General features: G+C 65.5%; 57 protein-coding genes, 1 tRNA gene and 1 pseudogene (2 of these 59 only partly in view). 15 read left to right on the top strand and 44 right to left on the bottom strand.

Translation table 11 applies throughout. The features are described 5' to 3' along the window. From U858_RS0101340 to U858_RS0101315, 6 genes are all read right to left on the bottom strand, one after another. A protein-coding gene (locus tag U858_RS0101340; protein ID WP_025135391.1) for an ABC transporter ATP-binding protein crosses the window boundary here: on the bottom strand, positions 1 to 629 show its 5' portion. It extends 184 nt beyond the left edge of the window; 629 of the gene's 813 nt are visible here — the first part of the coding sequence; its start codon is at positions 627 to 629; the stop codon falls past the left edge of the window. Next, positions 623 to 1,642 carry an ABC transporter permease gene (locus tag U858_RS0101335; RefSeq protein WP_025135390.1) on the bottom strand — a complete coding sequence of 340 codons (1,020 nt, stop codon included), beginning with the start codon at positions 1,640 to 1,642 and terminating at the stop codon, positions 623 to 625. Before U858_RS0101335 ends, U858_RS0101340 begins: the two co-directional genes overlap by 7 nt. After that, a complete protein-coding gene (locus tag U858_RS0101330; protein ID WP_025135389.1) occupies positions 1,629 to 2,660 on the bottom strand; it encodes an ABC transporter substrate-binding protein in 1,032 nt (343 codons plus the stop codon). The genes U858_RS0101335 and U858_RS0101330 overlap by 14 nt, the downstream gene beginning before the upstream one ends. 165 nt (positions 2,661 to 2,825) lie before the next feature. Then, positions 2,826 to 3,146 (bottom strand): hypothetical protein, encoded by a 321-nt coding sequence (locus U858_RS0101325; RefSeq protein WP_025135388.1) that lies wholly within the window; start codon positions 3,144 to 3,146, stop codon positions 2,826 to 2,828. 147 nt (positions 3,147 to 3,293) lie between these two features. Continuing rightward, complete coding sequence (locus tag U858_RS0101320; RefSeq protein WP_025135387.1) at positions 3,294 to 4,172, bottom strand: N-formylglutamate amidohydrolase; 879 nt, start codon at positions 4,170 to 4,172, stop codon at positions 3,294 to 3,296. 24 nt (positions 4,173 to 4,196) lie between these two features. Then, positions 4,197 to 5,183, bottom strand: coding sequence for a tripartite tricarboxylate transporter substrate binding protein (locus tag U858_RS0101315; protein ID WP_025135386.1), 987 nt, complete (start codon positions 5,181 to 5,183; stop codon positions 4,197 to 4,199). Positions 5,184 to 5,334: 151 nt separating this feature from the next. Between U858_RS0101315 and U858_RS0101310 the strand changes: the two genes are divergently transcribed. Next, positions 5,335 to 6,258 (top strand): LysR substrate-binding domain-containing protein, encoded by a 924-nt coding sequence (locus tag U858_RS0101310; RefSeq protein ID WP_025135385.1) that lies wholly within the window; start codon positions 5,335 to 5,337, stop codon positions 6,256 to 6,258. Positions 6,259 to 6,331: 73 nt separating this feature from the next. On the opposite strand, the gene U858_RS36475 is transcribed toward U858_RS0101310, so the two are convergent. From U858_RS36475 to U858_RS0101285, 5 genes are all read right to left on the bottom strand, one after another. After that, positions 6,332 to 6,547 carry a hypothetical protein gene (locus U858_RS36475; RefSeq protein WP_025135384.1) on the bottom strand — a complete coding sequence of 72 codons (216 nt, stop codon included), beginning with the start codon at positions 6,545 to 6,547 and terminating at the stop codon, positions 6,332 to 6,334. A 102-nt stretch (positions 6,548 to 6,649) separates the two neighbouring features. Beyond that, positions 6,650 to 7,756: an AGE family epimerase/isomerase gene (locus U858_RS0101300; protein WP_025135383.1), complete on the bottom strand. Its 1,107-nt coding sequence runs from the start codon at positions 7,754 to 7,756 to the stop codon at positions 6,650 to 6,652. 151 nt (positions 7,757 to 7,907) lie between these two features. Beyond that, a complete protein-coding gene (locus tag U858_RS0101295) occupies positions 7,908 to 8,120 on the bottom strand; it encodes a hypothetical protein (protein ID WP_006218759.1) in 213 nt (70 codons plus the stop codon). A 345-nt stretch (positions 8,121 to 8,465) separates the two neighbouring features. Then, a complete protein-coding gene (locus tag U858_RS0101290) occupies positions 8,466 to 8,690 on the bottom strand; it encodes a hypothetical protein (protein ID WP_025135382.1) in 225 nt (74 codons plus the stop codon). 68 nt (positions 8,691 to 8,758) lie between these two features. Then, positions 8,759 to 9,619 carry a DMT family transporter gene (locus tag U858_RS0101285; RefSeq protein ID WP_232786470.1) on the bottom strand — a complete coding sequence of 287 codons (861 nt, stop codon included), beginning with the start codon at positions 9,617 to 9,619 and terminating at the stop codon, positions 8,759 to 8,761. Between the two features lie 208 nt (positions 9,620 to 9,827). Between U858_RS0101285 and U858_RS0101280 the strand changes: the two genes are divergently transcribed. Together U858_RS0101280 and U858_RS0101275 are read left to right on the top strand one after the other, a co-directional pair. Next, complete coding sequence (locus U858_RS0101280; RefSeq protein WP_025135380.1) at positions 9,828 to 10,298, top strand: Lrp/AsnC family transcriptional regulator; 471 nt, start codon at positions 9,828 to 9,830, stop codon at positions 10,296 to 10,298. A 102-nt stretch (positions 10,299 to 10,400) separates the two neighbouring features. After that, positions 10,401 to 10,634, top strand: coding sequence for a hypothetical protein (locus U858_RS0101275; protein WP_025135379.1), 234 nt, complete (start codon positions 10,401 to 10,403; stop codon positions 10,632 to 10,634). A gap of 89 nt (positions 10,635 to 10,723) precedes the next feature. Here the strand turns inward: U858_RS0101275 and U858_RS0101270 are convergent, their stop codons facing one another. The 3 genes from U858_RS0101270 to U858_RS0101260 form a co-directional block, all read right to left on the bottom strand. After that, positions 10,724 to 11,317: a YSC84-related protein gene (locus U858_RS0101270; RefSeq protein ID WP_025135378.1), complete on the bottom strand. Its 594-nt coding sequence runs from the start codon at positions 11,315 to 11,317 to the stop codon at positions 10,724 to 10,726. Positions 11,318 to 11,565: 248 nt separating this feature from the next. Then, on the bottom strand, positions 11,566 to 11,820 hold the full coding sequence (locus U858_RS0101265; protein ID WP_025135377.1) for a hypothetical protein: 255 nt from the start codon (positions 11,818 to 11,820) through the stop codon (positions 11,566 to 11,568). Between the two features lie 157 nt (positions 11,821 to 11,977). Beyond that, complete coding sequence (locus U858_RS0101260; protein ID WP_025135376.1) at positions 11,978 to 12,841, bottom strand: MurR/RpiR family transcriptional regulator; 864 nt, start codon at positions 12,839 to 12,841, stop codon at positions 11,978 to 11,980. 150 nt (positions 12,842 to 12,991) lie between these two features. Here U858_RS0101260 and U858_RS0101255 point away from each other — a divergent pair, with 150 nt between their 5' ends. Together U858_RS0101255 and U858_RS0101250 are read left to right on the top strand one after the other, a co-directional pair. Next, positions 12,992 to 13,990, top strand: a complete 999-nt coding sequence (locus tag U858_RS0101255; RefSeq protein ID WP_025135375.1) for a tripartite tricarboxylate transporter substrate binding protein — start codon at positions 12,992 to 12,994, stop codon at positions 13,988 to 13,990. A gap of 11 nt (positions 13,991 to 14,001) precedes the next feature. Beyond that, positions 14,002 to 14,955, top strand: coding sequence for a succinylglutamate desuccinylase/aspartoacylase family protein (locus tag U858_RS0101250; protein WP_025135374.1), 954 nt, complete (start codon positions 14,002 to 14,004; stop codon positions 14,953 to 14,955). A gap of 83 nt (positions 14,956 to 15,038) precedes the next feature. On the opposite strand, the gene U858_RS0101245 is transcribed toward U858_RS0101250, so the two are convergent. The 3 genes from U858_RS0101245 to U858_RS0101235 form a co-directional block, all read right to left on the bottom strand. Continuing rightward, positions 15,039 to 15,473, bottom strand: coding sequence for a GNAT family acetyltransferase (locus U858_RS0101245; protein ID WP_025135373.1), 435 nt, complete (start codon positions 15,471 to 15,473; stop codon positions 15,039 to 15,041). A gap of 313 nt (positions 15,474 to 15,786) precedes the next feature. Then, entirely contained in the window at positions 15,787 to 16,704 is a 918-nt protein-coding gene (locus U858_RS0101240; RefSeq protein WP_025135372.1) for a PhzF family phenazine biosynthesis protein, read from the bottom strand. A 152-nt stretch (positions 16,705 to 16,856) separates the two neighbouring features. Then, positions 16,857 to 17,162: an NIPSNAP family protein gene (locus tag U858_RS0101235; RefSeq protein WP_025135371.1), complete on the bottom strand. Its 306-nt coding sequence runs from the start codon at positions 17,160 to 17,162 to the stop codon at positions 16,857 to 16,859. A gap of 140 nt (positions 17,163 to 17,302) precedes the next feature. Between U858_RS0101235 and U858_RS0101230 the strand changes: the two genes are divergently transcribed. Then, positions 17,303 to 17,677 (top strand): VOC family protein, encoded by a 375-nt coding sequence (locus U858_RS0101230; RefSeq protein WP_025135370.1) that lies wholly within the window; start codon positions 17,303 to 17,305, stop codon positions 17,675 to 17,677. A 158-nt stretch (positions 17,678 to 17,835) separates the two neighbouring features. Further along, entirely contained in the window at positions 17,836 to 17,994 is a 159-nt protein-coding gene (locus U858_RS36065; protein WP_081821516.1) for a DUF6726 family protein, read from the top strand. A 12-nt stretch (positions 17,995 to 18,006) separates the two neighbouring features. Here the strand turns inward: U858_RS36065 and U858_RS0101225 are convergent. The 6 genes and pseudogenes from U858_RS0101225 to U858_RS0101200 form a co-directional block, all read right to left on the bottom strand. Then, positions 18,007 to 19,293: pseudogene (locus U858_RS0101225) on the bottom strand (cytosine permease); the annotation flags it as partial. 163 nt (positions 19,294 to 19,456) lie between these two features. Further along, positions 19,457 to 20,446, bottom strand: coding sequence for a biotin-dependent carboxyltransferase family protein (locus tag U858_RS0101220; RefSeq protein WP_025135368.1), 990 nt, complete (start codon positions 20,444 to 20,446; stop codon positions 19,457 to 19,459). Next, positions 20,436 to 21,311, bottom strand: coding sequence for an allophanate hydrolase subunit 1 (locus tag U858_RS0101215; protein WP_025135367.1), 876 nt, complete (start codon positions 21,309 to 21,311; stop codon positions 20,436 to 20,438). The genes U858_RS0101220 and U858_RS0101215 overlap by 11 nt, the downstream gene beginning before the upstream one ends. Next, positions 21,308 to 22,696 (bottom strand): acetyl-CoA carboxylase biotin carboxylase subunit, encoded by a 1,389-nt coding sequence (locus U858_RS0101210; RefSeq protein ID WP_025135366.1) that lies wholly within the window; start codon positions 22,694 to 22,696, stop codon positions 21,308 to 21,310. The genes U858_RS0101215 and U858_RS0101210 overlap by 4 nt, the downstream gene beginning before the upstream one ends. 3 nt (positions 22,697 to 22,699) lie before the next feature. Then, positions 22,700 to 22,942, bottom strand: coding sequence for an acetyl-CoA carboxylase (locus tag U858_RS0101205; RefSeq protein WP_025135365.1), 243 nt, complete (start codon positions 22,940 to 22,942; stop codon positions 22,700 to 22,702). Positions 22,943 to 22,985: 43 nt separating this feature from the next. Beyond that, positions 22,986 to 23,756: a 5-oxoprolinase subunit PxpA gene (locus U858_RS0101200; RefSeq protein ID WP_025135364.1), complete on the bottom strand. Its 771-nt coding sequence runs from the start codon at positions 23,754 to 23,756 to the stop codon at positions 22,986 to 22,988. Positions 23,757 to 24,016: 260 nt separating this feature from the next. Here U858_RS0101200 and U858_RS0101195 point away from each other — a divergent pair, with 260 nt between their 5' ends. Then, complete coding sequence (locus tag U858_RS0101195) at positions 24,017 to 24,937, top strand: LysR family transcriptional regulator (protein WP_025135363.1); 921 nt, start codon at positions 24,017 to 24,019, stop codon at positions 24,935 to 24,937. 239 nt (positions 24,938 to 25,176) lie between these two features. On the opposite strand, the gene U858_RS36470 is transcribed toward U858_RS0101195, so the two are convergent. From U858_RS36470 to U858_RS0101140, 11 genes are all read right to left on the bottom strand, one after another. Continuing rightward, on the bottom strand, positions 25,177 to 26,871 hold the full coding sequence (locus U858_RS36470) for an autotransporter outer membrane beta-barrel domain-containing protein (RefSeq protein WP_369797630.1): 1,695 nt from the start codon (positions 26,869 to 26,871) through the stop codon (positions 25,177 to 25,179). A 1,592-nt stretch (positions 26,872 to 28,463) separates the two neighbouring features. Then, positions 28,464 to 28,540: transfer RNA gene (locus U858_RS0101185), tRNA-Pro, on the bottom strand. A gap of 192 nt (positions 28,541 to 28,732) precedes the next feature. Further along, positions 28,733 to 29,149: a MerR family transcriptional regulator gene (locus U858_RS0101180; RefSeq protein WP_025135361.1), complete on the bottom strand. Its 417-nt coding sequence runs from the start codon at positions 29,147 to 29,149 to the stop codon at positions 28,733 to 28,735. Between the two features lie 58 nt (positions 29,150 to 29,207). Next, the gene (locus tag U858_RS0101175) at positions 29,208 to 29,546 is read right to left on the bottom strand and encodes an integration host factor subunit alpha (RefSeq protein ID WP_025135360.1); all 339 of its coding nucleotides are present in this window, start codon (positions 29,544 to 29,546) and stop codon (positions 29,208 to 29,210) included. 3 nt (positions 29,547 to 29,549) lie between these two features. Beyond that, positions 29,550 to 31,967: a phenylalanine--tRNA ligase subunit beta gene (gene pheT / locus U858_RS0101170; protein WP_025135359.1), complete on the bottom strand. Its 2,418-nt coding sequence runs from the start codon at positions 31,965 to 31,967 to the stop codon at positions 29,550 to 29,552. 12 nt (positions 31,968 to 31,979) lie between these two features. Continuing rightward, positions 31,980 to 33,002, bottom strand: a complete 1,023-nt coding sequence (gene pheS / locus U858_RS0101165; RefSeq protein ID WP_006387999.1) for a phenylalanine--tRNA ligase subunit alpha — start codon at positions 33,000 to 33,002, stop codon at positions 31,980 to 31,982. Positions 33,003 to 33,079: 77 nt separating this feature from the next. Then, a complete protein-coding gene (gene rplT, locus U858_RS0101160; RefSeq protein ID WP_006387998.1) occupies positions 33,080 to 33,439 on the bottom strand; it encodes a 50S ribosomal protein L20 in 360 nt (119 codons plus the stop codon). Between the two features lie 17 nt (positions 33,440 to 33,456). Next, positions 33,457 to 33,654, bottom strand: coding sequence for a 50S ribosomal protein L35 (rpmI, locus tag U858_RS0101155; protein WP_003812834.1), 198 nt, complete (start codon positions 33,652 to 33,654; stop codon positions 33,457 to 33,459). A gap of 363 nt (positions 33,655 to 34,017) precedes the next feature. Continuing rightward, positions 34,018 to 35,544: a YifB family Mg chelatase-like AAA ATPase gene (locus U858_RS0101150; protein WP_025135358.1), complete on the bottom strand. Its 1,527-nt coding sequence runs from the start codon at positions 35,542 to 35,544 to the stop codon at positions 34,018 to 34,020. 88 nt (positions 35,545 to 35,632) lie between these two features. Then, positions 35,633 to 35,884: an accessory factor UbiK family protein gene (locus U858_RS0101145; RefSeq protein WP_025135357.1), complete on the bottom strand. Its 252-nt coding sequence runs from the start codon at positions 35,882 to 35,884 to the stop codon at positions 35,633 to 35,635. Positions 35,885 to 36,034: 150 nt separating this feature from the next. After that, positions 36,035 to 36,460: a DUF5339 family protein gene (locus U858_RS0101140; RefSeq protein WP_029953411.1), complete on the bottom strand. Its 426-nt coding sequence runs from the start codon at positions 36,458 to 36,460 to the stop codon at positions 36,035 to 36,037. 541 nt (positions 36,461 to 37,001) lie between these two features. On the opposite strand from U858_RS0101140, the gene U858_RS0101135 reads away from it, so the two are divergent. Beyond that, entirely contained in the window at positions 37,002 to 37,340 is a 339-nt protein-coding gene (locus U858_RS0101135) for a P-II family nitrogen regulator (RefSeq protein WP_006218735.1), read from the top strand. Positions 37,341 to 37,371: 31 nt separating this feature from the next. Then, positions 37,372 to 38,610: an ammonium transporter gene (gene amt / locus U858_RS0101130; protein WP_025135355.1), complete on the top strand. Its 1,239-nt coding sequence runs from the start codon at positions 37,372 to 37,374 to the stop codon at positions 38,608 to 38,610. Positions 38,611 to 38,735: 125 nt separating this feature from the next. On the opposite strand, the gene U858_RS0101125 is transcribed toward amt, so the two are convergent. Then, positions 38,736 to 39,698, bottom strand: a complete 963-nt coding sequence (locus U858_RS0101125) for an SDR family NAD(P)-dependent oxidoreductase (RefSeq protein WP_025135354.1) — start codon at positions 39,696 to 39,698, stop codon at positions 38,736 to 38,738. A gap of 126 nt (positions 39,699 to 39,824) precedes the next feature. Between U858_RS0101125 and U858_RS0101120 the strand changes: the two genes are divergently transcribed. Beyond that, positions 39,825 to 40,751, top strand: coding sequence for an AraC family transcriptional regulator (locus U858_RS0101120; RefSeq protein WP_025135353.1), 927 nt, complete (start codon positions 39,825 to 39,827; stop codon positions 40,749 to 40,751). 50 nt (positions 40,752 to 40,801) lie between these two features. Here U858_RS0101120 and ptsP read toward each other — a convergent pair whose 3' ends face one another. The 7 genes from ptsP to rfbD all read right to left on the bottom strand — a co-directional run bounded on the left by ptsP (position 40,802) and on the right by rfbD (position 48,340). After that, positions 40,802 to 42,577: a phosphoenolpyruvate--protein phosphotransferase gene (gene ptsP, locus U858_RS0101115; RefSeq protein WP_051593503.1), complete on the bottom strand. Its 1,776-nt coding sequence runs from the start codon at positions 42,575 to 42,577 to the stop codon at positions 40,802 to 40,804. A 43-nt stretch (positions 42,578 to 42,620) separates the two neighbouring features. After that, positions 42,621 to 42,890 (bottom strand): HPr family phosphocarrier protein, encoded by a 270-nt coding sequence (locus U858_RS0101110; protein WP_025135351.1) that lies wholly within the window; start codon positions 42,888 to 42,890, stop codon positions 42,621 to 42,623. A gap of 109 nt (positions 42,891 to 42,999) precedes the next feature. After that, positions 43,000 to 43,401 (bottom strand): PTS sugar transporter subunit IIA, encoded by a 402-nt coding sequence (locus U858_RS0101105; RefSeq protein WP_025135350.1) that lies wholly within the window; start codon positions 43,399 to 43,401, stop codon positions 43,000 to 43,002. A gap of 13 nt (positions 43,402 to 43,414) precedes the next feature. Next, positions 43,415 to 44,386 carry a glutathione synthase gene (gene gshB / locus U858_RS0101100; RefSeq protein ID WP_025135349.1) on the bottom strand — a complete coding sequence of 324 codons (972 nt, stop codon included), beginning with the start codon at positions 44,384 to 44,386 and terminating at the stop codon, positions 43,415 to 43,417. 180 nt (positions 44,387 to 44,566) lie between these two features. Beyond that, the gene (gene infC / locus U858_RS0101095) at positions 44,567 to 45,118 is read right to left on the bottom strand and encodes a translation initiation factor IF-3 (RefSeq protein ID WP_080551054.1); all 552 of its coding nucleotides are present in this window, start codon (positions 45,116 to 45,118) and stop codon (positions 44,567 to 44,569) included. A 20-nt stretch (positions 45,119 to 45,138) separates the two neighbouring features. Next, positions 45,139 to 47,091 (bottom strand): threonine--tRNA ligase, encoded by a 1,953-nt coding sequence (thrS, locus tag U858_RS0101090; protein WP_025135348.1) that lies wholly within the window; start codon positions 47,089 to 47,091, stop codon positions 45,139 to 45,141. 334 nt (positions 47,092 to 47,425) lie between these two features. Continuing rightward, on the bottom strand, positions 47,426 to 48,340 hold the full coding sequence (gene rfbD, locus U858_RS0101085) for a dTDP-4-dehydrorhamnose reductase (RefSeq protein WP_025135347.1): 915 nt from the start codon (positions 48,338 to 48,340) through the stop codon (positions 47,426 to 47,428). Positions 48,341 to 48,740: 400 nt separating this feature from the next. Here rfbD and U858_RS0101080 point away from each other — a divergent pair, with 400 nt between their 5' ends. Further along, entirely contained in the window at positions 48,741 to 49,382 is a 642-nt protein-coding gene (locus U858_RS0101080) for a response regulator transcription factor (RefSeq protein ID WP_232786465.1), read from the top strand. A gap of 6 nt (positions 49,383 to 49,388) precedes the next feature. Here U858_RS0101080 and hemN read toward each other — a convergent pair whose 3' ends face one another. Further along, positions 49,389 to 50,816, bottom strand: coding sequence for an oxygen-independent coproporphyrinogen III oxidase (gene hemN / locus U858_RS0101075; RefSeq protein WP_025135345.1), 1,428 nt, complete (start codon positions 50,814 to 50,816; stop codon positions 49,389 to 49,391). A gap of 120 nt (positions 50,817 to 50,936) precedes the next feature. Here hemN and U858_RS0101070 point away from each other — a divergent pair, with 120 nt between their 5' ends. Beyond that, positions 50,937 to 51,200 (top strand): hypothetical protein, encoded by a 264-nt coding sequence (locus tag U858_RS0101070; protein ID WP_025135344.1) that lies wholly within the window; start codon positions 50,937 to 50,939, stop codon positions 51,198 to 51,200. 67 nt (positions 51,201 to 51,267) lie between these two features. Here U858_RS0101070 and U858_RS0101065 read toward each other — a convergent pair whose 3' ends face one another. Then, positions 51,268 to 52,755, bottom strand: coding sequence for a glycosyltransferase family 39 protein (locus U858_RS0101065; protein WP_025135343.1), 1,488 nt, complete (start codon positions 52,753 to 52,755; stop codon positions 51,268 to 51,270). Positions 52,756 to 53,052: 297 nt separating this feature from the next. On the opposite strand from U858_RS0101065, the gene U858_RS0101060 reads away from it, so the two are divergent. Both U858_RS0101060 and U858_RS0101055 read left to right on the top strand, forming a co-directional pair. After that, positions 53,053 to 53,751, top strand: coding sequence for a FadR/GntR family transcriptional regulator (locus U858_RS0101060; RefSeq protein WP_025135342.1), 699 nt, complete (start codon positions 53,053 to 53,055; stop codon positions 53,749 to 53,751). Continuing rightward, positions 53,748 to 55,301: the 5' portion of a thiamine pyrophosphate-binding protein gene (locus U858_RS0101055; RefSeq protein WP_025135341.1), read on the top strand. 162 nt of this gene lie beyond the right edge of the window; the window shows 1,554 of its 1,716 coding nt (coding positions 1–1,554); the start codon lies at positions 53,748 to 53,750; its stop codon lies beyond the right edge, outside the window. The genes U858_RS0101060 and U858_RS0101055 overlap by 4 nt, the downstream gene beginning before the upstream one ends.

The following is a 55,301-nucleotide window of genomic DNA, read 5'->3' as shown; positions in this document are numbered from 1 at the left end:
ACCAGCAGGGCCGTCACGCCGGTGCGCTGCCACAGTTCCACCAGCTCGGACTGCATCGCGATCCGCGTCAGTGAATCCAGCTTGCCCAGCGGCTCGTCCAGGATCAGGATGCGCGGGTCATTCACCAGCGCACGCGCCAGGGCCGCGCGTTGCGCCATGCCGCCCGACAACTGGTGCGGATAGGCCTGGCTGAAGGCCGCCAGCCCCACGCGCTGCAATGCATCGTCGACGCGGTCACGCTGCGTCTTGAGCAGCCCGCGCGCCTGCAAGCCCAGCGCCACGTTGTGCCACACCGTGCGCCAGGGGTACAGCGTAGGGTCCTGGAACACCACGATGCGCGACGGCGACGGGCCGTCGATGGGTTCGCCATCGGCCAGCAAGTCACCTTCGGCCGGCGGCTCCAGCCCCGCCACCAGCCGCAGCAGCGTCGACTTGCCGCAGCCGCTGGGGCCCAGCAAGGCCACGAACTCGCCGGGTTGCACGTCCAGGTCGATCCCGTCCAGCACCGGCAGCGCCGCGCCATCCAGGTCGAAGCGGTGGTTCACGCCGCGCACCGCCAGGGCGGCGCCGCGTGCATCGGCTTGCGCCGCCGCATGGGAAGGCTTGGACACCTGCGCCGCCGCTACCATTTCACGACTCCCTTCTGCCAGGCCAGCAAGCGGTCACGCCCCAGGAACAGCAGCGTGATCAGGCCCGAGAACACCAGTGCCATCACGATCAGCGCGCCGTACATATTGGCGTACGAGGCCCAGCCCTGCGCCCACGACAAATACCAGCCCAGGCCGGACTTCACGCCCATCATCTCGGCCGCCACCAGCACCGAGAACGACGCGCCCAGCCCCATGAACAGGCCCACGAACACCTGCGGCAGCGCCGCCGGAATCGCCACCCGCAGCACCAGGAACCATTCGCTGGCCCCCATGGTGCGCGCCACGTCGTAGTACGCGCGGTTCACCCCAGCCACGCCGGACCAGGTCAGCACCGTGACGGGAAACCAGGTCGCCAGCGCAATCAGGAACACGGCCGCGGACCAGCTCGACGGAAAGAAGAAGAACGCCATCGGCAGCAACGCCGTCGACGGCACCGGCCCCAGAAAGCGCAGCACCGGATGCACCCAGTAGCCCAACCCGCGCGACCAGCCGATCGCCACGCCCGTCAGAAAGCCCGCGGCCGCGCCCAGCAGGAAGCCATTGGCCAGCAGCCACAGCGAATTGACCAGGCTATCGGCCAACCGCTTGTAGTCGCTGACATACACCTCGATCAGCGACTGCGGCGGCGCGAAGAACGGGCTGGGCAGCAGCGCCAGCTTGGCGGTTGCGACTTCCCACACGCCCACCGCCACCGCCAGGGCCAACAGCCAGGGGCCGGCGCGGTGCAGCGCGCGCACCGGCCGCCAATGGGCCGCGCCCGCCACCGCCACCAGCAGCAGCACGGCCGCCAACGCCAGCGCGGCCACGCCGAACTCCTGCGTGTAGCCCCACGACGTGAAACCCACCTCCACATTGGGCCAGCGCAGCGTCAGCCCGCCCACCACGGCCCACAGGGCCGCGGCCGCCACGCCGATCTTCCACAGGCGCCAGGGTTGCGCAGCCGTCGGCGCGCCGCGCAACCCGCCCGCCGCTAGTGCGTCAGCCGAGGACATTGGGCACCACCGCTTGCGCGTACTTGTTGATATCCAGGTTGGCGCTCAGCACCTTGATCGTCTTCAGGTCCTTGGCGTAGCCCACGATTTCCTCGCGCAGCGCGGCGCCCGTCGACGCATGGCCGTGGCTGTGCGTGCGCAGGATCGCCGCCACGCGCTCGGCCGGCACCTTGCCCGGCACGTACGGCGCGAAGATGCGCGCCGTCTCGTCCGGATTGGACGCGGTCCAGCGCTGCGCGTCGATGACCGCGCGCGTGATCGCCGCGGCCGACTCCGGGTCCTTGCGCACCAGATCGCCGCGCAGGCCCAGCACGCAGCAGGTGCGGTTCTCGTAGTCGCCTTCGATGTTGGTGGCGATTTCGCGCAGCTTATTGTCTTCGCGCAGCGTGTAGATCAGCGGATCGTCGCCCGCAATCGCATCCACCTCGCCCTTGCGCAGCACCTCGCCGAACAGGTCCTGCGGATACTGGCGCCAGTCCACCGATTCCGGATCGATGCCCAGCTGCGCCACGCGGATCGCAAAGAAGTTCTTCACCGGGCTGGCCTGGTCCGACACCGCGATGCGGCGGCCCTTCAGGTCCTGCACGCTCTTGATCGGCGAATCCGCCGCGGTCAGCAAGCGCATGCAGCCGCCGTGCGTGCCCACCGCCAGCTTCACGTCAAAGCCCTGCTCCAGCGGCTTGAGCCAGCGCAGCGCCATGCCGATGCCGCCGTCGGCGTGGCCGGTGGCGATGGCTTCCAGCAATTGATCGGTCGAGCCGCTGAAATTGATGCGCTCGACCTTCAGGTTGTACTTGTCGAAAAAGCCGCGCTCCAGCGCCACCGATACGGGCGACTGGCATACCGCGGTCTGGCTCCATGCGATCTTGTAGGTGCGCGGCGCGGTGTTCGCCGCCAGCACGCGCGACCCCAACATGCCCAGCGGCGCAGCCAGGCCTGCAAGGCTGGCCGCACGCAACAGCGTGCGCCGCGATATTCCGCGCGCCGCGTGGGCGCCCGATTGGACGTTCGTATTCATCAACCTTCCTTTTGAGCAGACTGTGAATGGCGATGCTTGCCATGCGGCATCATCGGCCCGTGCTCAGGCGTTCGACAAATACAAAGTGGGGATAACAATATGGGCGGGCCCTCTCGCAGAGGACTCGCCCAGGGTCTTGTTCATCCGGCGGATGCGCCGGAAAACTCAGTCCGGCAGAGGGTCCGGCACGCCCTCGGCGTCCACGGCTTTCACGCGGTCCAGCGCATTGCGCGCGGCCGACATGGCCTCGACCGTGCTGCGAAAACGGCGCGTCACGAAGATCTCGAACGCCAGGCTTTCCGGTTCGTCCGCGGGCGCGGGTTCGTCCTCGACCTGCGGCTCGGGGGCCACCGCTGCGCCCTTGACCGGCTTCACGGGCTTGGCCGGCAAGCGCCGCGTTTCCAGGAAAGCGCGCGCGGGCACACGGCCTTCAGGCTGCGTGGCATACGCCACGACGGAAAAACCGTTGATGATCTTCTCGGCCATACAGGTTCCCTATAGGCCGCGCCCAGTGGCGGCGCAGCACGTTGTTAGCGACAACGGCCCGCCACGGCGAAACTTAAGCGCATGCAGCGCGGCCCCGGTTGATCTGCATCAACCGGGGCCGCACCGCCACGCAATATGCACGCGCGTCTATTTTGTCGACGATATGGCCGTCATGCGTGACCGCACATAATGCGCCACCCGTTCCAGCACCTGCGACAGGTCTGCGCGCAGGCTGTCAAAGCCCGCATTGCGCTCGCGCGTCGCCTCGTCCATGTACAGCGGACGACGGATCTCGACCTGCAGGCTGTGGCGGTTCAGCGCCGGCTGGCCGATCTGCGCGATCAGCTGCACGCCCTTGTACGGATCATTGCGCGCCACCGTGTAGCCGCGATCGCGCAGCTCGGTTTCGATCAGCGCGATGAATTCCGGCTCACAGGTGGTGCCGTCACGGTCACCCAGCACGAAGTCCGCCAGCGGATGCTCGCTCTGGCGCCCCAGGCGCTCGTAGGCGTCGTTCGGCATCGAATGCAGGTTCAGATGCCAGACCGCGCCGAAATCGCGCTGCGCGGTTTCGATCGCCTGCGCCAGCGCCGCATGGTAGGGCTCGTAGTACGCCTGGATGCGATGCCGCACTTCGGCCAGCGTCAGCTTGCGGTCGTAGATCGGCGTGGCCTTGTCCATGCGGCGCCAGATCAGCCCCTTGCCCAGCCGCGTCTTTTCGCCGGGGTCCAGCGGCTCGGGCCAGGGCTCGGCCAACAGTTCCGGGTCCAGGTCGCGCAACGTGCGGTTCGGGTCGATGTAGACCCGCGGAAAATGCGCCGCGATCAACGTGGCGCCCAGCGCGGGGGCCGCCGACCACAAGGCGTCCACGTGCGTGTCCTCGCCCTGGCGCAATTGCGCCAGGCTCGCGGCGGCATTGAAGTCGGCGGGATATTGCTCGCCGCTGTGCGGCGAATCGCAGACCAGCGGCAAGGCCGGCGCAGTCGGCGCGTGCACGGAAACGGCTTGGAAATCGGCGTGTGTCATCGTCGGGAGTCGGGTTGACAGGCCTTAATCGGCCTGGATGTTGGCGGCCTTCGCGACCTTGGCATAACGCGCCAGGGCCTGCTCGATCTGGACCTTGAATTCCTGCGGGGTCGTGGGCATCAGCGTACCACCGACGTCCTCGGCCTTCTTGCGGAACTCCGGGTCCTGCATGGCCGCGCGCACCGCCTGATTCAGGCGCTGCACCACCGCGGGCGGCGTGCCCGCCGGCGCCACCAGGCCGAACCAGCCGCCGGTGCCCATGTCGGGATAGCCCAGCTCGATATAGGTGGGCACGTCCGGCAGCAGCGGCGAACGCTCGGCGCCCAGCACGGCCAGGGGACGCAGCTTGCCGCCCAGCACCTGGGGCAGCGTCGAGGACAGGTTGTCGGTGATCGCATCCACCTGCCCGCCCATCACGTCGTTCAGCGCCGGGCCCGCCCCGCGGTACGGCACGTGCAGCAGCTTGATGCCAGCCAGCATCATGAAGTTCTCGATGTTCACGTGGCCCAGCGAGCCCACGCCCGGCGAGGCAAAGCTGTACTTGTCCGGCGAACCCTTGGCCAGCGCTACGAACTCGGCCATGTTCTTGACCGGAATGTTCGGGTTGATCGCGAAGATGCTGGGCACGGCCAGCACGTTGGCCACGGGTTCGAAGTCCTTGACCGGGTCGTAGTTCATCTTGCGGTACACGGCCGGGTTCGAGCCGTGCGTGCTCATCGTCGCCATGCCAATGGTGTAGCCATCGGCCACCGAGCGCGCCACCTGTTCCATGCCCAGCGAACCGCCCGCCCCCGCCTTGTTCTCCACCACGATGGTCTGCTTCAGGTCGCGGCCGGCGTACTCGGCCACCAGGCGCGCCACGATGTCGGTCGAACCGCCCGCGGCGAACGGCACCACCAGCTTGATGGGGCGCGAGGGATAGTCGGCGGCGGTGGCCGTGCCAGCGAAAGACAGCGCGGCGCAGACGCCGGCAAGCGCGATGCGCGCGGAACAGCCGAAAAGGCGGGACATGGAGCGACTCCGAAAACAAGGTGCAGGTCGTGCTGCGAGGCCGCCAGTGTCCAAACTTTACGACCGCCTTTCAAACGACTATATTGCACGCCTTCATTACCAATGCTCATGCTAGGACCCGTGCCTGACGGGTTCCAAGGACCGCCGCGCCATGCGCCTGCACTCGCCGTCCATGTCCGAGCTGCACGCCTTCATGACCGCGGCGCGGCTGGGCAGCTTCACCCTGGCGGCCGACCACCTGTGCGTCACCCAGGGTGCCGTCAGCCGCGCCATCGCCCGTCTGGAAGCCCATTTCGGCCAGCCGCTGATGCGCCGCAACGCCCACGGCCTGACCCTCACCGACACCGGCCGCAAGCTCTACGAAGGCGGTCTGGCGCCGCTGCAGGCCATCGAAGCGCTCAGCGCCGAACTGCGCGCCGACAACCGCCGCCTGCGGCTGACGCTGGCCAGCGTGCCCACCCTGGCCAGTGCGTGGCTGGTGCCCCGCCTGCCCGACTTCCACCGGCGCCATCCCGACATCCAGCTGGGCTTTGCCGCCTACCGCCGCAACGAGGACTTCTCCGGCGCCACGCCGGACGCCGCCATTCTTTCGGGCGTGGCCGGCCAATGGCCCGGCTGGCAGGCGGACTACGTGATCGGTCGCGAAATGGTCGTCATCTGCAGCCCGGCGCGGCTGGCCGCCCGGCGCGCGTCCGGCCTGTGGGACCGGCCCATCGACCTGCTCGGCGAACCCCTGCTCTACCACTCCAACGGCCCCGACAACTGGGCCCGGTGGTTCGACGCGGCCGGCGTGCAGCGCGACGCCATCACCCTGGCCAGCGGTTTCGAACAGGTCAGCATCCTGGTGCGCGCCGTCATGGCGGACATGGGCATCGCGGTGTTGCAGCGCTGCCTGGTGCAGGACGACCTGCAGGCCGGCCATGTGGTCTCGCCCTTTCCCGACCTGCGCATCGCCATCGCCCGCGGCTACCACCTGTGCGCCCCGCCGCAACGGCGCGACCACTATGCGCTGGCCTGCTTTCGCGACTGGCTGCTGGACACCGCCCGGCAAGACCCCGAAGCGGCCATGCCGTAACAAAAACAAACGGGCCCCTTGCGGGGCCCGGCACTTGCACTACGTCGGCGGCCTGGGCGCCGCCGCCGGCCCGTCAGGGGGCCAGCTTGAATCCCAGGTCCACACCCCACTTGTCCGTCTCGCGCAGCCACTTGGCGCCGCAGCTCAAGCAGCGGAAGTGGTCTTCGCGGCTTTCCTCGCGGCCCTTCTGTGTCGGGTTGGTGAATCCCTGGTGCCCCAAATGAGAATGCGGTGCAACGCCCGCAAGCCCGGGGTTAATGCGTTGGCAAGCCAAGCACATAACGCTCATTGATGCTTCCCCACAAACATAGTTACCAAATTGTAAGGGATTTCACCAATGTTTTTCTATCAAAATCCGTCCCCGATTAGACAAAAATTGTTAACGGCGCAATTAAACAACGGCCGGCAAGGCCGCCAGGCAGGTTGCCAGGTGGTAAGGCGAGGTCGACGGCATGTCTGCCCGCACCACGTTGCCGCTGCCGTCCAGGCATTCGTACCAGCCGCCCGCATGCAGGAAATGGGCCCGGAAATGCCCCAATGCCGACACCAGCGCCGGCAGGTCACCCACCACCGCCAGGACCCGCAGGTATTCGGTCTGCGCCCAGATCCGGCGCGTGTCGTCCAGCACCCCGCCGCGCTCGTCCAGCGCGGCAATGACGCCGCCGGCATCCACGCCGTGTCCACGGGCCCAATGGACCCCGCGCGGCAGGGATTCGGCCAGGTCCAGCCCGTCGAACACGTCGGCCGCGCCGCGCACCAGTGACAGCCATTCGAACTGATGGCCCGGTTCGATGCGGTTGCCGGCCGCGCCTTGCGGCGCTTCCGAAATGCATTGCGTCGGCGCGCTCAGGAAAGACTGTGTCATCGCCTGCGCCAGCCCGCGCAGACGCTGCGCGAACAGGGCCGGCTCGGCCACCTGCGCCGCGGCCAGGTAGGCCTCGGTCAGGTGCATCATGGGATTCTGCGCCGGTCCGCGCAGCACCTGGCTCCAATCCGGGCTCAGCGCAGCGTGGTACAGCGAATCGGCCGCCTTGAAGCGCGACTCGATGGTCTCGGCCGTGGCCAGCAGCAGCTTGCGCGCGTCCGCGTTGCGAGACCGGCGAAAATACGCCGCGCACGCGAACACGATGAAGGCATGGGTGTACAGGTCCTGCGTCTCGTCCAGCGGCCGCCCCGCGGCGTCGATGCTGTAGCGCCAGCCGCCATGCGACTCGTCGCGAAACAGCCGGCGCAACGAAGCGAACAGGCGGTCGGCGTGCGCCGCGGCCGCAGCGCCTGACGCCTCGGCATACACGTAGAGTTGACGCGCGCACGCCATGGCGCGATAGCGCTCGGCCGGCATCGGCCGGCCCGTGACCGCATCCAGGGATTCAAAGGGCAGACCCAGCACGTCATTGAAGCCCGGCCCGATCCACATGGGCAGGATGACGGAGTCGAAATGCGCGCGAAAAGCGTTGATGTGCTCCGCCAGCGCGGAGTTGGTCTGTGCGGCAGTCATCTTGGAACGACGCATGCCCGATAAGGGCTGCTTGTTAGGGAGCAGCGACGATAACCCAAATTTACGTCGCCATCGTGCAAGCATCATTCGAAGCGTCATGCGCACACAGACCGGTACAGCCGTTCAACTTCCTTCAAGGGCTTGCCATGCCCTACCGGAAGATGTTTTCCTCGACCCAGTTCTGCGCGAAGATTTCCGCGCGATCTCGTGCTTCGTCCAACGAAGCGCAGTTGCCCAAGTGGGAAAACGCGGCATCCACCTCGGTGCCGCCCTCAGCCGTTACCGTCAGCAGTACGCCATATCCGCCGGTATCCATGGCCGCTGTGGAAACGTCGATCAGTACTTCCTGGTCACGATGCTGCATGTGTTACCTCCCAGTCGGTTACCTAAACGCGTGAACCACGCGTGACGTAGCGGGTTGCAGAATTCCCGCGCAATGAATAGACCTGAAAACGTCACGCAAGTTCATCTTACCGGCGCGCACCCGACCGCGATACGTCCGGACGCAGCCAAATCAGACAAACCGTCTCAGGAGATTCCCGTAGGGCGCAAGAATAGGACTGAAAGTCGCGCAATACCGCGTCAAAGTTCGCAAGAAACGCACTAATTCGCCACGAAACGCGCGAAGCGATACGTCACAAACACGTAGCGGGAAATGACGATGCAGGAGGGGTCGGCCTGATGCCCTAAGGCCGATGACGCAGGCGCGCTAGCGCAAATGCATGGCGCCGGGTTCTTCCATGCGCAGAGACAGCTTGCCCTTGTCGGTGATGCGCCAGGCGCCGTCGGCACCGGCCTCGATGCAGCGCAGGGTTTGCAGCGCTTGCGCCACATGCGCGGGCACGCTGGTCTGGACGGCGCCCGGTTCCGAATTGTCGGCAACGATGCGCAGCCAATGACCCAGTTCGCCCTTCTCGAAACGATGCAATGCCATGCGTGGTAACTCTCAAATGAATACCGCAACGATAGCATGCCGCCCTGCGCCGCCCTGCCCGGCTGCCCCTATGACGGCCGCAACGCCAGGGGCCGCTTCATGCGCGCCGCCGCGGCCGACGCCGCCACGCTCAGGGCAATCAAGCCCAGGCCCAGCGCCAGGTCCGGCGAAATGCGCTCATGGAACACCACCGACGACACGATCAGGCCGATGACCGGCACGCACAGCATCGCAATCGACGTCGCCACCGGCGGCAGTTTCTGCGTCATGCCCAGCACCACGATGAACGTCAGCGCCGTGGCCAGCGGCCCGGTATACAGAATGATCGGCCAGGCATCCGGCACCGCCAGAAAGGTGGGTGCACCATCGCGCAGCCAGGCCAATGCCGCCAGCGGCACGGTCGCAATCGCGGTTTGCCACGGAATCATGTCGGCGCCCAGCCGCACGTGGCGGTTGCCGCGCAGCTGGATGATGTTGCAGGCCCAGGCGAACGACGCGCCCAGCAGCATCACCAGGCCGATCACCGTGTGCGCCTGCCATGGGCTGAATGCCGGCGCGACGATCACGCCGATGCCGGCATAGCTCAGCGCCGTCGCGCCCCATTGGGCCGGCGACAGGCGCTCTTTGAGCACCAGCGAGGACAGCGGAATGACCCAGATCGACGTGGCGTAGGCGATCACCGATGCGCGCCCCGGCGCCACGTATTGCAACGCCCACAGCGCCAGCGCGGTAAACGCCCCCATCTGCAGCAAGGCCACGCCGGCCACCAGCGGCCATTCCTGGCGCGTCGGCAAGCGCAGCCGCCCCAGCATGGCCAGCACCGCCACGCTGATCAGCGCGGCCGAACCGAACCGGCTGGCCGCCAGCCATAGCGGGCTCATGTGCGCCAACCCCAGCTTCATGACGGGCCAATTGCCGCCCCAGATCATGACCGCCCCCGCCAGGGGCAACAACTTGCGCAACGTGCTCTCGTGGCTCACAGCTACATCTACCGCTTGAATATTCCGTGCTTTGGCCGATTAGCCAAAGAAAGAAACAGTCTATAGGGTAAACCCCAGCATATTTCACCTCAATTTACCGCCATTCCATGCATACTCGGCACAAATGAACTGTCTACCCCAGAACCACAGGTGACTTATGCCGGACATCAACCTGGATGCCACCGACATCCGCATTCTCAATGAACTCCAGCGCGACGCCCGCCTGACCAACGTCGAGCTGGCCGCGCGCGTCAACCTGTCGGCCTCGCCCTGCCTGGCGCGCGTGCGGCGACTGGAAACCGAAGGCCTGATCGACCGTCGGGTGACGCTGCTCAACGCCCGCAAACTCGGCCTGAAGGTCAACGTGTTCATCCAGATCTCGCTGGACAAGCAACGCAAGGCCGCGCTGGACGTGTTCGAACGCGAAATCGCCGTGCTGCCCGAAATCATGGAGTGCTACCTGATGTCGGGCGATGCCGACTACCTGATCCGCGCATTGGTGCCCGACGTGGACGCGCTCGAACGCCTGATCGTCGAACACATCACGCGCATTCCCGGCGTGGCCAGCATTCGCTCCAGCTTCGCGCTCAAGCAGGTGCTCTACACCACCGCCGTGCCGCTGGCCTGATGCGCGCTTGCGGTATCGGGCCGGCAAGCCCACAATGAAAATGTCCGCCGCAGGACCGACCCGGCAGCGGCGCCCCCTCCATCGCTTAGCAAGGAGCACACCATGCCTGAAACCGAATGGTTCCCCGGCAGCACGCTACCCGATCGTCAGGGCTACTTTGAAGTGGCGTTCGACACCGGCGAAACCGAAATCACCCGCTACGGCATCCTGGGCTGGGAACCCGCCGAAGAACGTGGCCACATCCTGCGCTGGCGCGGCCTGGACCCGAAAATCGAAGCCGCTGAAATCGAACGCGAAAGCGCGGTCCGCAACCACGGCGACGACATCCTGCGCTGAACGGCGCCAACGCCTTCCAAAGAAAAAACGCCGCGGTGAAGCCACCGCGGCGTTTTGCATGGGATCGACATCCCGAGGAGCAATGCCCCTTACATTTCGATCTTCGAGATCTTGGTGCCGGCCAGCGACACGCCGGCCATCAAGCCGCCGTTGTTCAGCACGAAGCCCACGATCGGTTGCTGGGCCGTATTGGTGTCGATACGGCCGTTGGCGCCGATGTCGACCACCGCGACCGTGGCATCCGCGCCCACCGTCCAGCCATTGCTGTTGCGGAATTTGTTCAGGGCGTCGTCCGTCATGAATAGCACGAACATCGCCTTGGACTGCGCGCCGGCCTGGAAGCCGATCGAGCCTGCCGTGGTGCTGTAGTAGCCGGCATTGGCGCCGCCCACCCGCAACACACCCTTGCCGTGCTCGGCGCCGATGAAGAAGCTACCGCTCAGCACGTCAGGGAAAATCAGCACGCCCTTGGCGCGCGCGATCAATTCCTTGGATTGGGGGGAGGCTTCGTACAGCTTGCCCAACGACGCGTTGGCCGCGCTGTTGATCGATTGCCGTTGCTCGGTCGCCGTTGCGGCGGACTTGGGGGTGGTGGTGGTGCAGCCGGCAAACAGCAGCCCGGCTACGCCGAGCGTCGCGGCGGCCATGCCTGCGCGGCGCAAGCGAGGAAAACTGTCGAACATGGAACTCTCCTTGTTGTTGTCATCCGTTAACCACTCTACCGGCCCCTGGCCAAGGCGCAAGGCACATGATGTGATAAACGAAACAAAACCTACATCGTCCACACCCTGCCGGAATTCGCTTCAAACCACAGGCCACGAGATTTGCAGCCCATGGCACCGGGTGGCGCACCGCAACATTCAGTAGGGCAAGCCGTGTCTGGATACCTGCCTGCAAGCAGATCGACATCTGGCCGCGCCGAGCCCGTGCGTCAAAGAATACCGTAACGCGGCTCGCCCGTCGCCGGGTCCACCGACACGATGCCGGACAGCACCAGTTCCGCATGGCGCCTGGCCACGCTCTCGTCGGCAAAGGTCACGAAACGCGGCAGAGACCAGCGCTGCTGGAAGTCCGCATCGCCTGGCCGCGACACGGCGATCTCGATCGCCAGCACGCCCGCATCCAGGCTGACCACTTCACACTTCACCTCGAAGCCGTCGATGTGACGTTGCGGCCACCAGTCCATTTCCCGCACTCCTGAAATCTGCTTGTCCGGCCGCAATATGCCAAAAAAAAAACGGCTTGAAAAGCCGTGTTTTGGGGCAGTCATACCGTACTAGAGCAGCTAGTGCCGGCGTATCTGGACAAGCCCGGAAAGGAGGCAAAATCGGGCCGATTTCGCGTCAGCGCGCGGGCGGGTGGATCCACTGCGAATCCCACAATGCCTCGCCGCGTTCCAGCGTGGCCGCGAGTTCCTTTTTACGGCGCAACGCCACCGCTGCCAAGAGCGCGTTGCAGATCGACATCGCCGCCGCATAGGAATCGAACGGCGACGCGCTGGACGTGCGGGCCAGCAGCACGTGATGCGCAAACGCGGCGGCCGGCGCGGCCGCCGAATCGGTGATCAGCACCACCTTGCCGCCGCGCTCCTTGAACACCTTCACGGCATTGGCCGCGGCCACCGAGTAGCGCCGGAACGTGAACGCCAGCAAGACGTCCTGCTCGTCCAGCCACAGCAGCTGGTCTTCCAGGAACAGTGGGCCGGACGCCGTCATGGCCTTCACGCCGGGCAGGCACAGATTCAGGTACAGCGCGACGTGGCTGGCCAGCGGCGCGGCCTGGCGCAGGCCCAGCACGTGCACCCGCGCCTTGCGCTGGGTCAGGGCGCGCACGGCCGCTTCGAAGGCGGCCACGTCGATGGCGGCAAACGTCGCTTCCAGGTTGTGCTGGTCGTGCAGCAAGGCGTTCTGCAGGCAGGCTTGCGCCGACGGGTTGTCGACGCTGACCGCATCGGCCCGTTCACCCGGCGAGGCCAGCATCGCCGTGACCTCGGCCCGCGCCTGCATCTGCGCCTGCGCGTAGCTGTCGTAGCCCAGCTTGGCCAACAGGCGCACCACGGTGGATGCACTGGTGCCGACTTTGCGCGCCAGCGCCGTGGCGGATTCCAGCAGGCCATGGGGATAGCGCGACTGCATGTCCTCGACCACCAGCCGTTCGGTCTTGGTCAGCTTCTTGTCGTAGGCGGCGATGCGTTGGTGCAGGTTCACGTGCGGTCGGGCTCCATGAGGGGCCCCGCAGCGGCTGCCATGCCGCTAGGTGATAACCCCAAATTCAACAACGTTCGTTGCAGACTATATTTCATCCTGCAATTTTCGTTGCAGAATAGACCGAACCGTCCGTCACTACAAGAGAGCTTCATGAAGCATCGATCCGAGGCGCCGTCGCCAGGCCGCCGCAACCTGCTCGCCGCCGGCGTAGGCGCCGCCCTGCTGCCCCTGGCCGCACGCGCCGACACCTACCCCTCGCGCCCCATCAGCCTGGTCGTGCCGTTTCCGGCCGGCGGTTCCGTCGACCTGGTCGGCCGCCTGTACGCGGAAGCGCTCGGCAAGGTGCTGGGCGTGACCCTCGTGGTCGAGAACCGCGACGGCGCCGGCGGCGCCATCGGCAGCCAGCGCGTGGCGCGCGCCAAGCCTGACGGCTACACGCTGGTCGCCTCGTCGCAAAGCTCGCACCTGGCCAACCCCATCATGCACCCCAAGCTGGGCTACGACCCGATCAAGGACTTCACCTCGATCTCGCAGCTGGCGCGCACCCCGAACGTACTGGTGACCAGCGCCGAACTGCCCGTCAAGACCTTCGCCGAGTTCGTCGCCTACCTGAAGGCGCACCCCGACGAGGTGCACTTCGCCACCGCCGGGGTGGGCAGCATGGGCCAGCTCAATGCCGAACTGCTCAAGAACACCGTGCAGGTCAAGGCCGTGCACGTGCCCTATCGCGGCGGCGCGCCGCTCTTGAATGCCCTGCTGGCCAACGAAGCCCAGTTCGCGCTGGACAACCTGGCGCCCTTCCTGCCGCACATCCAGATGGGCAAGATGCGCGCCCTGGCCGTGGCCGCCCCCAGCCGCCTGGATACACTGCCGGATATCCCCACTTTTGCCGAACTGGGTTATCCCGTGCTTAACTCGATGTCCTGGATCGGACTGGCCGCGCCCGCCGGCACGCCGCCCGATATCGTGCAAAAGCTGCTGACCGCCGTCCAGACCGCGGCCCGCGAGCCCACCACGGTGCAATCCCTGGAAAAAAGCGGCGCCCTGCCGCCCGAATTGCAGACCCCTGAAGCCTTCACCACCATGATGTCGCAACGCCTGGCCTTGTACAAAGACCTGGTCGACCGCGCCGGCATCCGCCCCGAATAGGCCCAACCCCGATGTCCAATCCCGCTTTCGCTCCCGACACCGCGCCGCTCGAAGTCCTGCCGCGCGACCTTTCCGCCTACCGCCAGGGCAACACCGGCATTGACTACGTGCACCGCTTCGAATCGGGCAAGCCCGGCCCGCACGTGCTCATCAACGCCCTTACCCACGGCAACGAGATCTGTGGCATGGTCGCGGCCACCCATCTGCTCGATACCGGCGTGCGGCCCAAGATCGGCACGCTCACCGTCAGCTTCGCCAACATCGAGGCCTACAACGCCTTCGACATCGACAACCCCTACGAAAACCGCCAGCTGGTTCACAACCTGAACCGCATCTGGTCGCCCGAATGGCTGGACGGCGCCGAGCAAAGCCCCGAACTGCGGCGCGCCCGTGAACTGCGGCCGGTGCTGGACGTTGCCGACTACGTACTGGACATCCATTCCACCCGCGCCCCCGTGCAACCCTTCTGGGTCTACCCCGAGATCGACCGCAACACCACCCTGGCCGCCGCCGTCGGCGCGCCTGCGGTGCAGCTGGTCATGCCGGCCGGGCGTTTCCCCGGCACCGGCGTGCTCAACTACGGCCGCCATGGCGATCCCGCCTCGAACAGCGGCGGCGCGCTGGTGGTCGAATGCGGCCAGCACTTCGCGCAATCGGCAGCCGACCTGGCCACCGACGTCACGCTGCGCTTCCTGGCCCACCTGGGCCTGATCGACACGCCCGCCGCCGCCGCGCCGCCCCCGCCCGCCCAGCCGTTCCGTCTGCTGGAAGTGCATATGGTCAAGTCGGAAGACTTCTCCTTCGTGCGCCCCGTCATCGGTTTCGAGGTCTTCAACAAAGGCGAACTCATCGCGATCAACGCCGGCGAAGAAATCCGCTCGCCCTGCGACCACTGCACGATCTTCATGCCGACCCGCATGCCGATCGTCGGCCGCGAAGGCGTCTACCTGACCGAGCCCATGTAAATGTGGGAGCCCCATCCCTGGGACTTGAACGCCCCTGCCGCCGATCTTCAGCGGCAGGGCTTCGAGGCCAGCGGCCCTGAGCCTCACAGATCCGGGATCAGGCGCTTGCCCAGGCTGATCACCTGATCCTGCTCGAACCCCAGGCTGGCATAGAAATCCTGCACCGCCTCGTTGCCCGAGCGGATCAGCAGATTGATCTTGGGGCAGCCTTTTTCCAGCAGCTTGCGTTCCACCGCCCGCATCAAGGCGGATGCATGGCCACGGCGCTGATGCGCCGGGGATACCGCCAGGTAATTGATCCAGCCACGATGGCCGTCATACCCGCCCATCAAGGTGCCCACGATCTCGCCGTCCGCTTCACCGACCAGGAACAGGTCGGACTGCACGGTCAGCTTGCGGGCCACGTCCTTGCGCGGATCGTTCCACGGGCGCGTCAGCCCGCAGGCGGTCCATAGCCCGATCACGGCGGCTTCGTCGGACGGGTGGAAGGGCCGGATGGCCAGTTCAGGGTGCTTCATGCTTCGTTCCTCTTTGCAGGAAAAACGAAGGCCGGGCGCGACACCTCGATGGCTGGAAAACAGGTCGCGCATGCCGCGCAAACAAAAAGGCCACGAGGGGTATCGTGGCCTTCTGGTGGGAGCGCCGGAAATCCGGCGCTTGAACACGGCTTGCCACTCAACGCAGGCGTCGAGTGATTCGTCGGTTGTCTGCCCGGGCCGGCAAGGCCGGCGGGGCGAAATGGGCGATAGGCATGGGGGCCAGCATACTAGAAGATTGTGCATCGCAGCAAGCCCTCACGAAACTCAGCTTGCCCCCAGCCGACGCGGCGGATCAATCCATCACTGGCGCCGGCAACGTGCCTTCCATCACCACCACGGCCTGCCCGGCCACGCCCGCCCAGACGCCGTCGGCGAGGACCTCGGCCTGCGCCAGCAGCAGGCTGGCCCGCCCCATGTCCACCCCCTGCCCCACCCGCAACCGCAGTTCGCCCGCGCCGCGCAAGGCGGCCCGCAACGCGGTCATGGCCCCCGTCGCGCTGCCCGTGGCAGGATCTTCCGTCATGCGTCCGGTGAACATGCGCGCCTGGATGTCCGTCGGCCCCTGCGCCGTATCGCCGCCCGCATCGGTGGTGTAGGCGTAGATCGAACGCGCCCCGTCCAGGGGCATCAACGCGGCATAGCCGGCCGGGTCCGGCACGGCGCGGCGCAGCGCATCGCGGCTGGCCAATTGCACCACCAGGAACGTCAAGCCCACGGACACCACCTGCGGCGCGTGCTCGGCCAATTCGATATCGGCAGGTTGCAGCCGCAGCGCGCGCGCGGCGGCTTCGGCCGACGCCTGGCTGCCCCGCGTCAAAGGCTGCGGCGCGGCCAATTCGGCGCCCAGCAAGCGGCCAGCCTCGTCGTACTGCAATGCAATGCGCACCAGACCCGCTTCTTCCTCGAATTCAAAGCGCGCCGGCGCCGGGCGCCCCGCCGCGATCATCTCGCGCGCCAGCACCACTGCCGTGCCCACGTTGGGATGGCCGGCGAACGGCACTTCACGATCGGGCGTGAAAATGCGCACCCACGCCGTATGCGCGGCATCGCGCGGCGTCAGCACGAAACTGGTTTCCGAGTAATTGAACTCTCGCGCAATGCGCTGCATCTGCGCGGTATCCAGTCCCTCGGCGCCCAGCACCACCGCCAGCGGATTGCCCTGGTAGGCGTGGGCGGTAAACACATCGGCGGTGACGTAGCGGTAGCGCATGGGAGATCCTGGCATCAAGAAATGAATGCCAGGGATTATGCGGCGTGGCTGATCGGCGCGACAGGCACAGAGCGGCACGAATCAGGCCATAACAGCCGGGTCGCCAAAGGCTCGGCCATCACGCACATGCCTGCCCCCCCCGGCCCCGGGGTTCAGGCAAACACGGGCCGGAAGAAGCTGCGTTCGTAGCTGACGATGCAGCGCGTGTCCTCGGCATACTTGAACGCCGCCTGGCAGGCCGCGTCGTCCATCGACTGCTGGCGGTAGCGTTCGTACTCCGCCAGGCTCGGGAACGTAAACATGGCCAGGGCGATATTGTTGGCGCCTTCCGACGGCAGGAAATAGCCGTGGTGCGTGCCGCCGAACTTCTCCACCAGCGGAATCCACATCTTGCCGTAGGCCTCGAATTCCTTCAGGCGACTGGGATCGATCACGTAACGCAGATAGCAGGTAACCATGGAAGCTCCGTTGATGGGGCGCCGCGGCACATTCCGCGGCAAATTGGCGCCGCTGCCGCTAGGCAGCCTGCCGCCGGGCTGGGACAATCCCACAAGCGCTGCCCGGCGTCAATGCCGTCTCCCCTACCTGCCCCGCCCTCATGAACCTCATCGCCCACGTCGAAATCCCCGCTGCCGACCTTGAACGCGCCATGCACTTCTATCGCCATGTGTTCGGCATCGCCTTCGACGGCGTCGTCGATCTGCACGACAGCAAGATGGCCTACTTTCCATTCCAGGAAGGCCAGGACGGAGCCAGCGGCGCGCTGGCACAAGGCCCGGCCTACGTGCCGACCCTGCACGGCCCCATCGTCTACTTCGGTGTGCCGGACATCGACGACGCCCTGCAAAAGGCCCAGGATCTGGGCAGCGACATCCTGTTCCCCAAGACCCAGGCCGGGCCGGATTGGCTCGTGGCCGAAATCCGCGACAGCGAAGGCAACCGGATTGCGCTGCAGGCCAGGGCCGCCGCCTGACGCACCGGATTACATCCGGTACGCCGGGCTGCACAGATATTCACACTCCCCCCTCATTTGCGCGTAAGAGTCCCGCCGTCTCTGCGCCAGAATTCCGGGAATGCGCCCCCTCGGGCGAACGGGCGGCGCCGACCGCCCATTCTTTCCAAGCGAATTCGATGAAGTGGATCCTGGTTTCAACCTTATGCCTGCTCGCCTCGGGCTGTGGCCTGGCGGCCGCCCCCTGCCGCGTCACCTCGGCCGTCATCAAGATCGTGCCGGTCGTGGGCGGCGTCGCCGCCGCGCCTACCGACGCCTGTGCCGAGATCATCGATTGACTGAAAGAGCCAGTATCCCGCGCCCGCCACCACGAAGCTGACCGGCGCCGCGAAGGTCGCTGCCAGGCCGCTCAAGTGCATCAACACCAGGCCGCTGGCGGCGCCAGCGAACCAGGCGCCCAGCCCGCGGCGGTTATAGGCGCTGCCGCCCTCGCCCGCCGTTTGTGGCGTGTTGCCGACCGCCAGGATGTGCACCAATGCCACGGCCACCCACGCGACCACGAAAATGCCCTGGTAGGCCAGCGCCTGCAGCAGGTAGGTGAACACGTCGAACAGCATGAGCGCGTACGACACCGCGCCCACGATCACCGCCCACATCGCCTTGGACAGCCGGGCTCCGCCAAACCGTGCAAAGAAGGCCTGCATATTGATGGTGGCCAGGTAGTAGTTCGCGGTATTGATGCGAGTCTGCGTCACCCATACGAAAAACAGTCCGCCCAGGCCCATCAGCTTGAGCAGTGCCAGCACGACCGACACTTCGCTCAGCGCGCCATCGCCCGGAATGATGCTGACCAGGTAGATGCCGGCCACGCCGTTGAGCAGAAACGTCACCAGGTAGAACGGCATGCCGAAGTTGTAGCGGCCGTGATAGCGCATATCTTCGCGGCGGCCAAAGCGGGCATAGTCGAACGTGAACATCATCAGGACCCAGACGCCCATGTAATAGACGTAGGCGTCCCACCAGCCCCCTGCCACCGGTCCACCGGACGGCCCGAACGCCAGCCAGGCATCGCTGTAGCCGTACTCGCGCGTGGCCATGACCACCGCCAACAGCAGGCCGCCCAGGTAGAACGGCAGCAACACGCCGTTGAATTTGTCGAGCCAGCGCTGCACGCTGCCAAAGATCAGCAGCACGCTGTAGATCACCACCAGCAACGCAAAGGCCCAGTAAGGCACCACCGGGAACATGTGGTGCGCGGCCACGGCCATCACCGACCCCTCGAACACCGCGTAGTAGATGGCCGTGGCGAAGAAGATCAAGGTGGCCAGCGCCGCGCCCGACGTCCCGAACACGCTGCGCGAGAACAGCGCCACCGATTGGCCGGTTCGGATGGCATAGCGCGAAATCACGCCATTGATGAGGCCATAGGAAACCACCGACAGCAGCATGCCGATGATGGCGTTGCGCGCGCCGTAATTGAGCGCCAGCGTGGCGCCGACCACGATGTAGAAAATGGCGCTGCAAACTGCCCACCAGGCCATGGTGAGCGGAAATCGACCCATGCGGTCGGCGTCGGCCACGGTGGCCATGGAAGTATCCCGGTCCGAAGACGCGGTGCTGGAATTGAGGTTGGCCATGAAAGGCTCTCCTGACGTGCTGAAGAACCGCGAAACGCGGACGAGTACGGCGGTACGGCGTACAGCGGGTGAAACGCGCAAAGCACGGGCGCAAGAAGGCCCGTCCAGCCTGTCGGAACAGGCCGGAAGGAAAGCAGCGATCAATGGGAAAGCGAGGCGGGAATCAGCCCAACGCGACGCGCAATCGCTCCAGGCTGGCGCGATAGTCCTTGCGCGCCTGCAGCGCCGTCTCGAGCGTGACGCGCTCGAAGCGGGCCTGCTGGTTCGGCTGCATCTGGCCGACCTTGTCGAGGTCGGCGCTGATGACGGTGCCGATCATGGCGTAGCCCCCGCCGGAAACGGCGTCCCGATGCAGGATGATGGGTTCCACACCGGCCGGCACCTGGATCGAGCCGATCGGGTAGCAGGCGTCCACGATATTGGACGGATCGGCGCCCGCGCCGAACGGCTGTTCGCGTGGCTGGAACTTGAGCGCGCGGCCCTTCTTGTAGCGATAGCCGATGCGGTCGGCTTCCGAGGTCACGCTCCAGCTGTCCTCGTAGAACGAGGCGGCCGACTCCGGCATCAGCCGATGGTCATACAGGCCCGGCACCACGCGCAGCACCTGTTCCTTGGGGCAGGCGACGGCCAATGCCGCCGGCAGCGCCCGGCCCGCCCAGGCACCGGGCGACGGCGCCCCCACCCGCAGGCGATCGCCCGCCTGCAGGCGGCGCCCCTCGAAACCGCCGATCGCCCCCAGCGTGTAGGTAGAGCGGCTGCCCAGCACCTCGGGCACGTCGATACCGCCGGCAACCGCCAGGCAGGCGCGGGCACCGGCCTGCACGAAGTCGAACGACAGCCGGGCGCCGGCCGGCACCGCCAGCGCGGTGTTGCAGGCCTGGGCCTGGCCATCGATCTTGGGCACCATGGTCGCACCCGTCACCGCGATCAGCGCCGCACGCGTGAACCGCAGTTCGGGGCCCAGCAGCGTGCATTCCAGTACCGCCGCCCCCTCGAGGTTGCCCACCAGCAGATTGGCGGCAGCCAGCGCATACTGGTCCAGCGCCCCGGACGGCGGGATGCCCAGGTGGTAATGGCCCTGGCGGCCCCGATCCTGGACCGACGTCGCCAGCCCGGGCTTGATCACTTCGATGAGCGGTTCGTCATGCGGCATGGAGCGTCTCCAGAAGGCGGGCGTTGTACTGCGTCGGCGCAGCCATGAACTCGGCCAGCGAGAACGACACCGGACGAATATTGAGCAGGAAAGTGCCGGCCTCGACCTCGGCCTCTGCCGTGTCGTATTCGGCGCGGCTGATCGGCTTGAACTTGACGATGTCGCCAGGCCGGAAGAACACCATCGACTCGCGCAGGTGCGCCTGGCGTTGGGCCGGCTCGAAGATCGGCGCCGGCGTCACGCCGAACATCTGGTAGCCGCCCGCGCCGCGCACCGAATAGATGCAGGCGAAGCAGCCGCCATGCCCCACGGTGTGCTTGGGCGTGTCGGTGCGGGGCCGCAGATATTTGGGCACCTCGATCTGGCGTTCCTGTTCGACCATCTGGAACATGAACGGCAGGCCGGCCACAAAGCCCACCATCGACACGAACCAGGGCGCCCCGGAATGCGCCGCGATGAAAGCGTCGACGCCGTCATAGCCGTTGATGCGCGCCGCGTACTCCAGATCGGTCGAACCCGCGTCCTGGTGACGTTCGCGAAAGCGCATCAGGGTCTCGTACGTCCAGGGGTCGTTGTACAGCACCGGCACCTCGATGACGCGAGTCTCCAGGCGCAGGTTGTCCAGGTCGATGCCGGCTTCGATCTCCCGCAGGATCTCCACCATGGCGGCGGGCGCGACCTGCTCGGGGTCGTAGCGGATCTGGTACGAGGCATTGGCCGGGCAGATTTCGCTCACGCCCGGCACGGCGCGCTCGCGCAGGGCCCGCGTGATCGCCATGCCCTTGAAGAACGCGGCCAGCGACATGGACTCGCTGATCTCGGCGAAGATGAACTCATCGCCCCCGTGGGTATAGCGCACCGTCATTGGGTTTCCTCCCGTTGCTGCATCCAGCTTTCCAGGTAATTCGTGTGATAGTCGCCCGCGACGACACCCGGGTCGGCCACCAGCGCGCGGTGCAGGGCCAGCGTCGAAGGCACCCCTTCGAATTCCGTCTCGTCCAGCGCCCGCGCCATCCGCGCCAGCGCACTGGCCCGGTCCTCGTCCCACACGATCAGCTTGGCCAGCAACGAATCGTAGTAAGGCGGCACCACACTACCGGCATAGACCATCGAATCGATGCGCACGCCCGGGCCTGCCGGCCACCGCACATGCGACACCGTGCCCGGGCCGGGCGCGAAATTGCGCGACGGGTCTTCCGCATTCAGGCGGCATTCGATGGCGGCGCCGCGCATCACGATGTCCGGCTGCTTCAGGCGCAGCGGCTCGCCGTCGGCGATGCGCAGCATCTCGCGCACCAGGTCGATGCCCGTAATGGCTTCCGTGATCGGATGCTCGACCTGGATGCGCGTATTCATCTCGATGAAATAGAACTCTCCGCGCGTCTCGTCGTACAGGTATTCCAGCGTGCCGGCACCGCAATAGCCCACCGACTCGGTCAGGCGCAACGCCGACTCGCACAGCGCCTGGCGCAGAGCGGGGCTGAGCGCGGGCGACGGCGCTTCCTCGAACACCTTCTGGCGCCGCCGCTGCAACGAGCATTCGCGTTCGAACAGGTGCACTGCGCGCTGGCCGTCGCCCAATACCTGCACCTCGATATGGCGGGCACGTGGCAGGTAGCGTTCCAGGTAGACGCCACCGTCGCCGAAGGCGGCGCGGGCCTCGGCCTGCGCCATGGGAATGGCCTCGCGCAGCGCGGCCTCGTCGGCCGCCACCCGGATACCGCGCCCGCCGCCGCCGGCCGACGCCTTGATCATCAAGGGGTAGCCGATCTGCGCCGCGTGGCTGAGCGCCTCGTCCAGCGAACCGACCACGCCCTCGCTGCCCGGCACGGTCGGCACCCCCGCCGCCTTGGCGCTGGCGCGCGCGGCGGCCTTGTCACCCATGCTGCGGATGGTGGGGGCGTCGGGGCCGACGAAAATCAACCCGGCCTCGGTCACCGCCTGCGAGAAATCGGCGTTTTCGGCCAGGAAACCATACCCGGGATGAATCGCGTCCGCGCCACTCTCGCGCGCCGCGTCCAGCAAAGCCTGCGCATTGAGATAGCTGCGCGACGCGTGGGCCGCGCCGATGTGCATGGCGCTGTCGGCCAGGCGCACCGCCAGGGCGTCGCGATCCGCGTCACTGTAGACCGCCACCGTGCGCATCCCCAACTCGCGCGCGGCGCGGATCACACGCACGGCGATCTCGCCGCGATTGGCCACCAGCAAGGTGTGGATGCGACGAGGCCGATAGAACGAAGGAATACCCATGCCTCAGCCCTCGATGCGCAACAGCGCCTGACCGGGTTCGACCGGTTCGCCATCGGCCACCAGGATCTCGCGCACCACCCCGCCCACTTCGGCCTCGATCTGGTTGAACTGCTTCATCACCTCGACAATGCCGATCACATCGCCGGGCCGCACGGTCGTACCCACCTCGACAAACGGCGCGGCATCCGGACTGGGGCGGTGGTAGAAGGTGCCCGGCAGCGGGCTCTGGATCTCTTGCTGCGACATGGGGGTTTTCTCCTTGGAATGGATATGGAATTCGTAGCCGGCGTCAGGCCAGTTGCGGCGGCGCGATGCGAATGCCGTGGGCCTCGAGCCGGGCCCGGGTGGCCTGCACCAGCGCCAGGGCGCCGGGGGTATCGCTGTGGATGCAGACTGAATCGAACTCGATGGCGATGTCACGTCCCTCGACGGTGCGCACCTTGCCCTGGACGCAGGCGCGCAGCACCTTGTCGGCCACCTGCTGCGGATCCAGCGCTTGCGTGTACCGCGTGAACACGATCGAGCCGCTGGCGTCGTAATCCCGATCGGCATAGAACTCGCGCACCACGGGCACGCCCATTTCCCGCGCCACCTGGCAGGTCACGGACTGTTCCATGCAATACAGCATCAACGTCGGTTCCAGGTCGCGCAAAGTCTCTACCAGCCGACGCGACAGCGTTTCGTCCCGCGCGGCGCGCATGTACAACGCGCCATGCGGCTTCACATGCTGCAGACGCAGCCCATGCAGGCGGGCGAATTCGCGCAGCGCGCCCAACTGGTAGACGATGTCGTTGACCAGGCCCTCGGCGCTCTCGTTCAGGTCACGTCGGCCAAAGCCCACCAGATCACGAAACCCCGGATGCGCGCCGATGCCGATGCCGTGCTCGCGCGCCATCTTGACCATGCGGTTCATGATGTTGGGGTCCCCGGCATGAAATCCGGTGGCGATATTGGCCGAACTGATCAGTGGCATGATCGCGTCATCCACGTCGTCGCCGATCTTCCAGGGTCCAAATCCCTCGCCCATGTCGGAGTTCAGGTCTATCGTCGCCTTGGTCATGAAACAGGGTCCTCCTTTCTACCTGCGGGCCAATTGCCCGCGTCATGGCTGCACAGTAGCGAAGGCATCAAGGGATAAAAAGTTCTTTTTTTGGATCGATCTTTATCTGAATTTTCGATATCCCGCTTCATGCACCACATCGGGGCAGTCGACGGATTCCTATGGGAATTCAGGGATTTCCCTGAAATCCCAGGCACGCTGATGGTGCGGATAAACAGATATCCTGTGGCTTCACTATCTATTAATCAGATAAGCCCGTCATGTCACTCACGCTTCGGCAACTCAAATATTTCGTCGCGGCTGCCGAACTGGGACAGATCTCGCAGGCGGCGATCCAGCTCGCCATTTCACAATCGGCCGTCACCACCGCAATCCGCGAGCTCGAAGACATCGTCGGTTCGCCCCTGTTCCTGCGTGGCGCCAACGGCGTCGCCCTGACCGAAACCGGCCGCGGGTTTCTCAACCACGCCTACAACATCCTGTCGTCGGTCGACGAGGCCTTGCGCATGCCCCGGGCCGACGCGCGCGAAAGCGGCCGCCTGCTGCTGGCGGCCTCGTACACCGTGATCGGCTACTTCCTTCCTTATCACCTGCAGCGCCTGTCGCAGCTCTACCCCAACCTGGATATCCAGCTGCACGAGCTCAACCGCAACGCCATCGAAGAAGGACTGATCGCGCACCGCTACGACATGGCGGTGCTGCTCACTTCCAACGTGGTGAATCCCGAACTGGCGGTAGAACATTTCTTCGGTTCGCCACGGCGCTTGTGGGTGCCGGCACGCCATCCCCTCCTGGCGCGCGATACCGTCACGCTTGAGGACGTGGCGGAAGAACCCTTCATCATGCTCACCGTCGACGAGGCCGCCCACACCGCCCTGCGCTACTGGAGCGAAACGCCCTTCCGGCCCGACGTGCGCCTGCGCACCTCGTCCGTCGAAGCGGTGCGCAGCACGGTCGCCAACGGCGGCGGCGTCGCGGTGCTGTCGGACATGGTTTATCGGCCCTGGTCATTGGAAGGCCGCCGCATCGAGACCATCCAGCTCAAAGACCCGATCCCGCCCATGAACGTCGGCCTGGCCTGGCGCAAGGGCACCGACATCTCAGGCCCCAGGCGCGTGCTGCGCGACTACTTCCGCCACGCGTATGCCTTGCCGCGTGGGACGGATACCGTGCGGGTCTGATACGGATTCAACCACTTGACGGAGAACGACATGGGCATCGACCGGCCGGCCACGGACGACAGCACAAGTGCAGAACAGCTCTTCCCCGACGCCGCCACGCGAAGCGCCCTGCAAGCCCTCTTGCGCGGCGTGGAAAGTTTCCAGATTCCCCCGTCGATCGACTGGCCCGCCGCCCGGCAGCACGGACAGCCGTTCCTGCACCTCCGAGTGCAAAGAACAAGGTCTTTTTGTATCTGCCGCTACCAGCGATACCCCACATTGAGCATGCCGCCATAGCCGCCTTGGTCGCCGCTGCCAGCCTGGCTAAACACATGGCCTGAAATCCGCACGGCGCGGCCAATCCGGCCTTCGGCGCCCAGTTTCAGCTCCAGGCTGTTGCGCGACGGCGCCGCGTCCAGCGTGTTGGGGCCCATCTGCACCGACGGGTTGCCAAAATTGTGCAGCCAGTTGGCCTCGAGAAACGGGCGCACGACCGGTGCGGCGGCAGCCTGTGGATACACCCGCACCCCGATACGCGAGTTCCAGGTGTTGGCATTGCCCGGGCGCATGCGGGTGTCCTGCAACGTGGCATCCTGCGCGCCGTAGCGGCTATAGACGAACTGCGCGTGAGGTTCGAGCACGATGGCGCCCAACGCCGAGCCGGCCGCAAAAGGAGCCACCGCATAACCTGCTTCGACCGAGGCGCTCAGGACCGTGGAGCGATAGCGGGCCGAGCCGACCTCGCTATCGATCTGGTTGCGATAGCGGCCCAGTTGCAGCCAGCTGTCGGCATAGGCGCCCAGGCGCGTCGCGTCATTCTGATAGGCGGTTCCATACACACCCACCGAATAGCCGGACACCTTGCCGTGCGCACGGGTCTTGGCGGTGACGCCGCCAGGCAACATCATCGTGGATAGGGAGCGGGAGCGAGCATCGCCGTATCCGCCCATCAGGCCAGCGTAAAGGGAGCCGTTCCGACTGACGGGAACTCTGATGAGATCCGCGCCCAGCTGCAGCACCATGCTGTCGGTGGCGACATCGACGCGGCCCTCGGACATGCGCAGGCCGCTGTCCTGGCGTCCCTGGACGCGGGTCCACAAGCCTCGGCCGGGCCCGGCAATGGCGCCGTCGGCATCCGGCGTGCCGGCGCTTGTTGCGCCGTAGGCAGCGACGCGGTCGTGCAGACCATGCATGAACAGCCGGGTGCTGGCCAATTGGTTGCCGGCGTAGGCGCCGCTTTCAGGCGAGACGTTCTGAAAACCCGGTTTCAGGGGCTGGACGATGGGCACGGGCTGCACGACGGACGGGGGCTGCACGGCGGGATCGGGCTGCGGCGTGGAGTAGGTCGATGTCAAGTACCAGTCCGGCGCTGCGCCGCCATTGCCGCCCTGGACCAGGCTGTAGTCGTAGCCGTTCAAGGCGATCGTGCCCGCACTGGCGCGGTAGCCAGTGGAACCGGCGTCCAGATGGAACGCGCCCGGCGCGGTGGTGCCGCCGTTGATCGTCTGCACCACGCGGATGCCGGTGCCGGTGCTGTTACCGGCGCCGCCGGCATTGATGACGCGCAAGCCGGTGTTGCCCGTTGCCGAACCGCCGTCGATGACCAGCTTGTCGGTCGCCGAGGCGTCATCGCCCAGGCGGGTATTGAGCACCAGTGTGCCGCCACCCGCATAGTTGCTCACGGTCAGCGTCTTGAAGCCCGACCCGTCAGCGGGTGTAGCGAACGCGACGACACCTGCGTTCGATAGCGTGCCCAGGGTGGAATCGCCACGCACATTCCAGGTGCTGCCGCCATCAAGCGCAAGGCTGTTGACGCGTCCGCGGTACTGCTGCACGGCCCCTGTCAGGGTAGACCCATTCCTGAGGGCAACATCGATCGTGCCTTCTTCAGCCACCAGATCCCCCTTGAGGAAGGCATTGGAGGCATCCAGGTTGGCTTGTGCGTTCTGCCCCATGGACCACAGCAGCACACCCTTGGTGTCGTCATCGCTGGCATCCCTGGCAATAATGGAAGAGTCCGCGACCAAGAAGGCATAGGGACCACTGTCGGCAACCCCCAAGGCGTATCTACCCTTGGTGCTGATCTGACTGCCGTTCCTGATGGTCAGGGTAGAGGGATTCATGCCTGAGTAGCTGCTGACGCCCTGGATGCCAACGCTGTCGGGCCCGCCCTCGACGAGCATGCGGGTATTGTCCAGCGTCACCGCCGCGCCGTCGCCAAACATGAGCCCTTTCGCGAAATCGCCAATGGCCTGAACCGCGCTGCCATAAGCGGACAGGCTGCTGGCGCCCCCCCTGACGTACAAGGCGTTGGACGTCGACGCCAACGTAACGTTTTCCAGCGTGACGGTGTTGGTGTTCCCTGGACTGTCGTCAACCAGGACTCCATAGCCGACGCCCGTCCCCCCATTTTCTCCGTGTTGGATGTCCACCCCGGTCAGCTTGATGCTCCCGCCATCGGCCAGGCGCAGGCCGTTGGAATCCAACATTTTGAGAGAGCCGCCGACCATCTCAAACCCGCCACCGTGGGTCACGAATACGGTGGATCCACCAGAGAAGTAGACAATCTCGGTGCCGCTCAGTTTGACCACACTCCCTGCGCCATCGACCGCTACACCATTGCCATAAAAACCGCCCGTGATCTGGATCTTGCCGCCGTCCAGCGACACGCGGGCGCCGTTCTCTGCATAGACACCCGAGACCCAGTCCGGGATGGGACCATTCGAACCCACCGCCGTGATGGTCAAATCCTGCGTGGCGATGATCGAGCCTGCGCCCGTGGCATGCACGCCGTTGCCTGCCGCGGCAGTGACACTACCACCGTCAAGTTCGATGCGGCCACCGTTCTGCGCGTAGACGCCATTGCCCTCGCCTCGGTTGTCTATGCTGCTGTCTATCAAGGAGATGGTGCCGCCCGAGGCGGCCTGCAGACCCACGCTATCCGTGCCGCTGGCAATGACAGCAACGCCATTGCCGTCCACCCGATTGCTACCGGCAACATCGATGGCGGCGCCCGCGCCGGTGTGCGTCACCGTGTCGCCAAGGTTCAGTACCGTATCGAGATTGTTGCTGACGGGGGGTTTGAGAACGATCTGGCCGTAGTCGTGCGCCATCACGGGCGATGTCAATGCCAACAAGGCCATTGCGCCGAGTGTGATGGGGGGTAGGCTGGTACGCACCGCGTTTCCTTCGCTAGTAGGCCCGGAAGCGCGCGCAAATCAACTGAGATTCAAAGAGAAAACCACGCGACGTTGAACTGCTGCAGCTCGCTTCATTCAGGGCAGGCAGGATATTGATGCAGTCATCATCGCTTTCAAACGCGGGCCCTGGAATCAGAAGATTCCAAAACATGTAACGCCTCACTGAAAACGTTTTCAGTTTCATGCGCGTGCAGCCCCGTCCGTACCGCTACGGGGGCCTGCGAATGCGGATTGGGCCTGGCTACAGTGCAGTCACCACTGTGCAGTCACAGCGCTACGGGAAAGACCGCAGCACCAATGAGAAAGGGGGTTAGTGATTTTCATCACTAACCCCCTTAGGGTATTGCTGGTCGGGACGGCGGGATTCGAACTCGCGACCCCTTGCACCCCATGCAAGTGCGCTACCAGGCTGCGCTACGCCCCGAAAGAAAAAGAGTATAGCAGAACAAAAAATTGTTTGCACGCATTGGTGCAAAAAAAGTGCTGAATACTCAAAAAAATTTTGCGTCCCCTGCGCGATGCCTGCATCACCTGCCTGCAGGTCTCGCGCACAAGACGCAAGGGTCCAGATGTCGTGCTTGAAAAAAGTTCGTGCTTGCCTGATGCGCGCCGCGCATCAAGCCTGTGCTGTGCTGCTGGCGCTTGCAGCCGGCGTGCCCAGCGCTTCACCGAGCATCGTCGACACATTGCCCAGCTCGTTGCGCAGGGCTTGCATCTCGGCGCCGGTGAGACGCACGGCGGCGTCTTGATCGTGCGGCGTATCGCGTGCATCGCCCAGGCGATTGCGCGCACCGCTGATCGTGAAGCCCTGCTCGTACAGCAACGACCGGATGCGGCGGATCAGCAGCACTTCGTGATGCTGATAGTAGCGGCGGTTGCCGCGCCGCTTGACCGGCTTGAGCTGCGTGAATTCCTGTTCCCAGTACCGCAAGACATGAGGCTTGACGCCACACAGGTCGCTGACTTCACCGATGGTGAAATAGCGCTTGGCGGGAATGGGCGGTAGGGTTACGGTGGATTCAGTACGTGTCATAAGAGAATTTTATGCCGCGCGGAAGTCGAGTGCCGATAACAATTACCGACAAAGCGTATCACTCCTCGGCGTCGGGCGCCGTGGGAGTGGCCTGCTCGACCACGCTCTTGAGTTTCTGGCTGGCGTGGAAGGTGACCACGCGGCGGGCGGCGATGGGTATGGTCTCGCCGGTCTTGGGATTGCGGCCGGGGCGCGGCGGTTTGTCGCGCACCTGGAAGTTTCCGAAGCCCGAGAGCTTGACGGAATCGCCGCGCGCCAAGGCGTCGCGGATTTCCTCGAAGAACGTGTCGACGATGTCCTTGGCTTCGCGTTTGTTCAGGCCGACCCGCTCAAAGAGCAGTTCGGCCAGCTCGGCCTTGGTCAGGGTGCGCGGCTCGGCAAGCATACTGTTCCCCATGGTTCAAGCACGCTGGCGCGCGCCGTGGGCACTGACCAAAGCGTCTTTGATGCGTGCCAGGCAATCGGCCACCCGGGCTTCGTCCAGTGTGACTTCAGTGTCCTGTAGCCAGAAACGGAACGCAAGGCTTTTTTCGGCCACGGGCTGGTCGCCCTGGGCCTTCTCGCGCCACACGTCGAACAGGCGCACGTCCTGCACCACCGCCAGTTGCGGATCGGCCTTGACGGCGGCAGCGACGGTGTCCAGCATCGATTGCGCGGTGACCGGCGCATCGACCCACAGGGCCAGATCGCGCACCACCACGGGCTGACGCGACAGCTCGCGCACCTGCGGCAACTCGCCTTCGGACAGCGCAGCCACGTCGACTTCAAACACGACCGGCGCGTGCGCCAGGTCGGCTTGCTGGGCCAGGCGCGGATGCAATTCACCGATCCAGCCGACCTGCTGGCCGTCCAGTTCGATGCGGGCGCTGCGGCCCGGATGCAGCGCCGGGTAGGCGGCGGCCTCGAAGCGCAGGCGGCTGCCGCGCGCGCCGAAGAGCGCCTGCACGTCCGTCTTAACGTCGTAGAAATCCACCTGACGCGTGGGCACGCCCCATTGTTCTTCGACCACCGGGCCCCAGGCAGCGCCGGCCAGCTTCAGAGGCTGGCGCACGCCGGCCACGGCCAGCGGGCCGTCTTGGGCCGCAGCATCGCGCACGAAAACGCGGCCCAGCTCGAACAGGCGCACGCGCGTCTGCTTGCGGTTGGCGTTGTGGCGGATGTTGGCGACCAGGCTGGCGATCAGGCTGGAACGCATCACCGACAGATGGCTGGCGATGGGGTTGACCAGCTTGACCGGCGTGTCGTTGCCCGCGTAGTCGCGTTCCCAGTCGGCTTCGACGAAGCTGTAGTTCACGACTTCCTGGTAGTCCTGCGCAGCGGCCAGGCGGCGCAGCGCATGGGCGCCGCGGCGCACTTCGGGCTGCGAGAACATCTTGGCGCGCGCCATCGGCGGCACGGTGGGAATGTTCTCGAAGCCATAGATGCGAGCCACTTCCTCGATCAGGTCTTCTTCGATTACCAGGTCGAAACGGTACGACGGCGGCGTGACGATGAAGTCATCGCCTTCGACCGTGAATTCCAGGCCCAGGCTGTTGAAGATCTTGGCCACGTCGGCTTGCGTGACGGGCACGCCCAGCACGCGGTGGCAACGCGCCAGGCGCATGCGCACCGGCTCGCGCTTGGGCAGGTTGACGATCTGGTCGTCCAGCGGACCGGCCTGGCCGCCGCAGATGTCGACGATCAGGCGCGTGATGAATTCAATGTGCTGCGGGATCGTGGCGTAGTCCACGCCGCGCTCGCCGCGGTGGCTGGCTTCAGAGCTGAACTTGAAACGGCGCGCGCGGCCGGCCAGCGACTGCGGCCACCAGAACGCGGCTTCCAGATAGATGTTGGTCGTGTCCAGCGTGACCGACGTGGCTTCGCCGCCCATGATGCCGGCCAGGCTTTCGACCTGGTCGCCCGCCACCACCACGCCTACCTTGGCGTCCAACGTGACGGTCTGGCCGTTCAGCAGTTCAAGGGTCTCGCCTTCGCGGGCCCAACGCACCGACAGGTCGCCATGGATCTTGTCCAGGTCGAACACGTGCGAGGGGCGGCCCAGTTCCAGCATGACGTAGTTGGAAATGTCGACCAGCGCAGACACCGAACGCTGACCGGCGCGCTCAAGGCGCGTCTTCATCCATTCCGGGGTCTCTGCGCGGGCATTCACGCCGCGGATCACGCGGCCGCCGAAACGGCCGCACAGATCAGGGGCTTCGACCTTGACGGGCAGCACGTCGTCCAGCGTCACCGGCACGGCCGTGGCCGTGGGCACCGACAGCGGCGCGCCGGTCAGGGCGGCGACTTCGCGCGCCACGCCCAGGATCGACAGGCAGTCGGCGCGGTTGGGCGTCATCTTCAGCGTGAAGAGCGTGTCGTCCAGGTCCAGCGCGTCGCGGATCGACTGGCCCGGCACGAAGTCGGCCGGCAGTTCCAACAGGCCGCCGTGGTCTTGCGACAGGCCCAGTTCGCGGGCCGAGCACAGCATGCCCGACGATTGCACGCCGCGCATCTTGGCCACGCCGATCTTCATGCCGCCGGGCAGTTCCGCACCCACGCGGGCCAGCGGCACCTTCAGGCCGGCGGCTGCGTTGGGCGCGCCGCAGACGATCGTCAGCAGCGTGCCCGAGCCGTCGTCCACTTGGCAGACGCGCAGCTTGTCGGCATCGGGGTGCGGAGCGATCTCGACGATGTGGCCCACCACCACGCCGCTGAACGCGGGTGCGGCCGGCACGGTGTCTTCGACTTCCAGGCCGGCCATGGTGAGCCGGTGCGCGAGTTCGTCGGTTGCGATCGGGGGATTGACCAGCGTACGCAGCCAGGATTCGGGAAATTGCATGATCAGCCGTCTTTATTCGTTGAACTGGCGCAGGAAGCGCAAATCGCCTTCGTAGAACTGGCGCAGGTCGTTGACGCCATAGCGCAGCATCGTCAGGCGCTCAAGGCCGGAACCGAAGGCAAAGCCGATGTAGCGCTCGGGGTCCAGGCCGAAGTTGCGCACCACTTGGGGATGCACCTGGCCCGAACCGGAGATCTCCAGCCAGCGGCCACGGTTGGGCCCCGACGTGAACATCATGTCGATTTCGGCGGACGGTTCGGTGAACGGGAAGAACGACGGGCGGAAACGCACGACGAGGTCGTCGCTTTCGAAGAAGCAACGCAGGAAATCGGTGTACACGCCCTTCAGGTCGGCGAACGAAATGTCTTCGGCGATCCAGAGCCCTTCCACCTGGTGGAACATGGGCGAGTGCGTGGCGTCGCTGTCGACGCGATAGGTGCGCCCCGGCGCAATGACCTTGATGGGCGGCTTGTGCATGCGGGCATAACGCACCTGCATGGGGCTGGTGTGCGTGCGCAGCAACAGCGGCAGGCCGTCAGCGTCTTTCATGTCGACGTAGAACGTGTCCTGCATCGAACGCGCCGGATGGTCCAGCGGGTTGTTCAGCGCGGTGAAATTGGTCCAGTCGTTTTCCACTTCGGGGCCGTCGGCCACATCGAAGCCAATGGAGCGGAAGATCTCTTCGACGCGTTCCCAGGTCCGGATCACCGGATGGATGCCGCCCGGCACGCGGCCGCGGCCCGGGAGCGATACGTCAATGGTTTCGGAAGCCAGTCGGGCGTCCAGTTCGGCCTGCGCCAACGCGGCGCGGCGCAGATTCAGGAGCTCTTCGACCTTTTGCTTGGCCTGATTGATCCGGGCGCCCATGTCGCGCTTCTGCTCGGGATCGAGCTTGCCCAAGCCTTTGAGCAGCACCGTCAGCGCGCCATCCTTGCCCAGGAAGCGGGCCTTTGCATTTTCGAGCGCGGCGGCGTCCGTGGCCGCGGCGAAGCGTTCTTGCGCCTGGGAAACCAGGTCGTCAACCGATTGAGTCATGAAATCCAGCCTTCAAAACGCAAACGGGGCCATTACAGCCCCGTTTGCAGCGATGCGCGATGAGTTAAAGCGCGCGATCAGGCAGCCAAGGCAGCCTTGGCTTGCTGCACGATGGCGGCAAAGCCGGCCTTGTCGCGCACGGCCAGATCGGCCAGGACCTTGCGGTCGAGTTCGATGGCAGCCTTCTTCAGACCAGCGATGAACACGCTGTAGCTGACGCCGTGTTCGCGGACGGCGGCGTTGATACGCGTGATCCACAGCGCGCGGAACGTGCGCTTCTTGTTACGACGGTCGCGGTAGGCGTATTGGCCAGCGCGCATGACAGCTTGCTTGGCAATACGGAACACATTACCGCGGCGGCCACGGTAACCCTTGGCGGCGGAAATGACTTTCTTGTGACGTGCGCGGGCAGTAACGCCGCGTTTGACGCGAGGCATAGTAGATCTCCCTTAGATCAAGCGAAAGGCATCATGGCCTTGACGGAGGCCACGTTGGTTTCATGGACCGCAGCCGAACCGCGCAGCTGGCGCTTGTTCTTGGTGGTCTTCTTGGTCAGGATGTGACGCTTGAACGCCTGACCACGCTTGATGGATCCGCTGCCGCGAACCTTAAAGCGCTTTGCGGCGCTTTTCTTGGTTTTCATCTTGGGCATGATGATTCCCTAAACTAAACACTGATTGTTGATTTACATGACGCGAGGTGCTTGGCGCAAGGCGGTTGGCGGTCTGTCCGCACCCGGCATCACTGCCTGGGGGAACACGCTACCTACACCATTGCGGCAAAACTTTAGGACCTCTTGCCACTTCTTGGGGGTACTGCATGGGGTACTGCTTGGGGCACTACGCTTTTTCCAAACATTCCAGACAAAAAAGATAGCCTGGATCCGGGAAAGCCTTTGATTATATGGTGATTTCCCAGGTTTTGTCGAGCCAGTTGGCAGGTCGGCGCGGCGCCCTGCCTGCGCCAGGGGGACGGAACCCGTCCGAACGGGCACCCAAGCGCGGGAAACGGGCCATCATACGCCCGGCCGGCGGTACTGCACCGCCTGGGCGACATGGCTGGCGCCCAGCATGTCCTGCCCGTCCAGATCGGCGATCGTCCTGGCCACCCGCAGGGCCCGGTGCATGGCCCGCCCCGACCCCGCCAGGCGACGCATGGCCTGCAGCAGCAGGTCGCGGGCATCGGCCTGCAGCGGACAGTGGCGTTCCAGTTCGGCCCCGGCCAATCCCGCATTGGGTTTGCCCTGGCGCGCATGCTGGCGCTCGCGGCAGCGCGCCACCCGCTCGCGCACTGGCTCGGACGGCTCGCCCGGCGGCCCCTGCATGCATTCCAGGTCAGAGGGCGGCAGCGCCACGTGCAGGTCGATCCGGTCCAGCAAGGGGCCGGATATCTTGCCCGTATAGCGCGCCACCTGATCGGGCGTGCAGATGCAGGCCCTGCGCGGATGGCCCCGCCAGCCGCAAGGGCACGGGTTCATCGCCGCCACCAACTGGAACCGCGCGGGAAACTGCGCCGTATGCAGGGCGCGGGCGATGATCACCCTGCCCGTTTCCAGCGGCTCGCGCAACGCTTCCAGCGTACGGCGGCTGAATTCCGGCAGTTCGTCCAGGAACAGCACGCCGTGATGCGCCAGGCTGATTTCCCCAGGCCGCGGCCTGCCGCCCCCACCCACCAGGGCCATGGCGGACGCCGAATGGTGCGGCGCCCGAAACGACGGCGTGCCCATCCTGGCATCCGGCACGCCCGCCAACGCCGCAATGGCGGCGGCCTCCAGCGCCTGGCGCCGCGTCAGCGGCGGCAACAGGCCAGGCAAGCGCGCGGCCAGCATGCTCTTGCCCGCTCCCGGCGGCCCGACCATCAGCAGGCTATGGCCGCCCGCCGCGGCAACCTCCAGCGCCCGCCGCGCCCCCGGCTGCCCTCGCAGATCGGACAGGCACGGCCCGGGCGGGGCATCCGGCCACGCCAGCGGTATCGCGTCGGGCAAGCGGCCGTGTCCGGCCACATGCGCCGCTACATCCGCCAGGCTGCGGGCCGACAGCACCCGAAGCCCCTCCACCCAGGCCGCCTGTTCGGCGCTGCCCGCAGGCAGGATCAAGGTGGCGCCGGGAGATTCCTGCGCCACGCTCAATGCAATGACCAGGGCCGCGGCAACCGGCACCAGCGCGCCGGTCAGCGACAGTTCCCCCGCCAGCACCACTCCGGCCAGCAACGGGTCGGGCGCAACTCCGGCGTTGTCATCCGGTGCAGGCGCGGTCAATTGCCCGGTCGCCAACAGCAACCCCAACGCAATGGGCAGATCGAAGCGGCCGGATTCCTTGGGCAGATCCGCCGGCGACAGATTGACCGTGATGCGGCCCGCGGGAAAATTGAAGCCACTGTTGATGATGGCCGCCCGCACGCGCTCGCGGCTTTCACGCACCTCGGTATCGGGCAGCCCCACCACGTTGAAACTGGGCAGGCCCGGCCCCAGGTGCGTCTCGACCCGCACCGCATGGGCATGCAGGCCGCTGAGGGTGCGGCTGGCAATAACGGCAAGGGTCAAGGCGGTCTCCGGTTGCGATCGAAAACCAGTATGCCCAAAACAAAAACGGCCGCATCAGCGGCCGTGGCAAAAGTGTCCCTCGGACAGCCTACTTGTCCAGGGCGGACAGGCGGGTTTCCAGTTGCTCGACCGTCGCGGCCAGTTGGTCCACGCGGGCACGGGTGCGCGCCAGCAGGTCGGCCTGGACGTCGAATTCCTCGCGGGTGACCAGATCCAGCTTCGAGAACGCCTGCGTCATCATGGCGCGCACGTTGCGTTCGACGTCCGCGGCGGGGCTGCGGGCGATCAGGTCGGAAATGTTCTTCTGGATGTCTTCCATCCATTGGGTGCGATTGTTCATAGCGGCCTCACGGTGTTCTTGGTGCCTCAAGTGTAGTGCTTTCCCCGCCCCTGCCGCAGGCAAAAAAAAGGGCGGGCCGCATGCGGTGACCGCCCATCAAAGCACAGGAGAAAACCGGGCCGCCTTGGGGGCAGCCCCCTACCAACATCGTTACGGGCAGCCCATCTGCGTCGCGGATTGCGCGAACAGGTCTGCCGACTGCTTGCATTGCGCGGCCAGCTGCGTCTTGTCGCTGATCGTGGCCCACTGTGTCTTGGCAGCGTCCAGTTGCTGCTTGAAGCTGGCTGCGGCCGGGTTGGAAGCGCCCAGCTTGTCCATGCACGCGCTGACCTTGCTCAGGTAGGCGTCGCACTCCGCGGGCAGGCCGGCGGTGGCGCCCGTGGCGGGTGCGGGCGTAGTGGTCGCGGGCGGCGTGGTGGCGGCGGGCGGCGTGCCAGGGGTGGTGGTGCTGGGAGCCGGGGTGGTCGATGCCGCGGGCGGTGCAGCCTTTTCGTCGCTCTTGTTGCAGCCGGCCAGTACGGCCAGCGCGGCAGTCAGCGCCAGCACGCCAAGGGTCTTGCGTTGGATCGTCATCATTCCTCTTTCCTTTCTTGCTTTTCGTATGTAGAGAGCCGCAACGCCGGAACCCCTTGCAGCGGCCCGATCAAGCCCACCAAGCGTCATGAGCTGGATTCGATTCTTCTTCAGCCTACCTTTGGCAACAAGCTTATGCGTGTAAACCCTCGTATCACGCCCCGCCCCCTTTTTTGGACCTCTTGCGATTCGCTTTCAGCCTGCTGAAAAAGAGCACACCGCCGCGCGAAGCCCGGCCAGCAACGATCCGCGGCCGACCCGAGATTTCGCCCCAAGCCGATGCAGGGATTTGCAAACCCTGCAAAGCGCAACCCCAGCGGCATCAACTGGCAACAAATGGCGGCAGGGACACATATTCCGTTGCATTCCTCACCATCGCGGCGCCGTGCACCGATTTGAGGCTGACGCGTGGTGCATGGCGCACTATATTGGTGCAAACAGGCACAACAAACGCGCCTGACCGGGCGCCCTACGGGCACCGCAGCCCATGGCATGGAATTTGCTTGAATGACGAGGCCAACGTGCAACCATGAGAGGAAATGCCATGAAACTCATCATCGCCATCATCAAGCCATTCAAGCTCGACGAAGTGCGGGTGGCTCTATCCGGAATCGGCGTCCAGGGCCTCACTGTTACTGAAGTGAAAGGGTTCGGGCGCCAGAAGGGCCACACCGAACTCTATCGGGGCGCGGAATACGCGGTCGACTTCCTGCCCAAGCTGCGAGTCGAAGCCGCCGTGCCCGACCACCTGGTCGACCAGGTCATCGAAGCCATCGAACAAGCCGCCCGCACCGGCAAGATCGGCGACGGCAAGATCTTTGCCGCTCCCCTTGAACAAGTGATCCGCATCCGGACGGGCGAAGCCGGCGAAGCTGCACTGTAGACAAATAAGAAAGACTCATTGGAGCCTGAAAATGGATAAAGCAGATATCTCCTGGTTGCTCGTCTCTACCCTCCTCGTATTGATGATGGCCGTACCCGGTCTGGCGATGTTCTATGGCGGCCTGGTACGCAGCAAGAATGTGCTGTCGGTGCTGCTGCAAGTGTTGTGCACGTTCGTGCTGGGCCTGGTCCTCTGGTTCATCTACGGTTACTCGCTTGCCTTCACGGAAGGCAACGCGTTCTTCGGCGGCCTCTCGCGCGCCTTCTTCTCCGGCATGTTCACCCCGGCCGATGGCAAGTACGCCATGTCGAATTCGCTGACCGAGCTGCTGTTCGCCTCGTTCCAGGCGACGTTCGCAGGCATCACCTGCGCGCTGATCGTCGGCAGCTTCGCCGAACGCGCCCGCTTCTCGGCGGTGCTGGTGTTCACGGTGATCTGGTTCACGTTTGCCTACATCCCCATCGCGCACATGGTGTGGTTCGCTTCTGAAACGGCCCCGGGCCTGCTGAACGCCAAGGGCGCGCTGGACTTTGCCGGCGGCACCGTGGTGCACATCAACGCCGGCGTGGCCGGCCTGGTGGGCGCCTACGTGGTGGGCAAGCGCGTGGGCTACGGCCGCGAAGCGATGCAACCGCACAACCTGCCGATGACGTTCGTGGGCGCCGCCCTGCTGTGGGTGGGCTGGTTCGGCTTCAACGCCGGCTCGGCACTGGCCGCCAACGAGAATGCGACGCTGGCCTTCTTCAACACCATGATCGCCACCGCGGGCGCCGTGCTGTCCTGGCTGTTCACCGAATGGGCCATCAAGGGCAAGCCGTCCATGCTGGGCGCTGCGTCCGGCGCCATCGCCGGCCTGGTGGGCATCACCCCGGCTGCCGGCCTGGTCGGCCCGGTGGGCGCACTGATCATCGGCGTGATCGCCGGCATCGTCTGCGTCTGGGGCGTCAACGGCCTGAAGCGCCTGCTGCGTGCCGATGATGCGCTGGACGTGTTCGGCGTGCACGGCGTGGGCGGCATCGTCGGCGCCCTGCTGACGGGCGTGTTCAATGCCCAGGTCCTGGGCGGCCCCGGCCTGGCGGAACCCGGCATGATCCTGGGCCAGCTGTGGGTGCAGCTCGAAGGCGTACTGATCACCATCGTCTGGTCTGGCGTGGTGGCCTGGATTGCCTACAAGATCGCCAACGCCCTGTGCGGCCTGCGCGTGCCGGAAGACCAGGAACGCGAAGGCCTGGACGTCACCAGCCACGGCGAATCGGCTTATCACAGCTGATTCCCGCCCCGCCGGCGCCAACGCGCCGGGCGGCGTCTCAAGCCCCCTTTCGAGGGGGCTTTTTCATTTGTGATGGCACCAGCGCTGCGGGCGGCCAGGGCATCGTGGCGGGAAGATTTTCCGATTCAGGATGCGGGAAAAGCGTCGATCCCGGTAAGCCCGGCAGACAGCGCCCAGAGGCGCGCAGCCTGTTCGGGGTCGGCGGCATAAGCCCGCACGCCGGCAAAGGACGGGGGGTCGCTTTCATCGACGCCGGCGATGTCGCAATCCTCGCAGTACAACCCGCCCATGCCGGCCAGGCGTGGCGAGGTGGCCGCCCAGACTTGGGTAGCCGCGCCTTGTTCGACGGTCTTGAACGTGGGATCAGCGGGGTTGCCGTGCGCATCAAGCCATCCCGCGGCAATCATTTCCTGTTGCGTCAGGTGGCGCTGGAGCGGGGTGAAGATCTTGCCGGGATGCAGGGAAAAGGCACGCACGCCATCACGCTGGCCCAGCCGATCCAGGTGCACGGCAAACAGGGCATTGGCAGTCTTGGACTGCCCATAGGCCAGCCATTTGTCGTATCCCTGATTGAACTGCACGTCGTGCCAGCGAACGGCCGACTGATGATGCCCCGCCGACGACACCACGACCACCCGGGCCCCTCCTTTCAGCGCGGGCCACAGCAGATTCACCAAGGCGTAGTGCCCAAGGTGATTGGTGGCGAACTGGGCTTCCCACGCAGGCCCCACCCGGGTTTCGGGGCACGCCATGAGGCCTGCGCTGCCGATCAGGATGTCGACGTGCCGGTCACGTGCCAGGAACCGCTGGGAAAAATCACGCACGCTGGCCTGGTCGGACAGATCAAGCCGCTCGACTTCAGTGTTGGGGATGTCATGGATATTCGCGCGGGCGGCCTGCACGTCGCGCGCGCCGACGATGACCTGCGCGCCGGCAGACGCCAACGCGCGCGTCGTCTCTCGCCCCAGGCCGGAATGTCCGCCGGTAACGATGGCGGTGATGCCGGAAAGATTGCGCCCGGCGAGCACTTGCGCCGCCGTCGTTGCCGCGCCGAAACCGGAGCCGACAGGAGATTGCTTACTGATCATGGATGAAATGCCCCGATTGAGCCTGGCCTGCATTCTGGAGACCCCCTGACCCGCATTGTCGACGCTGGACTTCGGACTGTGAATGCAGCAAAGTCCTATTCTTTGTCGAGATCGTCTGAATACGCCATGGATCCGCTATCGGAAGTGCTTTCCCTCCTGAATACTCGGCGCTCCGTCTTCGCGGGATTGAAAGCGGGCGGCGACTGGGCCATCGACTTCCCCCCGCCCGACGACATCAAGTTCAATGCCATCGTCCAGGGAAGCTGCTGGCTGACCGTGGAAGACGTGGCGCAGCCCATCTGGCTGGAAAGCGGGGATTGCTTCCTGCTGTCGCGCAAACGTGCGTTTTCACTTCGCAGCGAGCTTTCGCTGCCGGCCATCCCTTCCGATGAAATCTATCACCACGCCGTCAACGGCATTGCCCGCTGCGGCAGCGCCGACGACTTCTTCCTGATCGGCGGCCGCTTTGCCTTTGGCGACGAAGCCAGCCTGTTGTTCGATGGCCTGCCGCCGGTGGCCGTCATCAAGCACGGCTCGGATCAGGCCTGCGTGCTGAGCTGGGCGCTCCACCGTCTGGCCGACGAGCTTGCACGGCCCTCACCGGGCAGCGCCATCGTGGTTCAGCATCTTGGACACATCATGTTGGTGCAGGTCCTGCGGCGCTATCTGGCCCAGGACGGCGACGATGCGCCGAGTTGGCTGCTGGCGGTTTCCGATCCCCGCATCGGGGCTGTGATCCAGGCGATCCACGCCGACCCCGCACGCGCCTGGACAGTCGAAACCCTGGCCGACGTTGCTGGCGTGTCGCGCTCGACGCTCGCCTTGCGATTCAAGCAAAAAGCCGGCGTTGCGCCATTGGAATACGTGTCTCGATGGCGCATGCGCCTGGCCGCGCAATCATTGAAAGCCGAGCAGACGACGATTTCCGCCATCGCGCACAGGCTTGGCTATGACTCCGACAGTGCGTTCAGCCACGCCTTCAAGCGCATCATGAAATGCGCTCCGCGGGAATACCGGCAGAAAAATGGGGGTGCAGACCGGAATCCGGCCTGATGGATGGCAAACAGGGGCTTGCCAGAGCAAGCCCCCCCCCGAGGGCTCGGTCAGGCCAGATCCAGGGTGTCCAGGTCCACCGGCAAGGCGCGGTTCAGCGCGCTGGCCACCTTGACCCGCAGCGCGTTGGTGTGGGCGCGCCGGACTTCCCGCTTCACATCCAGCAATTGCTGCGGATGCATCGAGAATTCGGTCAGCCCCAGGCCCAGCAACAAGCGGGTCATGCGCGAGTCGCCGGCCATTTCGCCGCAGACGGCCACGGGCTTGCCCGCGCGTTCACCGGCATTGATGGTGTGCGCGACCAGACGCAGCACGGCGGGATGCAGCGGATCATAAAGCGCGGCAACGTCGTGGTCGCCGCGGTCAATGGCCAGGGTGTACTGGATCAGGTCGTTCGTGCCGATGGACAGGAAATCCAGCGCCTGGGCGAAGGGTTCGATCGCGATGGCGATCGCGGGCACTTCGACCATGGCGCCCACTTCCATGTGCGGCGCGTAGGCCTGCCCACGCGCATCGAGCTCGCGCCGGGCCGATTCGATGGCCGCGCGCGTGGCCACGACTTCGTGCATGTGCGCGATCATGGGAATCAAGAGGCGCACCGGCCCATGGGCCGACGCCCGCAGGATGGCGCGCAACTGCGTGGCGAACATTTCCGGACGCGCCAGGCAGTAGCGGATGGCACGCTGCCCCAGGGCCGGATTGGTGGCCACCGTGGCCTCGCCGTCCAGCGTCTTGTCCGAGCCGATATCCAGCGTGCGGATGGTGACCGGACGGCCCGCCATCACTTTCACCACGGAGGAATAAGCCTCGTACTGTTCTTCTTCGCCCGGCAGGTCCGGACGGCCCATGAACAGGAATTCGCTGCGGAACAGACCGATACCGTGCGCCCCCGAGGCCAGCGCCAGCGCGGCTTCTTCGGGCAGTTCGATATTGGCGTGCAGCACGATGTCGATGCCATCCAGCGTGACCGAAGGCTCGTCGCGCAGCAAGCTGAGTTCGGCTCGTTCGTCGGCGTAGGCGGCCTGGCGGCGGCGGTATTCCTGCAGGATGCGGTCCGACGGGTTGACCACCACGGCACCAGCGGCGCCGTCGATGATCAGCATGTCGCCGTCGCGCACCAGCTCGCGCACGTTGCCCATGGCCACCACGGCCGGCACGCCCATGCTGCGCGCCACGATGGCCGTGTGCGAGGTCGGGCCGCCCAGGTCGGTCACGAAGGCGGCAAACCGCCCTCCTCGCAGGCGCAGCATGTCGGCCGGCGAAATATCGTGCGCCACCACCACCAGCGCATCGTCGCCGCCCATGTGCGACATGTCGGGCAGGATGGCGGAGGTGCCGGACAGCACGTGCAGCACCCGCTCGATGACCTGGCGCACGTCGGCGCCGCGTTCGCGCAGGTATTCGTCTTCCATGGCGTCGAACTGCTGGCCCAGGATCTGGCCCTGGGTGGTCAGCGCCCATTCGGCGTTGTAGTGACGTTCGGCGATCAGGGCCAGGGTCTGCTCGGCCAGCAACGGGTCGCCCAGCAGCAGGCTATGCACGTTCAGCATGGCGCCCAGCTCGCGCGGCGCGTCGGCCGGCAAGGTATCGGCCAACAGCCGCAATTCCTGCTGAGCCGAGTCCAGCGCCTCGGTCAGGCGGCGGCTTTCGGCGGGAATGTCTTCAGGGGAAATGCGGTAATGCGCGACTTCCAGCGCCGCCGCCCCCATGACCACCGCGCGGCCGATGGCGTAACCACGCGCCACGCCCTTGCCGTACAAACAAATGACGGGGCTGGCAGCGCCAGCCCCGTCATGGACTTGAGCCGCGGCAACGGCCGCGGACATGCCGGCCCGGGCCTTGCCCGGACCCGCGGATTCGGAAGCGCTGCTATTCCTGTTCACCGAATTTGCTGTCGAACAGAGTTTCAATTTCGGAAAGGGCCTGGTCGGCATCGTTGCCGGAAGCCTCGAGCTTGACGGTCACGCCCAATCCGGCGGCCAGCATCATGACGCCCATGATGCTCTTGGCGTTCACGCGTTGCGCACCGCGGGAAATGAAGATCTCGCTGGAGAACTTGCTGGCCAGCTGCGTCAGTTTGGCGGCCGCCCGCGCATGCAAACCCAGTTTATTGCTGATGACGATGTCTGTATTAGGCATAGGAAATATCATGACCGCGGTGGCAAGCCGCAGTGGTGGTTGCAGCAAAAGGTCGAACCGCCCATCGGCTTGAAATATTAGCCGACATAATAGGGCAAATTCCCGCCCGTCAGTCTACACGCAAGACGCCCTGCACCCCGCCGGCCAGCGCTTTTTCGCGGGTCTCGGCCAGGGTCAGGTTGCGATAGGTCAGCGCCCGCAGCAGCATGGGGGTATTGAGCCCCGCCAAGACACAGCACTGGATGCCCTGCGCCTGAGCGTCGGCCACGGCCCGCTTGGAGATATTGGCGGGCGTGGCGCCGATCAGGTCGGTCAGCACCAGAACGCCGCCGCCATGGTCTTGCTCGAGGATGTCCTTGAGCACGGCGGGCGCCTGGTCGTCCGGCCGATCTTCGGGCTGGATGTCGTGAATGGCCAGCATGCCGTCAAGGTTGCCCATGACGTGGCTGGCGCATTCGCGCATGGCTGCGCCCAGGGGCGCATGCACGACGATGACAATACCCGTGGTCATGACGGTTTCCGGATCAGGCCGCAGCCGGCGCGGCGGCCACGGCTTTTTCAAGCGCCGTGACGAACATGCCGGCGACGTCGAAGCCGGTCTGTTCGGCGATTTCCACGAAACACGTCGGGCTGGTGACGTTGACCTCGGTGACGTAGTCGCCGATGACGTCCAGGCCGACCAGCAGCAGGCCGCGCGCGGCCAGCTTGGGCGCCACGGCCTCGGCGATCTCGCGATCGCGCGGGGACAATTCCTGGGCCACGCCACGGCCGCCGGCGGCCAGGTTGCCGCGCGTCTCGCCAGCCAGCGGGATACGCGCCAGCGAATACGGCACCGGTTCGCCGCCGATCAGCAGGATGCGCTTGTCGCCCTTGACGATTTCAGGGATGTAACGCTGCGCCATGATGGTGCGCGCGCCGTTGTCGGTGAGCGTTTCCAGGATGGCGTTCAGGTTGGGGTCCTTGGGCTGCAGGCGGAACACGCCCGTGCCGCCCATGCCGTCCAGCGGCTTGACGATCACGTCATGGTGCGTGTCGTGGAAAGCCTTCAGGCGCGCCATGTTGCGCGTCACCAGCGTCGGTGCGGTGAATTCGCTGATTTCGGTGATGGCCAGCTTTTCGGGATGGTTGCGGATCGCCGCGCCGCTGTTGAACACGTGGGCGCCTTGGGCCTGGGCGTATTCGAGCAGGTGCGTGGAATACACGTATTCCATGTCGAAAGGCGGGTCTTTGCGCATGACGACCGCGCCGAAATCGGCCAGCGGCAGGTCACGGGCAGCGCCTTCGCGCCACCAGTCATGGCCGTGCAGATCGGCGTCGGCCACCAATTCGATGGGCGTGGTGACGGCCTTGACCGTGCCGGTTTCGATGTAAAGGTCGCCCTGCATGGCCACGCTGAGCGTATGGCCGCGCGCGACCAGCGCACGCATCATGGCGACAGAACTGTCCTTGTACGCTTTCAAGAGCGGCAAGGGATCCAAAACGAACAAAACATGCATCGCGACACCCCGAACGTACGCCGCCTTCCCTTTCGGGAAGGCGGCTATCTATGACATCGTAGCGCAGAGCCGCCCAATAAGCGAACCCGCCGAACACAGTATGGACGGCGGGTCGCAGGGGGGAGCGGCTGGAGCCTGCCCGGGAGGGATGAAACCGGCCGGGAAGGCGCCGCAGGAGCTTTATGCCGCCGATTCAGGCTTGCCCGCGGGCACGGCCTTCTTCTTGGGCGCCAGCACCATGACCATCTGACGGCCTTCGAGCTTCGGCATGGCTTCGACCTGGGCCAATTCCAGCAGGTCGTCGCGCACACGTTCAAGCACCCGCATACCCAGTTCCTGGTGAGCCATTTCGCGGCCACGGAACCGCAGCGTCACCTTGGCCTTGTCGCCTTCTTCGAGGAAGCGGCGCAGGTTGCGCAGCTTGACTTGGTAGTCGCCCTCGTCGGTGGCCGGACGGAATTTGACTTCCTTGACCTGGATGACCTTCTGCTTCGAACGAGCTTCGGCTTGACGCTTCTGCTCTTGGTACTTGAACTTACCGTAGTCCATCAAACGGCAGACCGGCGGCTCGGCGTTCGGCGCGATTTCCACCAGATCCACGTCGCTTTGCTCGGAAAGACGGAACGCGTCGGCAATCTTGACGATGCCCAGCTGTTCTCCGTCCAGACCTATCAGGCGCACCTCGGGGACGCGGATTTCACCGTTGATGCGATTGGCTTTTTCAGTGGCGATGTTGAAAGCTCCTAGAAATGTTAAGCAGCGCTGCTATCAGGTTGATTGACGTCGCGGCGGGTGGACACGTCCTCGGACAGTCGCGCGACGAACTCGTCGTATGCGATGGCGCCAAGGTCCAGTCCGCCCAGTCCGCGTACGGCGACGGTGCCGTTTTGCTTTTCCTTGTCGCCGACGACGAGGATGTACGGCACCTTTTGCAGGCTGTGCTCCCGAATTTTACGAGTGATTTTTTCACCGCGCAAATCGGACTCTACTCTAAAGCCTTGTTTTTTCAGGCTTTGCGTGATTTGGGCCGCATAATCGGCCGAAGGTTCGGAAATGCAGCACACCACGGCCTGCACCGGAGCCAGCCAGGGCGGCATCGCACCGGCGTGGTTTTCGATCAGCATGCCGATGAAACGCTCGAGCGAACCCAGGATGGCGCGGTGCAACATGACGGGCGGGCGGCGCTGGTCGTTCTGGTCCACGTACTCGGCGCCCAGGCGCACGGGCATGGAAAAGTCGACCTGGATCGTGCCGCACTGCCAGTGGCGGCCGATGGCGTCTTTCAGGGTGTATTCCACCTTGGGGCCATAGAACGCGCCTTCTCCGGGCGAGATCTCGAATTCGCAGCCGGTACGCCGCAGGCTTTCCATCAGCGCCTGTTCGGCCGTATCCCAGACTTCGTCCGAGCCGATGCGCTTTTCCGGGCGCGTGGCGACCTTGTAAAGCACCTCGGTGAAGCCGAAGTCACGGTAGACCTTCTGCAGCAAGGCCGTGAAGTCGGCGCATTCGTCCTGGAGCTGTTCTTCGGTACAGAAAATGTGGCCGTCGTCCTGCGTGAAGCCGCGCACGCGCATCATGCCGTGCAGCGAACCGGACGGTTCGTTGCGGTGGCATTGGCCGAATTCACCGTAGCGCAGGGGCAGTTCGCGGTACGAGTGCAGGCCGGCGTTGAAGATCTGCACGTGACCCGGGCAGTTCATCGGCTTGAGGCCGTAGACGCGGTTCTCGGATTCGGTCGTGAACATGTTTTCACGATAGTTGTCCCAGTGGCCCGTCTTTTTCCAGAGCGAGATGTCGAGAATCTGCGGCGCCTTCACTTCCTGGTAGCCGTTGTCGCGGTAGACCGAGCGCATGTATTGCTCGACCTGCTGCCACAGGGCCCAGCCCTTGGGATGCCAGAAGATCAGGCCGGGGGCTTCGTCCTGGAAGTGGAACAGGTCGAGTTCGCGGCCGATCTTGCGGTGGTCGCGGCGCTCGGCTTCTTCGAGCATGTGCAGGTAGGCTTCCTGCTCTTCCTTGGTGGCCCAGGCCGTGCCGTAGATGCGCTGGAGCATCTCGTTCTTGCTGTCGCCGCGCCAGTAGGCGCCCGCGACCTTCATCAGCTTGAAGACCTTGAGCTTGCCCGTGGACGGCACGTGCGGCCCGCGGCACAGGTCGATGAAATCACCCTCGCGGTACAGGCTCAGCGGCTCGTTGGACGGGATGGACGCAATGATCTCGGCCTTGTACTTTTCGCCGATGCCCTTGAAGAATTCGACGGCGTCGTCGCGCGACCAGACTTCGCGGGTCACGACTTCGTCTTTCTTGGCCAGTTCGGCCATCTTTTTCTCGATGGCGGCCAGGTCTTCGGGCGTGAACGGGCGCTTGTACGAAAAGTCGTAGTAGAAGCCGTTGTCGATCACGGGGCCGATGGTGACCTGCGCGTCGGGGAACAATTCCTTGACGGCGTAAGCCAGCAAGTGGGCCGTGGAGTGGCGGATCAGATCCAGGCCGTCGGCGTCCTTGGCGGTCACGATGGCCAGGCGCGCGTCGCCCTCGATGCGGTAGCTGGTGTCGACCAGTTGGGAGTCGGCGCCGTCAAAGGTCACGCGGCCGCCCAAGGCGGCTTTGGCCAATCCCGCGCCGATCGATTGCGCCACCTCGGCGACCGTGACCGGTCCCGGGTATTGGCGCTGCGAACCATCGGGCAATGTGATCTGTACCATCGGGAGTGCTTCCTGGGGTTCTGGGAATGAAATACGAAATTCAGAAACGACAAACGCGGCTGGTAGCCGCGTTTGTCTGGTTGTCTTGCTGAGTCCTACCGCTGACCTGACACGGTGAAACCCGACGCACGAAAAACTAACGCGACATAGGGCGAAAGTTCCGGGTCGTAGTTCGTGCCAGCGGGAAAAACATGATGCTTGGGCCTTCAGGGGTGGACTGGGTGAGCGCGGGCGCAATGGCTGGCGCGCTTATCGTTGCCGATTGTAGCACCCTTTGGACCTTTTTCGTGGCGAAAACGCCACGTCGCAGCCAGAGGCCGCCCCCGGACGCCCGTCAGGCGAGGTTACGGCTGTCCGCAATCGCGGCCAGGGCATGCAGCACGCCCTCTTCCCAGTGCGGCGCGCGGATGCCGAACGTGCGTTCGAGCAGGCGGCTGTCCAGCCGTGAATTCAAGGGGCGGCGGGCGGACGTGGGGTATTGGTCGGACGCCACCGCGCGGATGTCGGCCGGGGTCAGCGTCACCGCCAGACCTGCCCGGCGAGCCTGCTGGGCGATGAAACAGGCGTATTCGTGCCAGCTGGCGTCTCCCGAGGCGGCCAGGTGATACAGGCCGAAGGGAAAATCGTCGTGTTCGGGCCGGGCCAGGTAACGGGCAACGACCAGCGCGGTGGCGTCAGCGATGAAGGCGGCGCCGGTGGGCGCGCCGCGCTGGTCGCTCACCACCCGCAGCGATTCCGGCTGGCGCAAGGCCATCAGCATGGTCTTCAGGAAGCTGTTGCCGAAAACGCCATAGACCCACGAGGTGCGAAACACCAGATGCGCCGGGTTCATCGCCTGCACCGCCTGCTCGCCGGCCAGCTTGCTGCGGCCATAGGCGTTCAGCGGCGCAGGCGCGTCGCGCTCGTCGTAGGCGCCGGCCTTGGCGCCATCGAACACGTAGTCGGACGAATAATGGACGATCAGCGCGCCACGGCCAGCCGCCAGGGTAGCCAGTTCGCCCGCGGCCTCGGCATTGATGCGCATGGCGCGCACGGCGTCTTCTTCTGCCCGCTCCACCGCGGTATAGGCCGCCGCATTGACAATGACATCGGGCTTTTCACGGCGCACCAGCCGCGCGATCTGCAGCGGATAGGTCAGGTCGCAATCACTGCGGCCGGTGGCCACCACGGCGCCCAGCGGCGCCAGGCTACGCCGCAGCTCGAAGCCCAACTGACCGTCCCTGCCTAGCACCAGAATCTTCTTGGGCATTCGCCACCCGCCGCCTTGCTTGCGATGCGCTGCGGTCCGGCAACAGGCCGGTTTCCGGACGCGATTATTACCCGAACACCGTCATGCCGGGCGTGCCGTGACGACGGGGATCTGTCGACCCCGAGTAAACCCGACCGGTGCATCAGTCCGATTTTGGACCGAAGGCGATCCGGAAGGCCCAACAAAACGTAATCTGCCCGTACAAATTTAAGACCAATCACAACCCCGACACGCACCGGACGCCATCGCCACACCAGCCCTGACGCCGCCCGCGTTCCCTTGGCCATACCGTGGAGCATCGATGAACAGTGTTTCAGCGCAAGATTCCGCTTTCCTTCCAGCCGACAGGTCTTGCGGCAAGAAAGAGGGCAATCGCACCCATTCGCGCAAGCATCTCCTGATGTCGCAACCGCCCCCCTTGATACGCGTCGCGATCCTGGATGACCACCCCGTGGTTGCGCTGGGCGTGGGCGCTTTCCTGGATTCCCGGCCGGGGTTTCGCGTCGTGCACCGTGAAACCTCTGCCCGCGGCCTGCTCGACAAGCTGACCGTGGCGCCGTGCCATGTCGCCCTGATCGACTTCTATCTCCCCCATGAACCCTGGGACGGCGTGAATTTCCTGCGTCGGGTGCGGCGTTATCACCCGAACATGGCGATCATCACGTTCTCGGCCGGCAACCGGCTGGAAACGCAGTACGCCGCCTTTCGGGCAGGTGCCAACGGCTACCTCGCCAAGCAATGGGGCATGATCCTGCTGCCCGACATGATCCAGGGCGTACTGAGCGGCAAAGACCCTTTCCTGTCCGTCCAGGACGGCAAGGTGCGCGCCATTGCTCCGACGCATCCGCACGCCCTGCTGACCGCCTCCGAAGTCGAGATCCTGCGGCATATCAGCCAGGGGCTGTCGGTCACGCAGATTTCCGCGCGGCTGATGCGCAGCAAGAAAACCATCAGCACGCACAAGCGCCGCGCGATGCGCAAGCTGCAGCTGTCTGACGACCTGGCGCTGGCGCTTTACCTCAGGGAGAAGTTCACGGAATAAGCCGCGCTAGATGATCCGCGAGTAGCTGGCCGCGGTACTGGCGCTGCGCAGATAGCCGTCAAATGCCATGGCAACGGCTCTGACGAAGTACCAGCCCAGACCGGTTACCCGCAGCTCACCTGCCCGCAAGTTGACCAGGCCCAACTCGGCCAGGTTGGTCATCTGCGACAGTTCGGGTCCGAAATAGTCGCCAAAGCGCAAGCCATGACGCGATTCGATGCGGGCGAAATCCACGCGGCCCTGGCACATGATGTCCATGATGACCTCGCGACGCGCCAGGTCATCGGCATTGAGCATCAGGCCGCGTTCCACGGCAAAGTGGTCGGACTCGATTGCGGCGTAGTAGCCGTCCAGGTCCTTGGCGTTCTGGCTGTAGGTATTGCCGATGCGGCCAATGGCCGACACGCCCAGCGCGATCAGGTCGCGGTCGGGTTGGGTGCTGTACCCCTGGAAATTGCGGTGCAGTTCGCCGCGCTGCTTGGCAATCGCCAAGGCATCGGTGTTCAGCGCGAAATGATCCATGCCGATGTAGGTGTAGCCCTGCTTGAGAAAGCCGTCGATGGCCGCGCTGAGCAGGCCGACACGCGTCTCGCGATCGGGCAGATCGGTCTGGTTGATGCGGCGCTGCGGCTTGAAGCGCTCGGGCAGATGCGCGTACGCGTACAGGGCAATGCGGTCGGGCCGCAACGTGGTGACCTGCGCAATGGTGCGCGCGAACGATTCGGTCGTTTGCAGCGGCAGACCGTAGATCAGGTCGACATTGACCGACGCGTAGCCCAGCGTGCGGGCGCTTTGCATCAGGTCGCGCACGTCCTCGAACGACTGCACCCGATGCACCGCCACCTGCACCCTCGCATCGAAGTCCTGCACGCCAAAGCTCAGGCGGTTGAAGCCCAGCTTGCGCAACTGTGCCAGGCGTTGGGGCGTAGCGGTGCGGGGGTCCACTTCAATGGAGATTTCGGCGTCGGGTTCAAAGACGAACGCACCGCGCAGGTCAGCCATCAGGCGCTCAAGTTCGTCGTCCGACAGGAAAGTGGGCGTGCCGCCGCCGAAATGCAGCTGCGATACGGGTACGCCCTGCCCCAGCTCGGCGACGTGCAGGGAAATCTCGCGCGCCAGCGCATCGAGGTAGCGAGCGGCCCGGTCGTGATGGCGGGTCACGACCTTGTTACAGGCGCAGTAATAACAGACCGAATCACAGAACGGGATGTGCACGTACAACGACAGCGGTTCGGCGGGGCTTGCTTCACGCCGCTGGCGCAAGGCCTGGCGGTATTCGCGTTCGCCAAAACCGCCGTGGTAGCGGTCTGCCGTGGGGTACGAGGTGTAGCGTGGTCCGTTCTTGTCCAACCGGGCCAGCAACTGGGGCGGAAAGAAGGGTTCGGCGGCTTGCGCCGGGGGGTCTGCGAGTAGAGGACGTAGGGCGGCTTGCATACCTTGAATTATTCGCTTGCGGCGGCCCCACCGCCTTGATCTTGCGCAAATATCCGCCCGCTGGCGTGGCGGGCGGCCCGTAAAATGCGGCCATTCCCCCTACACGACAAGGACACCCCCGTGGATACCGAACTGGACGGCCGCCTGCTGGCCCTGCGCCAAGCCCTGGCGATTGCCATTGCCCTTTCCACCCGCAGCAGTCCCCAGGCCACCGACATGGCGCTGGAGCTGCTTGACGATCTGAAGGCCAACCTGGACAAGACGCCGTCGGACAGCCCGTTCGAAAAACCCGACTGGGTGGTCGGCGCCCATGACGAACTGGACGGCATCGCCCGCATGGTGCGCGCCTTTACCCAGACGCCCGAGCCGGGCGAAGAAGCCTGAGCCCGGCGGCCACGACTGGCGCCGCTCCCACAGCCCAGGCGGTCACGACTGGCGTCCCCCACACCCCTCACCCGGCCGGCCTTGCGCCGCATGGAGCGGCCGGGCGCCTGACGCGCCAGTACAGCCGCGGAAACGCCGCCCCCACCGGGTCGAATCCTTCGGGCGGCGTCCTGGCCCGCTGCAATTCCAGCGCACCGCATTCAGCGACCAGATCGGCCCGCACCCATGGGCTGAATTGAAGCTGCCCATCGATCAGCACCACCGGCTGCTCGGGCAGACGTAGCGCCAGCGCGCCGGATTCGGCCCACGATCCCGAGATCACCTTGACCGGTCCGCCCAGTTCGGCCACGGCACGGCCATGCAGGGTGTCGGCCAGCGCCTGCGCATCGAAATAACGCCAGTCCGACGCGCGGCGCAGCAGGCCCGCGCCATTGGGAGACGTCAGCTCGACACGCGCCATCAGCAGCAGCTGGATCACGATGAAGACCCACACCGCATGGCGCAGCGGCGTGGGTGCGACCCAGGCGCCCCGCGCCAACTCCATGGCGGCAGGCACGATGAAGAGCAGGAACGGCGTGCCCCAGTGCAGCTGGATGTGCGATCCGGACACCAGCGTCATGACACTGACGAAGATCAACGGCGTCAGTCCAAAGGACAGCAGCAAGGCACGGCCGGTGGCCTGCCCCCCGGAGGGCGACGCGGGCGGCGCAACGGCGGCCCGGCGTGCACGGCGCCCCAGCAGCCACAGCACTGCCAGGAAGACCCAGGCCGGCAAGGCGCGATTGAACAGCTGGCCGCCCCACCAGTTGGCGACTTCGTGCAGCCGCGCGCCCCACGGCAGGCTGGCGGCCAGGGACGAGGCCATGGCGTATTGCAGCGGCTTGAAGTCGTGGCTGATCAACCAGACCAGGTGCGGGGCGAACAGCGCCAAGGCCGTCAACCCCGCCACTTGCAAGCCAAAGACGTGCATCGGATCGCGCCAGGCTTTCTGGCTCAGCCAGAACAGCAGCACGGCCAGACCCGCGACGGCGACCTGGTACTTGGCCAGGGCGCCCAGCCCCAGGCAGATGCCCAATACGATCCACCAGCCGATCTTGCGGGTGCAATAGGCTTTCCAGCAGGCCGCCGCGCACCCCGCGACCAACGGAATCAGGACGATTTCATGGTTGTAGAAGTACAGCCGGCCGTTGTAGAACGTGACGCACAGACCTGCCAGGGCGGCAATGGCCGCATAGGCCTCGCCCCGCATGCCGCGCAGCAGGCCCCACAGCAACACGAAAGCCCCCAACGTGCAGGCTGCCCCCAGCAGGTAGGTGGCCCAGGCGGTCCAGCCCAGCACCTGCACCACCGGCCACAGCAGCCAGGTAGGCAGGGGCGGATGCTTGTAGTAGCCCCACTCCAGGCTGCGGACCCAGATCAATTGTTCGATGTTGTCGGTCGGCGGCGCCAGCACGGCGCGGTCGGACAACCATAGCCAGGCCAGGGCGAAGACCACCATGCCCAGACCCAACCGCCAGAAATCCGGCTTTCCCGCCGCGGATTCCCCATGCTGCACGCCACTCTCCCGTTGCTGGCGTACGCAATGCCCCGCCCTCTGTCGCCCCACCTTGGAGCGCAGCGATTATCGGGTTCGCCTCCCGTCACAAGCGCAGGGGTTTTGTTCGGCAATTGTTCAAAAAATGTAAAGCGCGGGGCCATGCACGCCGCCATAACTGGCCTGACCACCAGATAGAAAGACGGGAAACCCCTCTGATCGTTTTCCCTTGATAGGCCTATTTTTTGTTTGATTTCAATGACAAGCTTGGCGCATAAGTGGCCTGACCACTAGACCAAGAGATTGACGCAGCCGTTGATGAACACCTTCCAAGCCGTGGCCGTTACCCGCCTGTACCGAATGATTGCCGACCAGATCGCCGGCCGCATCCGGGCGGGCGATTTCCCCCGGGGCGGCCGCCTGCCTTCCGAACGCGAACTGGCCGAACAATTGCAGGTCAGCCGCGCGTCGATCCGCGAAGCCTTGATCGCCCTGGAAATCGAAGGCTATGTCGAAGTGCGGGTGGGCTCGGGCGTGTTCGTGACGGCCGCCCGGGACAGCGCCGCCCCCTCGGCGGCGGCCCTGGACGAGATCGGCCCGTTCGACCTGCTCGAAGCGCGGATGCTGATCGAACCCGAATGCGCCGCGCTGGCTGCGCAGCAGGGGTCCGACGCGCAGCTTGCAGCCATTCGCAAGGCGCACGAGGGCATGTCGCTGACGGATTCGCCCGGCCTGCATGACCGCGAGTTCCACCGCGCCATCGCCGCCGCCTGCGGCAACGCGGCGCTGGCCTCGTCGGTGGCGCATTTGTGGGACCTGAGCCTGGCCAGCCCGGTGTTCAGCCGCATGCAGGACTACTTCGTCAATACCAAGGTGTGGGCCGTGGCCCACGCCGAACACCAACGCATCCTGACGGCCATCCTGGCCCGCGACCCGATCCGCGCGCGGCATGCCATGCACGCCCACCTGATCGGCATCCTGGCCCGCCTGCGGGAAGACTTCGGAGTGTTTGCATGACGGCTGTATCCCCCCTTGTCCGCAACGGCGGCCAGATCCTGATGCAGCAGTTGCGCATCCATGGCACGCGCCGGATCTTCATGATTCCGGGCGAAAGCTACCTGCCCTGCATCGACGCGCTGAACGAGCACCGCGGCGCCATCGAGCCCATCGTCTGCCGCCAGGAAAGCGGCGCCGCGTACATGGCCGAGGCCTACGGCAAGCTGACCGGCGAACCGGGCGTGTGCTTCGTCACCCGGGGGCCGGGCGCCACCAATGCCAGCATCGGCGTGCACACCGCCTTCCAGGATTCCACGCCGATGATCCTGTTCGTCGGCCAGGTCGGCAACGACTTCTACGAACGCGAGGCCTTCCAGGAAATCGACTACCGCCGTATGTTCGGGCAGATGGCCAAGTGGGTCGCGCAGATCGACCGCACCGACCGCATCCCCGAATTCGTGGCGCGCGCCTACGCCACCGCCACCAGCGGCCGCCCAGGCCCCGTGGTGCTGGCGCTGCCGGAAGACACGCTTTGGGGGACCGCATCGGTGCCCGACCTGCCACCCTACCCGCGCATCGTGGCGCATCCGGGCGAGCCCGATCTGGATCGCCTGCGGCAGTTGCTCGATGCCGCCGAACGCCCCGTCATGGTGGTCGGCGGCAGCGGCTGGACGGGCGAGGCCATCGGCCAGGTTGCCGCCTTTGCCGAGCGCTTCGAGCTGCCGGTGGGCACGGCCTGGCGACGGCTGGAATGCTTTGACCAGCGCCATGCCAACGCCGCCGGCCAGGTGGGCTGGGGCATGACCGAGGCTCTGCGCGCCCGCATCCAGTCGGCCGACCTGATCCTGGCGGTGGGCACGCGCCTGGGCGAAGCCACCACCGAGGGCTACCAGCTGGTGCAAAGCCCGCAGCCGCGCCAGACGCTGATCCATGTGTATCCTGACGCCCAGGAGCTGGGCCGCGTGTATGCGCCGACCCAGGCCATCGTGGCCAGCGTGACGGGCTTTGCGCAGGCCGTGGCCCGCCTGCAGCCGGGCCACGCCAAGCCGCGCGGCGACGCCGTGCGCCAGGCGCATGCCGATTATGTGGATTCGCTGGCGCCGCTGCCCGCGCCAGGACCGCTGAGCCTGGATACGATCGCCGTGCAGGCCAACCAGCGCCTGCCGGCGGACGCCTGCGTGACGGTGGGCGCCGGCAACTACGCGCTGTATCCGCACCGCTACCGCCAATTCACCGGTCCCGGCACCAGCCTGGCGCCCACCGTGGGCGCGATGGGCTACGGGCTGCCGGCAGCCGTGTCCGCCAAGCTGGAGCATCCCGGCAAGACCGTGGTCTGCTATGCCGGCGACGGCTGCTTCCAGATGAACCTGCAGGAACTGGGCGTGGCGCAGCAATATCGGCTGGGCATCGTGGTGCTGGTGTTCAACAACGGCATGTGGGGCACCATCCGCGCTCATCAGGAACGCGAATTCCCCGGCCGCCCCATCGCGCTGGGCTTCGAGAACCCGGACTTCACCCAGATCGTGCGCGGTTACGGCGGCTATGGCGAAGCCGTCGAGCGCACCGAGGAC

The sequence above is a fragment of the Achromobacter sp. DH1f genome, from assembly GCF_000633435.1.
GTDB lineage: Bacteria > Pseudomonadota > Gammaproteobacteria > Burkholderiales > Burkholderiaceae_B > Achromobacter > Achromobacter deleyi.
This window is presented reverse-complemented; position numbering and strand designations above follow the sequence as displayed.

Excerpts from the sequence above, each read along its gene's own strand:
- U858_RS0101230 (WP_025135370.1), top strand. The coding sequence starts at position 17,303 with ATGAACCTCATCGCCCACGTCGAAATCCCCGCTGCCGACCTTGAACGC.
- pheS (WP_006387999.1), bottom strand. The coding sequence starts at position 33,002 with ATGACTCAATCGGTTGACGACCTGGTTTCCCAGGCGCAAGAACGCTTC.
- U858_RS0101140 (WP_029953411.1), bottom strand. The coding sequence starts at position 36,460 with ATGATGACGATCCAACGCAAGACCCTTGGCGTGCTGGCGCTGACTGCC.
- hemN (WP_025135345.1), bottom strand. The coding sequence starts at position 50,816 with ATGCAAGCCGCCCTACGTCCTCTACTCGCAGACCCCCCGGCGCAAGCC.
- U858_RS0101330 (WP_025135389.1), bottom strand. The coding sequence starts at position 2,660 with ATGAATACGAACGTCCAATCGGGCGCCCACGCGGCGCGCGGAATATCG.
- U858_RS0101310 (WP_025135385.1), top strand. The coding sequence starts at position 5,335 with ATGCGCCTGCACTCGCCGTCCATGTCCGAGCTGCACGCCTTCATGACC.
- U858_RS0101120 (WP_025135353.1), top strand. The coding sequence starts at position 39,825 with ATGGATCCGCTATCGGAAGTGCTTTCCCTCCTGAATACTCGGCGCTCC.
- U858_RS0101275 (WP_025135379.1), top strand. The coding sequence starts at position 10,401 with ATGCCTGAAACCGAATGGTTCCCCGGCAGCACGCTACCCGATCGTCAG.
- U858_RS0101240 (WP_025135372.1), bottom strand. The coding sequence starts at position 16,704 with ATGCGCTACCGCTACGTCACCGCCGATGTGTTTACCGCCCACGCCTAC.
- U858_RS0101290 (WP_025135382.1), bottom strand. The coding sequence starts at position 8,690 with ATGGCATTGCATCGTTTCGAGAAGGGCGAACTGGGTCATTGGCTGCGC.
- U858_RS0101060 (WP_025135342.1), top strand. The coding sequence starts at position 53,053 with ATGAACACCTTCCAAGCCGTGGCCGTTACCCGCCTGTACCGAATGATT.
- ptsP (WP_051593503.1), bottom strand. The coding sequence starts at position 42,577 with ATGTCCGCGGCCGTTGCCGCGGCTCAAGTCCATGACGGGGCTGGCGCT.
- gshB (WP_025135349.1), bottom strand. The coding sequence starts at position 44,386 with ATGCATGTTTTGTTCGTTTTGGATCCCTTGCCGCTCTTGAAAGCGTAC.
- U858_RS0101235 (WP_025135371.1), bottom strand. The coding sequence starts at position 17,162 with ATGGTTACCTGCTATCTGCGTTACGTGATCGATCCCAGTCGCCTGAAG.
- U858_RS0101245 (WP_025135373.1), bottom strand. The coding sequence starts at position 15,473 with ATGAAGCACCCTGAACTGGCCATCCGGCCCTTCCACCCGTCCGACGAA.
- U858_RS0101265 (WP_025135377.1), bottom strand. The coding sequence starts at position 11,820 with ATGGACTGGTGGCCGCAACGTCACATCGACGGCTTCGAGGTGAAGTGT.
- U858_RS36475 (WP_025135384.1), bottom strand. The coding sequence starts at position 6,547 with ATGAGCGTTATGTGCTTGGCTTGCCAACGCATTAACCCCGGGCTTGCG.
- U858_RS0101200 (WP_025135364.1), bottom strand. The coding sequence starts at position 23,756 with ATGACCAAGGCGACGATAGACCTGAACTCCGACATGGGCGAGGGATTT.
- U858_RS36065 (WP_081821516.1), top strand. The coding sequence starts at position 17,836 with ATGAAGTGGATCCTGGTTTCAACCTTATGCCTGCTCGCCTCGGGCTGT.
- U858_RS0101175 (WP_025135360.1), bottom strand. The coding sequence starts at position 29,546 with ATGGGGAACAGTATGCTTGCCGAGCCGCGCACCCTGACCAAGGCCGAG.
- U858_RS0101335 (WP_025135390.1), bottom strand. The coding sequence starts at position 1,642 with ATGTCCTCGGCTGACGCACTAGCGGCGGGCGGGTTGCGCGGCGCGCCG.
- pheT (WP_025135359.1), bottom strand. The coding sequence starts at position 31,967 with ATGCAATTTCCCGAATCCTGGCTGCGTACGCTGGTCAATCCCCCGATC.
- U858_RS36470 (WP_369797630.1), bottom strand. The coding sequence starts at position 26,871 with ATGGGGCAGAACGCACAAGCCAACCTGGATGCCTCCAATGCCTTCCTC.
- thrS (WP_025135348.1), bottom strand. The coding sequence starts at position 47,091 with ATGGTACAGATCACATTGCCCGATGGTTCGCAGCGCCAATACCCGGGA.
- rfbD (WP_025135347.1), bottom strand. The coding sequence starts at position 48,340 with ATGCCCAAGAAGATTCTGGTGCTAGGCAGGGACGGTCAGTTGGGCTTC.
- U858_RS0101110 (WP_025135351.1), bottom strand. The coding sequence starts at position 42,890 with ATGCCTAATACAGACATCGTCATCAGCAATAAACTGGGTTTGCATGCG.
- U858_RS0101250 (WP_025135374.1), top strand. The coding sequence starts at position 14,002 with ATGTCCAATCCCGCTTTCGCTCCCGACACCGCGCCGCTCGAAGTCCTG.
- U858_RS0101300 (WP_025135383.1), bottom strand. The coding sequence starts at position 7,756 with ATGACTGCCGCACAGACCAACTCCGCGCTGGCGGAGCACATCAACGCT.
- U858_RS0101285 (WP_232786470.1), bottom strand. The coding sequence starts at position 9,619 with ATGATCTGGGGCGGCAATTGGCCCGTCATGAAGCTGGGGTTGGCGCAC.
- U858_RS0101080 (WP_232786465.1), top strand. The coding sequence starts at position 48,741 with ATGTCGCAACCGCCCCCCTTGATACGCGTCGCGATCCTGGATGACCAC.
- U858_RS0101105 (WP_025135350.1), bottom strand. The coding sequence starts at position 43,401 with ATGACCACGGGTATTGTCATCGTCGTGCATGCGCCCCTGGGCGCAGCC.
- U858_RS0101125 (WP_025135354.1), bottom strand. The coding sequence starts at position 39,698 with ATGATCAGTAAGCAATCTCCTGTCGGCTCCGGTTTCGGCGCGGCAACG.
- U858_RS0101195 (WP_025135363.1), top strand. The coding sequence starts at position 24,017 with ATGTCACTCACGCTTCGGCAACTCAAATATTTCGTCGCGGCTGCCGAA.
- U858_RS0101210 (WP_025135366.1), bottom strand. The coding sequence starts at position 22,696 with ATGGGTATTCCTTCGTTCTATCGGCCTCGTCGCATCCACACCTTGCTG.
- U858_RS0101325 (WP_025135388.1), bottom strand. The coding sequence starts at position 3,146 with ATGGCCGAGAAGATCATCAACGGTTTTTCCGTCGTGGCGTATGCCACG.
- U858_RS0101145 (WP_025135357.1), bottom strand. The coding sequence starts at position 35,884 with ATGAACAATCGCACCCAATGGATGGAAGACATCCAGAAGAACATTTCC.
- rplT (WP_006387998.1), bottom strand. The coding sequence starts at position 33,439 with ATGCCTCGCGTCAAACGCGGCGTTACTGCCCGCGCACGTCACAAGAAA.
- rpmI (WP_003812834.1), bottom strand. The coding sequence starts at position 33,654 with ATGCCCAAGATGAAAACCAAGAAAAGCGCCGCAAAGCGCTTTAAGGTT.
- U858_RS0101205 (WP_025135365.1), bottom strand. The coding sequence starts at position 22,942 with ATGTCGCAGCAAGAGATCCAGAGCCCGCTGCCGGGCACCTTCTACCAC.
- U858_RS0101315 (WP_025135386.1), bottom strand. The coding sequence starts at position 5,183 with ATGTCCCGCCTTTTCGGCTGTTCCGCGCGCATCGCGCTTGCCGGCGTC.
- U858_RS0101295 (WP_006218759.1), bottom strand. The coding sequence starts at position 8,120 with ATGCAGCATCGTGACCAGGAAGTACTGATCGACGTTTCCACAGCGGCC.
- U858_RS0101180 (WP_025135361.1), bottom strand. The coding sequence starts at position 29,149 with ATGACACGTACTGAATCCACCGTAACCCTACCGCCCATTCCCGCCAAG.
- amt (WP_025135355.1), top strand. The coding sequence starts at position 37,372 with ATGGATAAAGCAGATATCTCCTGGTTGCTCGTCTCTACCCTCCTCGTA.
- U858_RS0101255 (WP_025135375.1), top strand. The coding sequence starts at position 12,992 with ATGAAGCATCGATCCGAGGCGCCGTCGCCAGGCCGCCGCAACCTGCTC.
- U858_RS0101320 (WP_025135387.1), bottom strand. The coding sequence starts at position 4,172 with ATGACACACGCCGATTTCCAAGCCGTTTCCGTGCACGCGCCGACTGCG.
- U858_RS0101135 (WP_006218735.1), top strand. The coding sequence starts at position 37,002 with ATGAAACTCATCATCGCCATCATCAAGCCATTCAAGCTCGACGAAGTG.
- U858_RS0101280 (WP_025135380.1), top strand. The coding sequence starts at position 9,828 with ATGCCGGACATCAACCTGGATGCCACCGACATCCGCATTCTCAATGAA.
- U858_RS0101220 (WP_025135368.1), bottom strand. The coding sequence starts at position 20,446 with ATGCCGCATGACGAACCGCTCATCGAAGTGATCAAGCCCGGGCTGGCG.
- U858_RS0101215 (WP_025135367.1), bottom strand. The coding sequence starts at position 21,311 with ATGACGGTGCGCTATACCCACGGGGGCGATGAGTTCATCTTCGCCGAG.
- U858_RS0101270 (WP_025135378.1), bottom strand. The coding sequence starts at position 11,317 with ATGTTCGACAGTTTTCCTCGCTTGCGCCGCGCAGGCATGGCCGCCGCG.